Below are 55,711 nucleotides of genomic sequence, written 5' to 3'. Positions count from 1 at the left end.
GCACGGCGCCATCGGCGTCAGCACCGACCTGCCCTTCATCGACATGATGAACTACGCGCAGGTGATGGCCATCGCCGACGGCCCCACCGAGGTCCACAAGATCACCCTCGCCAAGCAGGTCCTCGCTGCCTACACGCCGGGAGATCCGGTGTACCCCAGCGGATATCGACCCGCTCTGCGTGAGCAGGCCCGGGAACTGGTGGCGCGGCGACTCGAACACGCCGTTGGCAACCTCTGACATCGTTCGGCGCGTCCCGGTTCTTCGGGACGCGCCGGAATGGGTTGTCAGGCGCTGCGCAGTGCGCGAATCGGCCGGTCTTCGCGCTCGGCATCCGGCCGCGGCACCGCCGAGAGCATGGACTGCCCGATCCACCCCGGCACCTCACGACGAACCGCGGCCGGTCCGCTGATCTCGACCGTCTGCTCCCGCATCGCGGCGGCCCAGCCCCGATCACCGCGCCAAATTTCGGTCAGCGTGCGCAGCGTCGTATGCACGGTCGCCGCGACCTCGAACCCCGGATCGTAATCACAGACGTGCGCGGTACCCCGATCCACCATGAGCCACCAGCGCGCGGATTTGCCGGTCAGATCAGCGAATTCGAGCGCCACCACGGTCCGTGCATCCGGCCAGGTCGCCAACGGCATGGTCCGCCGGATATCCCACAGCAGCAGATGCGGATCGAGATCGACCTCACCGAGCTCGGGAATCCACCGGGTACTCCACACCCCCAGCGCGTGCACAACCGTCGACAGCTCCTGCCCGGCCTGCGTGAGTGTGTAACTGGTCCGCCCACCGTCGTCCACCGCCCGATCCACCAGCCCGGCCTTCTCCAGCGACCGCAGCCGCCGCGACAGCAACGCCGGAGACATCTTCGGATTCCCCCGCCGCAGATCATTGAAATGCCGACTACCCAGCAACAATTCGCGAATCACCAGCAACGTCCACCGCTCGTCGAGCACATCCATGGCCTTCGCGATCGGGCAGAACTCTCCATAACCGGGCATCGCTCCAGTACACCGGCGGACCGGCGACGAGAGAACACACCCCAGGGGTCGTCCGGCCCACCCCCGGCCCGGCCCCGCCGGTACAGATGTTGAACTGGCCGGGGTGGTGGGGTGGGACGGACGCTGAGCGGGAAGTTCAACGACCCTCAGGAGAGATCATGTCCCGTCTTCAGCCCAGTGAAATCGCCCCGCCTCCGGGCGAATACGGTCCGGCATCCGCCGCGTTGCGAGCCAAACATCGAGCGATGTGGGCGCTCGGTGACTACCCCAGCGTCGCCGCCACGGTGATTCCGCAGCTCGGAGCGCGGCTCGTGGAGGCGTGTGGGGTGGAGCGGGGGACGTGGGTGCTCGATATCGGGGCGGGGGCGGGGAATGCGGCCATTCCGGCGGCGTTGGCCGGGGCGAGTGTGGTGGCCAGTGATCTCACGCCGGAGTTGTTCGAGGTGGGGCGGGTGGCCGCTGCCGCGCACGGGGTGACCATCGAGTGGCAGGAGGCGGATGCGCAGGCGTTGCCGTATGCCGATTGTGAATTCGATTGCGCCATATCGTCTGTCGGACTGATGTTCGCGCCCTTCCATCAGGCTGCCGCGGATGAGCTGGTCCGGGTGGTCGCTGCGGACGGGATCATCGGGATGGCGAACTGGACGCCGCAGGGGTTCATCGGGCAGATGTTCGCGACCATGAAGCCGTTCGCGCCCACGCCGCCGCCCGGGGCGCAGCCGCCGCCGCTGTGGGGTGACGAGGAGCATGTGCGGGAGTTGCTCGGGGATCGGGTGCACGCGCTGAACCTGGTGCGGGAGCGGGTGATCGTCGACGCGTTCGCGAATGGGGTGGAGTTCCGGGAGTTCTTCAAGGCGAACTACGGGCCGACCGTCGCGGTGTACGCGGCCATCGCCGCCGAACCTGAGCGGGTCGCGGAACTGGATCGGGCGCTGGCCGAGCTGGCCGACGCCTACGACCTCGGCGGTGGGCGCATGGAGTGGGAATACCTGCTGATCACCGCCCGGAAATCCGGGTAGGGCGGGCAGCCGGTCAACGGCGACCGGTGGGGAAAGGTGTCGGGCGGTACCGGAAGGCGGTGCCGCCCAACACCTATCGCGACGACTGCTCGCCGGTCAGGACGATGCGTTGGTGGTGCCGTCCACGTTCTTCACATAGTTCGCGACATAGGTGTCGAGGATGTTCTCGATGTTCGCGACGAACTTGGTGGTGTTGGGCTGGTTCGGGCCGCCCGGGTAGTCGCCCGCACCGGCGACGAACCGCCAGCCCTCGGCCAGCAGGGCCTGCTGGGTGGTGCGATTGGCGGCCACCCGCTGATCGGCGCGAAACACCGAGGCGCTCCCGGTGGCCACCACGGCGATAATGCCCGCCGCCGCGGTCGAGACGCGCACGATGTCACCCTGGAAACCGGCCAGGCCGGTCACCACCGCGCTCGCGGTCAGAGCGATGAACCGCAGCAGCTGTCCCCAGTTGCGGAATCGGCTGGTCAGCCTGCCGGTATTGAGAACCTCGAGGGCATAGGTGCTGTCCCAGAAATCCTTGAAGGCGGAACCGACCGTCTGCCAATCGATTACCGCGGACATCGAGTCGATCTGAGCCTTGAGCGACGACGATCCAGCCACGCGCACAGTCTTACACGATCATCCGCGACGGGTGCGGTTACGCGGTAGGACCGGGTGCGGTTACGCGGTGCGCGGCACCACCCACAGCGCCTCGGCCAGCGCGCACAGCTCGCCGTCCCGAGTCGAAAGCGCCACCCCGACAGTGTGTTTACGCCCGTCCCGATGCAGCGGCCAGGCATGCGCGATGTAGTCCTCGCCCGCGCGGACCGGCCGCAGCTGGGTTCCGGTGAGCGCCGCGGTGAACGCGCCCTGATCCATCTTCGACAGCACCCAGGCCGCGATGCCGCCCGGGCAATCCAGGGTCGACCACACGACTTCCGGTGGCAGTTCACCGGATTCGTCGGCCAGGCCCGGGTCCGGCGTCCAGGCGGCGGCCATCAGGTCGCGGCCGGGAACCCGCCACGGGAACAGGCGCAGACCCTGACCGGGTGCGCAGCGCACGCCGCAGCCGTAGCAGTCGGTGATCCTGCGGTGCGGTGACGAGAGTGCCGTTGCCACAGCCGCTTCCGCCTCGTCCCAGGAGGGCGCGGGCGGGATGTCCAGTGCGAGCGTGGCGTTCGACGCCTCGGTCAGCACGGTGCCATCGGCGGCGGTGAGTGTGGCCCGGCCGGTCTCCGGCCGCGACAGCAGGATCGGCGTCTCCACCGGCACCGCGCGCCGGAAATCCACCCGAACCGTCTCGGCTCCGGCCTGCGCGGCCAGCAGGCCCGCGACGTACCCGCCGAACGCGATATCCGGGTAGCCGTGCGCATGGCCCGGAATGGAGAGGGCTTGTGCCTGAGTCATGGTCACCGTCGACCTTTCCCGGCCGGACGGCCGCAGGGTCTTTCGACCATACCCAGGACGGCCGACGGCGCGACGGTGAGGTTTCGCACTGCGCTTATCTGCGTTTGCGCTCGCGGACCACATGCGACCGCAGGCGTGAAATGCCCTTCACCCGGACACTGCGCAGATGGCGCAGCACCAGCTCATCATCGCCGTCGAGTTCCGCCGCCGCGCCGTCGTCGACGAGGACCGTGCCGGGACGTGCCACGCCCGTCAGTCGCGCGGCCACATTGACCACGGTCCCGTACAGGTCGCCGTATCGCGTGAGGACCGGGCCATAGGCCAACCCGGTACGCAGCTGCGGCATCTCTGGAATCCGCTGGCCCGCAACGGCTATCGCCCGATGCATCTCCAATGCGATGCGGGCTCCGGCACTCGTGCTCTCGGCCGCGAACATCACCTCGTCGCCGACATTCTTGATCACCCAGCCGCCGTGCGCGGTGATCACCTCGGTGGTGGTGGTCTCGAAGGCGTCCAGCAGCTCGGTCAGCTCGTCGGGATCCAGGTGCCGCGACAGCCGGGTGTAGCCGACCATATCGGCGAAGCCGACCAGCAGCGGCCGGGTCGCGCCACCGGATTCGACCGAGCGGCTCAGCGCTGCCGCCATATGCCGCTGCCAGGCGTAGTCCTGTAGCTCACCGAGCACCGCGATGGCCGCGGCGGTCGCGTCGGCCTCCGAGCCCGGGAACGGCCCGTCCCCGAGTTGTCCGCCGACCTCGCGGGTGATCAGGTCCGCCTGCCATTCGGCCAGCCTGGCCATCGCCTGACCCAGGGTGCGAGCGGCCGCGATCTGACTGGCCTCGCCCGCGGCGGCGGTCGCGGTCAAGGTGGCGAAGGCGCGGATGGCGGCGACGTCGTGATCGGTGAACGCGACCTCGTCATCGCTGGCCGTCGCCGGAAACCCCAGTGCCACCCACAGTTTGCGGGCCCGCTCCACCGGCACCCCGGAGAGTTCGGCCACCTCGGTGCGGGTATAGCGGCGCGGCCCGCCGAGCAACGACTGCTCGACCACCGCGGCCGACTCACCGGATTCGATCATGCGGCCAGTAGAGCACATCGCGGCCGCAGATATCGGCGGGTCAGGACAGCGGCTGCGCATTGCGTTGCGCGAGAAGCAGCGTCATCAGCCCCGCCTCCTGGGATTGAGCGGTGATCATGCCGCGCGCCGCCTCCTTGACCGGGCCCGACGCGATGAGCTGATCGGCGGCCTTCGCCATCGCTACCCCGCCGCGATGATGACGCAGCATCAGTTGCAGGAACAGGGTTTCGGCGTCCGCGCCACGGGCCGCCGCGAGTTGGTCCAGTTCGGCCTGGGTCGCCATACCCGGCATCGAGGTGCCGTTCGCCGAGGTCATGGTCGGCATCGAATGATCGTGTGCCGTATCGGAATTCATCCAGGCCATCGGATGCCGGGAGTCCGGCGACGCGTTGGCCAGGCGCAGCCAGCCCTGCATGGTGCCGATTTCCATGCGTTGGGTATCGCCGATCTGCTGGGCCAGCTGGCGAATCGAGGGATCCACACCGGAATCCAGGCGCTGCACCATGATCAGCGCCTGCGTGTGATGGCTGCTCATATCCTGCGCGAAACCGATCTCGACCGGCGTGAGAACCGGTGCGGCCGATTGACTCTCGGGCACCAGCAGCGGCCGGATCAGCATGCCGACCGCCACCAGCGCCAGTGCGAGCACCACCGTGCCGAGCGGGCGCAGTCGCCCGCGCAGGGCCGTCGTCACGAACCCACCACGGAATGCTGATCGGCGGGCGGGGTGTACACGCCGTCGGAGAGTTGCAGCACCATGAAACCGTTGTCGTTGCAGGTGGTCCACAGCTGATTGCCGTGGAACTCCGGCGGCGAGAAGCACCAGTCGGTCGACAGATCACCGAAGGCCACCATGCCGGTGCGCGACGAGAGCGCCTGATTGGGATCGAACTTGCCCTCGAGGATGGCGCGCGCGGCGGACGGGAACTCCAGCAGCGGCACACCGATGATGGAGGCCAGCGCGTGCGGGGAATTCCACAGCTCCACATTGTGGCCCTTGAGCGCGGGCGGGTTGTAGTAGGCGATCTCCTTGGCGTGGAACGGATCCCGCACATCGAAGACGCGGATACCCGCTTCCTCCCAACCGCAGGCCAGCGCCGTCGGATTATCGGGCCGGTCGGCGGCGCAGTAGTGGGCGTCGTAGGAGAACACCGAACCGCCCATCGACGAGGCCATCGCCGAATCCTGATTCTCCGGCAGGTTGATCTCCAGCTTGATCTTCGCCGCCACCTGCGGGTTGGTCTCATCGGAGATGTCGATGAGCTTCACCCCGCCCGCGCCGCCCTCGTCGACGGTGAACAGGAACGGCTTGCCGTCGTAGGTGACCGGAATGCTGTGCTGGGTGGCGATGCCGTCCGTCCAGAACACCCGTCCCAGATGGTTGACCTGAGGGTTCGGGTCACGGCGTTGTACGGCACTGATATCCAGCACGGTGAACCCGGCCAGCGCCGAGAGATACATGCGGTTGCCATCGGGGCTGATGCCGAAACCGTGCGCCTCGATACCGGTCAGGCCCTGCCAGATCACGTGCGGATTCGCCGGATCGGTGAGATCGACCGCGCTGACGAAACCGGGTGCGATACCGGAGGCCCAGTAGGTGCGGCCGTCGGGGGAGAAGCCGCCCTCGTGCGTCGTGATCGGCAGCGGCATCAGCAGATTCGTGCCCGAGCCCGCGTTCAGCAGTCGCGGATGCGCGCAGTCGGAGATGTCGTAGACCGACAGGTAACCCGCACCCTCGCCGACCGGAACGCCGGTGCCCACCAACAGTTTTCGCTCGGCGTTGACCTTCAGTGACTCCCACGTGCCCGCCAGCATGGCCGGTTCGGTGAGGCTGCCGGTGACCACCGGATGCGCCGGATCGGAAACGTCGAGGACCTGCACGCCCTGGGCGGGGCCGAGGATATTGCCCGGGAACATCGAACCGGTGTACGAGCAGTGGTCGTAGCTGGTCGAGGTGATGCCCGCGCCCCGGCCGGTGTACCCGCCGACCAGCGACATGTTGCAGCGGTAGCCGAGCGTGCTGCGGCCGCTGTTGCGATCCTCGGCCGGAACATCGCCCTGCATCCCGGTTTCCGGCAGCGAGTCCGGGCCGCAGTCCGCGCGGGGCGCGGAAGTCCGCCCGACGTCGAAGAACTGCTGCACCTGATTCTGGATATCGGACTGCAGATCGGCCCCCGCGCTGTGCATCGGCAGCAGGGCCCCGCACAGCAGCGTGGTCGCCAATACCGCAGCGGGCTTGGAACGCCGCACAATCGACCGCCTCATCGCGGATCCCCCGTCTTCTCTGTTCCTCGACGTTTCCGTGAGCGCGCACACATTCGTTGTGCACTGTGGTCACGGTTACGTCTCGGAACCGTAGCCGATAAACTGACTGCTCGGTAGGTCCGAGCGCGACATTCTGAGACAGTCGAGGTCATCGGTGCTTTCCCGCGTGTCGACCCGCCTGAATCCGCTTGTCACGCCCGATAACACGACACCCGGACAGCTCGATAACCCCAACGCCGGGCACGGCTCGGCGCGATGGGGGATCGCGATGGACCAAGGAGGGGATCGGTAATGAGTAAGACCGCTTTCATCGTGGCGGCGGCAGGCGCGATCGCGCTGGCCGCCTCGGGGTGCTCGACCTCGGATTCGGGCGGGACCACCGCGCCCGCGACATCCAGTGGCAACCCGACGGGCGCGGTCAGCCAGAACGGCAGCAGCGGCACGTCGAATCAGCCGCCCACCTCGTTCACCGCGGCGATGGGCAGCGCGCCCTGCGCCTCCGGAACGGTCGACGTCACCGCCGAGACCATGAGCGCGGCCGCCGGGCACCGGGGTGTGCGGCTCACCTTCTCGCTGATCGACGCCGGACAGGGCTCGTGCTCGCTGTCGGGGTATCCCGGCGCGGACGCCGTGGGCGCGGACGCCACCGTGCACGCCACCCGCTCACTGAACGGCTACATGGGTGGCCTGCCCACCGGCGACGACACCATGCCGACGGTGATCCTGTCCGCGACGCATTCCGCGCAGGCCGTGCTCGAGGCCGTCACCTGCGGCGTCTACAACAAGCCCGAATCGGTGTCCGCCAAAATTCTTGTCACGGCGCCGAATTCGACCGATACCCGCACGCTCGACCAGGGCATCGACACCTGCGACCTACAGATCCACCCTGTCACGGGGTAGTCCCGAGCAGGTCCCGGCACGCCTCGAGCAGCCGGGCGCGCAGGACGGCGCTGCGCTCCGCGAGCTGTGACTGCGCGCGGACGTATTCGGCACGGCCGGACGGGGTTTCGATGCGAATGGGCTGGTAGCCGAGATCCAGCAGATCGTAGGGACTGGCCTTCATGTCGAGTTCGCGAGCGGCGCAGGCCAGTTCGAAGGCATCGAAGAGCAGATCCGAGCCGATCAGCGGGGTGAGCTTGAAACCCCACTTGTAGATGTCCATGTTGGCGTGCAGGCAGCCGGGCTGCTCGCGGTGCACCTGATCGGCTCGGGTCAGGGCTTCGATATTGAGCGGGACCGCCTCGGGGGTGAAGAAGCGGAAGGCGTCGAAGTGGGTGCAGCGCAACTGCATCGACTCCACGACCGCGTCCGTGCCCTGGTGACCCAGACGCAGCGGGACCTGCTGATGGCGGACGTCGTCGCTGCGGTAGACCATCGCCCACTCGTGCAGTCCGAAGCACGACAGCTGCGCGGGACGGGTAGCGGTCGACGCGAGGAGTTCGGCGACGAATTCCACGGTGCCGCGGCGCTTGTCGAGGAATGCGGGATCGGCGGCGTGACCGACCGAGCCGTCGTCCAGCGAAACCTCGTGATAGCCACGGGAACCCGCGTACTCGCCGGAATCGGCCAGGGCCACACCGTATCCCGGATGCCAGCGCTTGAGCTGCGTCGGCTTGTGCCCGTAATAGGTGAACAGGAAGTCGATCACCGGATGCTTGGTGCCCGCCGCCCGCTGCTGCAGATACGGGCCGACCAGGGCATCGACGCGGTCGCGGTGGGTGGCTGCCCGGTCCCGCCACTCGGGACCGGGCAGCGCGCGGAGATCGGTGTGCGCGTTCATCATTCGGCGAGACGGTGGGTGGCGTCGCGGACGGTGCCCACGAACTCCTCCACCAGATCCTCCAGCGCCACGATGCCGACGGTATTGCCGCGACTGTCGACCACGCGGCCCAGATGCGAGTTGGTTCGGCGCAGCCGCGCCAGCGCCTCGAACAGTGTGGTGCCCATGCTCAGGGTCGGCAGCGGGCGGATATCGGTGCGCGGGATGGGTGTTCCCGGACCGGCGTCCTCGTCGGCGGTCAGGTCCAGGACGTCCTTGACGTGCAGGTAGCCGACCAGTGATCCATCGGTCGCGCGCACCGGGTAGCGGGAGAAACCTGTTTCGGCGACGGCGGATTCGATATCGCCGAGTGTGGTCCCGTCTCCACGCAACGGCACCGAGCGGGTCTTGTCGAGGGGCACCATCACATCGGCCACGATCCGGTCGCTGTAGCCCAGCGCCTGGGTGAGGCGGCGATGCTCCTCCTCGTCGAGGAGTCCCTCCGAACGGGATTCACCGAACATCTCCGCCAGCTCCACCGAGGACACGGTGGAATCCAGCTCGTCCTTCGGCTCGATCCGCAACGCGCGCAGCGTCAGGTTCGCGGCGAAGTTGTAGAGCGCGATCAGCGGCTTGGCCAACCGCAGCCAGGCCAGATGCAGTGGAACCAGCAGCAGCGCACAGCGTTCCGGCCCGGCCAGCGCGATGTTCTTGGGGATCATCTCGCCCATCAGGATGTGCAGCACCACCACGATGGCCAGGGCCAGCGCGAACGAGATCGGGTGCAGCAGCGAATCCGGGACGCCGATCAGCTCGAACGGCTTCTCCAGCAGGTGCGCGACCGCCGGTTCGCCGACGCGGCCCAGCAGGATCGAGCAGATGGTGATGCCCAGCTGTGCGGCCGCCAGCATCATCGACAGGTTCTGGCCCGCCTCGATCACCGTGGTCGCACTGCGTTTGCCCTGTGCCGCAAGGGCTTCGAGGCGGTCGCGGCGGGCGGAGATGAGCGCGAACTCCGCGCCGACGAAGAAGGCGTTGCCCAGTAGCAGCACCAGCGCGAGTAGGACGGCGTAGAGGTCACCCATGGCTGTGCTCCCAGGTCGCGAGGGCGTCGGCGTCGACGGGACGCAGCAGGATGCGGTCGATGCGACGGCCGTCCATGCGTTCCACCTTGGCGATCCAGCCGCCCTGGGTGTGCGGTTCCAGGTACTGGTTGCCGGGTTGCGGCAGCAGCACCTCGTCGCCCGCGACCGGGATCCGGCCCAGGCGGGTCAGCACCAGGCCGCCGAGGGTTTCGTATTCGCCGTCGGGGGCGTCGTACCCGGTGGTGCGGGACACCTCGTCGACGCGCAGCAGGCCCGAGCAGTTCCAGCCGTTCGGGGTGCGGCGCACGTCGAGCTCTTCTTCGTCGTGCTCGTCGCGGACGTCGCCGAGGATCTCCTCGATCAGATCCTCCATGGTGACGATGCCCGCGGTGCCGCCGTATTCGTCGACCACCAGCGCCACCTGCATGCCGTCGGCGCGCACCCGCTCGAGCACCTCGTCACCGTCGAGGCTGGCGGGCACCACCGGCACCGGCTTGGCGATGGTCTTGAGCTTGATATTGCGGCGGTCCCGGATCGGGTGCAGGAACGTCTGTTTGACGTGCACCACGCCCAGCGTGTTGTCCAGGTCGCCGTCGATGATCGGGAAGCGGGAGAACCCGGTCTCGCGCGCGGCGTCGATGAGATCGGCGAGTGTGCAGTCCTGGTCCAGGGATTCGATCTTCACGCGCGGGGTCATGAGTTCCTCGGCGGTGCGCTCACCGAATTGCAGCGAGCGATCCACCACCTGCGCGGTGCGCTGATCGAGCGCGCCGTGCAGGGCCGAGGTGCGCACCAGCGAACCGAGTTCCTGCGGTGAGCGCGCCGAACGCAGCTCCTCCGCGGGCTCGACGCCCATCCGGCGCACCGCCCAGTTGGCGGCCCCGTTCAGGAAGTTGATCATCCACTTGAACGTGGTCGAAAACGCGATCATCGGCGCGGCCGTCCACCGGGCGGTCGACAGCGGTGCGGAGATCGCGATGTTCTTGGGCACCAGCTCGCCGTAGATCATCGACAGCGAGGTGGCCAGGATCAGCGCCAGCGCCAGCGAAATGCCATGGGCCGTACCGCTATTGAGGCCGACCGCGTGCAGCGGCGGTTCGATGAACCGGGCCAGCACGGGTTCGGCGATATAGCCGGTGATCAGCGTGGTGATGGTGATGCCCAGCTGCGCGCCGGACAACTGGAACGAGAGGGTCCGATGCGCGCGGCGCACCTGCCGGGCCCGGCGATCGCCCTCGCGGGCGTGCGCCTCCACGGTGGAGCGTTCCAGAGCGGTGAGAGAGAACTCGGCGGCCACGAACAACGCGGTACCGGCGGTCAGAGCGATGAAGCCGAGCAGGCTGAGAACAGTGAGCAGGGCCGACACGGTCAGGACCACCTGGCCGTTCGCGGGGCTCCGGGAGCGAGGGCGCCGGGTTTGTCACCCGGCTCGGTAGAGGAGCCCTCCTGTGCAGCGCCCTTGGACGCGGGTGACAACTGGTTCCTTTCGCAGGGGGTGGCAGCGGGTCGTGCTGTGCAGCCATGCTACCGGCTGTGTGTTTCCGAATCCGCACAGCCCGGCCGCGGGTCGCGGTGTCCGGTATGGGAAGTACGTCCCAGGGCGGCGCGGGAATTACGTCTCACGAAGAACCCGGCGAACCCCCTGGGGGATTCGCCGGGTTCGGCTGTGCAGTGCGCTAGCGGGCGATCACCAACCCGAGGGCAGCGGACGGCCTTCGGCGAAACCGGCGGCCGACTGCACACCCAGGGTGGCGCGCTCGTGGAACTCGGCCAGCGTGCGCGCGCCCGCGTAGGTGCAGGAGCTGCGCACACCGGAGGTGATGTGGTCGATCAGGTCCTCGACGCCGGGACGCTCGGGATCCAGCCGCATGCGCGAGGAGGAGATGCCCTCCTCGAACAGTGCCTTGCGGGCCCGGTCGAACGCGGAATCGGTGGCGGTACGCGCGGCCACGGCCCGCTTGGAGGCCATCCCGAAGGACTCCTTGTAGCGGTTGCCGTCACGGTCGGTGCGCAGGTCACCGGGCGACTCGTAGGTGCCCGCGAACCAGGAACCGATCATCACGTTCGAGGCACCGGCCGCCAGGGCCAGGGCCACGTCGCGCGGGTGGCGGACGCCGCCGTCGGCCCACACGTGCTTGCCGAATTCCTTGGCGGCAGCGGCACATTCGGCCACCGCGGAGAACTGCGGACGACCGACACCGGTCATCATGCGGGTGGTGCACATGGCGCCGGGGCCGACACCGACCTTGATGATGTCCGCGCCGGCCTCGATCAGGTCGCGGGTGCCCTCGGCGGCGACCACATTGCCCGCCACCAGCGGCACGCCCAGACCCAGTCCGGCCACCGAGCGCAGCGCCTCGAGCATCTTGAGCTGGTGGCCGTGCGCGGTGTCCATCACCAGCACGTCGGCCCCCGCGTCCACCAGGGCCTTGGCCTTGGCCGGGACGTCGCCGTTGATGCCGACGGCCGCCGCGATGCGCAGCTGACCGTTCGCGTCGACGGCGGGCTGGTAGATGCCGGTGCGAATGGCGCCGGTACGGGTCACCACACCGGCGAGGGTGCCGTCCGGATGCACCAGCACAGCCACATTCGAGTGCTTGGCCTCGAGCAGGCCGAAGATGTCACGCGGCGAGGCGTCGGCGGGAGCGGTCACGAACTCGGTGTCGGCGACGGTGCTCAGGCGGGCGAAGCGATCCACGTCGGCGCAGGACGCCTCGGTGACGACGCCGACCGGCCGGTTGTTCTCGACCACCACGACGGCACCGTGGGCGCGCTTGTGGATCAGCGCGAGCGCGTCGGAGACCGACTGCTCGGGATCCAGCACGACGGGGGTGTCGGCGGTGAGGGACCGGCTCTTGACGAAGCCGATGGTGTCGGCGGCCGCGGCGATCGGAAGATCCTGCGGCAGCACCACGATGCCGCCGCGACGGGCGACGGTCTCGGCCATGCGGCGGCCGGCGACGGCGGTCATATTGGCGACCACGAGGGGAATGGTGGTGCCGGTCCCGTCCGTGGAGGAGAGATCGACATCGAACCGGGACGCCACATCCGTCCGGCGAGGGACGAGGAAGACGTCGTCGTAGGTCAGGTCGTAGGGCGGAGTCTGCCCGGGAAGAAACTGCACGTTGGACCATATTAGCTGAATGCTGCGAGTTCGCCGAGCATTGGGGTAGGCGAATTTCGGCCACCGATCGTCGATGGGGTCCCCGACCTGCCGCGACCCGTCGTCCAGGACGGATATTCACGCTGCGCCCGGCCGTGCCGACAACGGTGAACGCACCCGCACGTCATGACGGCTGGCGGGTGCGGCAGCGGCAAACTCGGGGTGTGACGGTGATGAGCGACAGGGCGCGGGTGTGGAACGCAGCGCGTGGCGGTGCCTGGACCCACGCTCGCCCAGCGCGAATTCGTTGCTCGGCGAGTCGAATTCGGCTGGTGACAGCCGGATTGTGACGAGATGGATTCACTGTTCGGCAGGGATGAACAATGCCTCGAACGGTGCTTCGCCGACCGCCACGGTGGTGTGGCCGCGACCGGAGGTGTCGGCGGCGAGCACCAGATCACCCGGCGCGAACTGCCGCCGATCGCCGTCGGAGGTGGTCACTTCGATGGTGCCGCGCAACATGATCACCCACTGCCGGGCGGGGGCAGGGTGCGGTGCGCTGTCGAATCCGGCACTGCGCAGGTAGGCGGTGCCGGCTCCGGCGAACATTCCGGCCGTCGCCATGGCGGGCACCCCGGGCGCGAAAGTGCGGTCGGTGAGCGGGATTTCGGCATCGGCGAAGGCGGACCCGCCGGTGCCGGTGGTCTCGATCACGTGTAGCGGAGGTGCTGGGGTTCGGTCATGACGGCAATGCTCGTCGTTGCGTTAGGTGTGGGCGATTCCCTGCGGGGAATGGTGGCGTACTGAAGGTTGCCAAACAATTGCTGCGGGCAATTCGCGAGTTCCAGTTATCTCGATCTCGTCCGATTCGCCGGAAACGCACCGCTATTTCGGCGTGCGTGTCGTAGGAACCTACAACCGTGTCGGGTCAGCGGGCCGGTTTCCGGGCCGCGCCCGGCTTGCGCTTCTTGTTGTGCGGGCGGCTCTCGCCCTTCGGCCGGGACCGGAAGCGGGGCGCTTCCCGCGGTGGCTCGGGTTGCGCGGCGACCGGTGCCGAGGGGTCGGCCAGCGGGCGACCGGAGGGACGGCGCGCGCCGGTGATCTCGGCGAGGCGGGGATCGCCGGGACGGACGTCGACATCGGTGAGGGTGACCGCGGCCCGGCGGGCCAACTGGGCGGCCTCGTCGCGGTCGTCGGGGGTGACCAGGGTGACCACGATGCCGGACGCGCCCGCACGCGCGGTGCGGCCGGTGCGATGCAGGTAGTCCTTGGGATCCGCGGGGGGATCGACGTGCACGACCAGAGAGACGTCGTCGATGTGCAGGCCGCGCGCGGCGATATCGGTGGCGACCAGCACCGGCGCGGTCCCGTCGGAGAACGCCGCGAGGGTGCGGCTGCGCAGGTTCTGCGCCTTGCCGCCGTGCAGTGCGACCGCACCGATCCCGGACTCGCGCAGCTTTCTGGCCAGCTTGTCGGCACCATGCTGGGTGCGGACGAACAGCAGGGTGCGTCCCTCCCGTGCCGCGATCTCGGTGACCACCAAGCGCTTGTCGGTGCGCCGGATGTGCAGCGCGTAATGCGTGATGTCCGGGGTGGACAGCGCGCCTGTTTGCTCTACCGCTTCGGAATTCGCATCCGGCTCCGCGGTTTTCGCATCGACCTCATCGGTTGTCGTATCGGTCTCAGCGCTGTCCGGAGCGTTCGTGCTCGGAGCGGCACCGACCTCGTGGCGTACCGGGTCGGTCAGGTAGCGCTGCACCAGACCATCGATGGTCTCGTCGAGCGTCGCGGAGAACAGCAGCTGCTGCGCGTCGTCGGGCACCTTGTTCAGCAGCGCGGTGAGCTGCGGGAAGAAGCCGAGTTCGGCCATGTGGTCGGCCTCATCGACGGTGACCACGCGAATCGCGGAGAGCTCCACGGCCTTTCGGCCCAGCAGGTCGGTGAGGCGGCCGGGCGTCGCGATCAGGACGTCCACGCCGCGCGCGATCCGCTCCTGCTGCTTCTTGATCGGCAGCCCGCCCACCGCCGTGGCGAGCCGCAAACCCAGCGACAGCGCCGGTTCGTCGAGCGCGGATTCGATCTGGATGGCCAGTTCCCGGGTCGGCGCGAGGATCAGTCCGCGCGGGCGGCGGGGCGCGCTCGGCGCACCGAACAGTCGCGCCAGCATCGGCAGGCCGAAAGCCAGAGTTTTGCCGGAACCCGTTGCGGCCCGGCCCAGCACGTCGCGCCCGGCCATGATGTCGGGGATGACCGCCGACTGGATCGGGAACGGTGCGTCGATTCCGCCGCGCCGCAAGGCCTGCACCAGCACCGGCGGCAATCCCAGTTCCGCGAAGCGGGCCGCGCCCGGTGACGCCGCGAAACGCCTGCTCCGATCGTCGCGTGCCGGGGCCGGAGAGGTCGGTTCGGCGGCGGGCGTCGGGTCGGTAGGGATGATGGCCTCCGGGGGCTGGAATCGATGGTTATGTCGCTTACAGCCTATTCGGACCGTCAGGTGCGTCGGACCAGCCGGGTGACTTCGACCAGCCAGGGGATCGCCACGGCCATGGTGGGGACCACCAGAATCGCGGCGGCGGCGAGGTAGGCGACGACGGCGATGCGCAGATCGCCGATGGGCCCGGCGAGCCGCTGGATGCGGATCAGGGTGGTGGGTCCGCCGGCGGCCATCGCGCCTTGCGGGGCAGGCGAATTGGAGCAGGCCACCAGGGCGCGGGCCAGGGGAGTGGGACCGGTGACCTTGACCGCGGAATCGTCGGCCAGCAGTTCGATGAGCAGCTTCACCGAATCCAGTGCTGACTTGGAGCGGACCACGCGCGGGAAAGCTTCGTGCGCGGCGGTGAACGCCTCGAGAACCAGGTCGTGACGGGCGCGCAGGTGTGAGCGCTCGTGGCTGACGATCGCGGTGAGTTCCGCGTCCGACAGGCTGGTGACGGTGCCCTGGCTGAGCACCACCCGCTGGCGCAGACCGGGCAGGCAGTAGGCGATGGGCTCGGCGGCGGCCAGCACCCGGATATCGGCCGATTTGCGTTGCACCGCGCTCTGATCCAGCAGGTCGACCAGCATGCGGTGGCGGGCGCGACGCCGCCGGGTGTGGATGCCGACCCGGATCACCGACCAGATCAGCCGCCCGCCGACCAGCAGCGTCAGCGCGAACACGGTGACCAGCAGCAGCCACGCGGGCAGGCCGAGCGCGGCGATCTCCTTGCTGGGCGTGGTGGTGGGGCGGCCGTCCGAACCGGGGACCAGCAGCCGGGATGCGATGGCGAGGCCGGAACCGAACGCGCTCAGTACCGCTGCCAGTGCGATCGCCTGCCAAAGCACCAGTGCCGCACGGGGACTGCGGTAGGGCCAGTTGGCTCGGCTGAGCAGCGCAGGGGCCGGTCCCGCCAGAAACAAGGCGAGACCGGCGAATACCGGCGCTGTCCAGTCCAAAGTCCTCAGCTCACTGCGTTGTGGGGCTTGTGGCCGAGGCTACTACAGCTATTTGACGTCGGGATTGTCCTTGCGCGAAGCCTCGGTGGCTTCGAGCTTAGCGAGTGCGTCACGCAATGCCGCAGCCTCGTCCGCGCCGACCTGTTCGACGAAGTGCACCAGCGCCGCTCGGCGACTGCCGACCTCGTCTGCCTGCTGCAACGCGTCCACCATGAGACTGGCGACGAGTTCGTCGCGGGTGTGCACGGGGGCGTAGCGATGCGCGCGGTCGTCGCGCTGCTGGACGACGAGGTTCTTCTTCGCCAGGCGCTGCAGAACGGTCATCACCGTGGTGTACGCGAGTTCCCGGCGCGCGGCGAGGGCCTCGTGCACCTGCCGGACGGTTTGCGGTTCGTCGGCCGACCACAACTGGTCCATGACCGCTTTCTCGAGTTCACCAAGACCTGCCATCCCACCAGCTTACGGAGGCAACGACAGGAATGCGTACTACAGGTCGTCGTAACCGGGTGGTAGCTGGTGTGTGATTGGTCATACTCGGGGGTCGCGGCGGGCGGATTCCAGCACGTGGCGGGCGCCTATCGGGACAATCATGGGTCGCCCGGAAACCGGATCGTCGAGTACCTCCGCTTCCAGCCCGAATACCTCGCGCAGCAGGTCCGCGTCGATGATGTCGGCGGGGGCGCCCTGGGCGACGATGCGCCCGGCGTGCATGACCACGAGCTGGTCGCTGTAGCGGATGGCGAGGTTGAGATCGTGCAGCACCATGACTACGGTGCGCCCGAACTCGTCGTGCAGCCGGTCGACCAGATCCAGCACCTCGAGCGAGTGCGCCAGATCCAGGTAGGTGGTCGGCTCGTCGAGCAGCAGGATGTCGGTGCCCTGCGCGAGGGCCATGGAGATCCAGGCGCGCTGGCGCTGTCCGCCGGAGAGTTCGTCGAGGGTGCGGTCGGCGAGATCGGCGATGCCGGTCTGTTCGAGGGCGGCCAGCACCTCGGTCTCGTCGTCGGCGGACCACTGTCGCAGCCAGGTCTGATGCGGATGACGGCCGCGCGCAACCAGATCGGCGACGGTGAGGCCCTCGGGTGCGACCGGGGTCTGCGGCAGCATGCCGACCAGGCGTGCCACCTCCTTGGTCTTCATGGTGGAGATGGCCTTGCCGTCCAGCAGCACCCGGCCCGCGCGCGGGCGCAGCAGGCGGCCCAGAGAGCGCAGCAGGGTGGACTTGCCACAGCCGTTGGGGCCGATGACGGTGGTGATCACGCCGGGCTCGATGGTGATGGACAGACCGTCCACGATGACGCGGTCGCCGTAACCGAGGGTGATGTTGTCCGCAGCGAGAGTCATAGCGTGGCCTTCCGATTGGTGCGCACCAGCAAGTACAGCAGGAAAGGACCGCCGACCGCGGCGGTGACCACACCGACCGGCAGCTCGACGGGAAACAGAGTGCGCGACACCAGGTCCGCGCCCACCACCGCGATCGCCCCGACCAGGGCGGAGGCGATGAGCGGCTCGCCGGGCGTGCGCAGCAGCCGGCGCGCCACCTGCGGTGCGGCCAGCCCGACGAAGCCCAGCGGCCCGACCGCGGCGGTCGCCAGCGCGGCGCACGCGACCGCCGCGGCGATGAGAATGCCCTGCTGCGTTTGGATTCGGACCCCGAGTGCCCGGGTGGTGTCGGTGCCGAAGCGCAGTGCGGCCAGGGTGCGCGCGGAGGCGGCGGTCACCAGCAGCGCGATCCCGAGGCCGATGGCGGCGGGTGTCAGCGTCGACCAGTCGGCGGTGTTGAGCGAGCCGCTCAACCACTGCTGGGCATGCGCGGCGTCGGTGAGGGTGGCCCGGGTCAGCAGCCAGCTCACCACCGAGATCAGGGCCGCGTTGACCCCGATCCCGATGAGCACCAACCGAAATCCCATCACTCCACTGTCGCCGGACACGGTGCGTCCCCACGCCAGGAGATAGATCAGCACGGCTGTCAGCAGTCCGCCGACCAGCGCGGCGGCCGAAACACCCAGTCCCGCAGCCGCTCCGGTGCCGCCCGCACCCACGAGTACCGCGACCGCGCCGACACTCGCGCCGGAGGTGATGCCGAGCAGGTCCGGGCTGGCGAGGGGATTGTGCAGAATCGACTGTGTCACCGCGCCCGCCAAACCCAGTGCGGCCCCGACCACTACGGCCGTCAGCGCGCGCGGCAGCCGCGAATCCATCACCACGAATCGCTGTGCGCGGGTCCCGCCGCCGCCCAGTACATCGAGGACCTTGCCGACCGCGATGTGGAAGTCGCCGACCGAGATGTCCAGTGCGAACAGCCAGAACAGCAGTAGAGCCATGACCGCGACGATGACTAGTGCGCGGGGGCGCAGCACCATCGAGAAGCCGCCGACTCGAACAGCGGGCCGGACCCCACGCAGCGACGCGGTGTTCGGCTGTCGGGTATTCGCCGCTGGCGGTGCCGAATTCACGATGCTCGAAGCGTCGCGGTCGGTCGTCTTCTCGCCGGGTGTGGGTGTGGCGGTGGCGGGTTCGGTGTCTTGTGACGGAACGCTCACAGGCTCACCAGCTTTCGGCGGCGGACCAGCAGAATGAAGAACGGCGCACCCAGCGCGGCCAGCGTCACGCCCGCTTGGAGTTCGCCGGGCCGGGCGATCAATCGGCCCGCGGTGTCGGCCAGCAGCAGCACGATCGCCCCGATCAGACCCGAATAGGGCAGCAGCCAGCGATGATCCGGGCCGGTGAGAGTGCGTGCGAGGTGGGGGACGATCAAACCGAGGAAGGCGATCGGCCCGACGGCGGCGGTGGCCGCGCCCGCGAGCAGTACCACCGCGGCCAGTCCGAGCGCGCGGCTGCGGCCGAGGTTGACGCCCAGGCCGCGAGCCACGTCGTCGCCGAGGGTCAGCAGATTCAGTCCGGGCGCGGCGGCGACCGCGAGAATCGCGCCGACCAGCAGGAACGGCAGCACCTGGCGCAGCACCGAGGCGTCGTGTCCGGCCACGTCACCGACCACCCAGTACCGGTAGGTATTGAGGGCCGTGTCGTCCAGCAGCACAACGATATTGGTCATGGCCTGCAAGAACGCGGTCATGGCCGCACCCGCGAGGACCAGCGCGAGGGGGCTGGCCTTGCCGCCGCCGAGCGAGGAGACGGCGAACACGACCACCCCGGCCACCAGCGCACCCGCGAACGCGAACCAGATGTATTGATCCGGTGTGGTGAGGGCCAGCAGGTGGATGCTCAGTGCCGCGAAGAAGGCCGCGCCCGCGTTGATTCCGAGCAGTCCGGCATCCGCGAGCGGATTGCGGGTATAGCCCTGAATGAGCGCGCCCGCCATGCCGAGCGCCGCACCGGTGACGAGTGCGAGTCCGGTTCTCGGGAGCCGCAATTCGCGCACGATCTGGGCCGCGGTGCCGTCTGCGGGGCAGGACAGCGGGAGGCCGCCGGGGCAGACGAGGGCGTCGTAAACCGCCCCCAATCCCAGAGTGCGGGATCCGAGGGCGATGCTGGCGGCCAATGCGCACAGCAAAAGCGCTGCTAGCAGTAGGAGTCCGGTCAGACGTCGCCGTCTGGTGGTGACTACGGCGGGCACGGTGACGAAGTACTCCTGACGCGTTCATTGATCGTTAAGTCTGGTAAGCCTAACCTATCTTCCCGAATTCGTTGTGTACCGATGGCAGCAAGTCGATGAATGAGGAGGTTCGATGCTCGAACCCGTAACCGTGTGCCCGCCGCGCGATTCCGTGCTCGCCTTCGGGCGCGCAAGCCACCGCCTGCGCGCCCTGCAACCGGAACACCCGCGCGTCTACGCCGTCGCCGCCATGGCCGATCAGGGCAAACGCCGCTGGTGGCGGCTGGCCGACGGCATCAGAGAGGGCCGCATCGAACTGATGTACCGACGCCACGCGGCCGAGATGAGCAATGCCGACATCGCCGCGGAAGTGGTGGCCACCGCCCTGATCCACGCGGTGGTCGGCCGCGTGATGGCCCTGGTGGTGTCGGAGGGCCGGGCCTGGGATCCGGGCCTGGAGAACCTGTGGGTGCACACCGACAACGACGGTGGCATCGACTGGGCGGGCTTGTCGGACACCACGATTCGCGTGGTCGACGGCGATCCCATCGGTGGCCAGGACGGCGTGGTCGCCTTGCCGTGCGAACCGGCGCTCTACGTCTGGCTGGCGCACCGCTGTGTTCCGGCACTGACATTGGTGCAGGAGGCGATGCTGCGCTGCGCCGGACTCGGCGTGCGTCGCTTCTGGGGTCTGGTGGCCGAATCGATCGTCGGAGCCGCGACCTACGTGCCCGCGCTGTCGGGTACCTCCTCGGCGGAGGGCGCGCGGCGCGGGCAGGCCGTGCTGGCCGCGCTCGAGGACCGCGGGCTGCCGGTGCGCCGGACCTGCTTCGTGAGATAGTTCCGCGCGACCGGCCGCCGGTCATGACGAGTTCGTGGGCGTGACCGCGGGGCCATCCGGTCGAATCCGGTGTGGTCCGGCGGTCACCGACCGCCCACGAGTGGGCGAATCAGGACTTTTGACCCTGGAAGCCGAGGCCGCGCGGTGCTGACATGGAATGAGGGGTCTGGGGCAGGGGATTCCGGAGAGGGCTGTCGGTTCCAATGAAAAATTGTCAAGAGATCGTCACCCGCGCGACGGTCGAGCTGCCTCGCGAGGAGTCCCTGCGGCTGCTGGCCGGTGTGTCCTACGGCCGGGTGGTCTTCACCCGCAACGCCCTGCCCGCGGTGCGCCCGCTCAATCATCTGCTCGACGAGGACGGCACCATCGTGGTGCGCACCAGTCTGAGTTCGCGCCTGACCTCCACTGTGCGCCGGCAGCCCGGGGTGGTCGTCGCCTACGAGGCCGACGATATCGACCCGGCCCGGCAACTCGGCTGGTCGGTGGTGGTCATCGGGATCGCGCGTCCGGTCACCGAGCCGGAGCGCATCGCCCGGTATCGAGAGCAGTTGCGGCCCTGGGTGGAAGGGCCGATGGACAGCATCGTCGCGATCGAGCCGACGCTCGTCACCGGTGTCCGCTTCGTTGAGAAGTAGCGGTGTCGAGAAGTAGTGCTATCGGCCCTGTCCGGTGCGGAGTTTCGAGGCGAAGACGGCGGCCTGGGTGCGGCGTTCCATCCCGAGTTTCGCCAGCAGCCGCGAGACGTAGTTCTTGACGGTCTTCTCCGCGAGGAACATTCGCTCGGCGATCTGCCGGTTGGTCAGGCCCTCGCCGAGCAGGTCGAGGAGTTTGCGTTCCTGGTCGGACAATTCGGTCAGCGGGCCGCGCTGCGGTGTGCTGTGGCGCAGCCGGGTCATGAGGGCCGCCGCGGCGCGATTGTCGAGCAGCGAACGTCCCGCGCCGACCTCCTTGATGGCCTTCGCCAATTCCATGCCCTTGATGTCCTTGACCACGTAGCCGCTCGCACCCGCGAGGATGGCGTCCATCATGGCCTGCTCGTCGGTGTACGAGGTGAGGATCAGACACCGCAGATCATCGAGGCGCGAGAGCAATTCGCGGCACAGTTCGATGCCGTTGCCGTCGGGCAGCCGGACATCCAGCACAGCCACGTCCGGGCGCATGGCCGGAATCCGGGCCAGCGCCTGCGCGACGTCGGCGGCCTCGCCGACGATGGTGATGTCCGGGTCGCTTTCCAATAGGTCGACGAGACCGCGGCGCACGATCTCGTGGTCGTCGACGAGAAACACTTTGGTCATGACGTGAACCCTTCACGCGGCGGTGGTTTCAACATAGTCGCGGAAAACCGTGGCCGATAAGGCCGAAAGTCACCGGATGACCAGGGTGAAAAGCTCCGCCCCTTGTTGCCGGTGCAAGATCGGCCCACGCTGGACGCTGTGAGCGAGAGCAGAACTGCTGTGCCCCTGATCGATTCGCGGTCCTACGATGCGGTGATCTTCGATACGGACGGAATGGTCGCCGACAGCACGGCGGGCCTGGAGCGCGAGTTGCGGGCCGCGGGTCTGGGGGTCCGGGTGTGTTCGGCTACCCGGGATCCGGTGATGCTGCTCGCGGCCGCCCGCCGTGTGGGTGCGGATCCGGCGCGCACCGTGGTCGTGGTGGCCGCCGAGGCCGGGGTGGGGGCGGCCCGGGCGGGCGGTTTCGGGCTGGTGATCGCGGTCGATCGCGGTGACCACGCCGCTGCGCTGATCGCGCGCGGTGCGGACGCGGTGGTCGAGGATCTCGCGCAGGTGCGGCTGCGCGCCGGATTCCAGCGCATGTCGGAGGTGCCGGACGCGCTGGACGCCGAGTCCGGCCTCGAGGTCGGCGACACCGAAAAGCTGGTCGTGCTCTTGGATTTCGACGGCACCCTCTCGGAGGTCGTCCCCGATCCCGGTGCGGCAGTCCTGGTCGATGGCGCGGATCAGGTGCTGGCGCGGCTGTCGAAGCGGTGCCCGGTCGCGGTGATCAGCGGTCGCGAACTCGAGGATCTGCGTGACCGGGTCGGGGTCGAGGGTCTCTGGTACGCGGGCTGCCACGGCTTCGAACTACTCGCCCCCGACGGTTCGACCCACATCCACGACACGGCCCCCGGGGCCGAACGGGCCCTCGCCGACGCCGCGGCCGAACTGTCCTCGCGCCTGTCCGACATCCCCGGAATCCGGGTGGAGCACAAGCGTTTCGCGGTCGCCGTCCACTACCGTCAGGCCGATCCCACCCGCGTCGGCGCGGTGATCTCCGCCGTCCACGAGCTGTCCCGCGCGCACGGCCTGCGGGTCACCGGCGGCCGCAAGGTGATCGAGCTGCGTCCGGATATCGACTGGGACAAGGGCACCGCCCTGCACTGGATCCTCGCCCGCCTCACCGATCCGCGGGTGCCGCTCTACATCGGCGACGACCTCACCGACGAAGACGCCTTCGACGCAGTCGAATCCACCGGTTTCGCCCTGGTCGTCGGTCACGACGAGGACGGCGACCGCCCCACCGCCGCCCGCTACGCCCTCGCCGATCCAACCGCTGTGCGCGTCTTCCTGGAGAAGTTGGCGTCGCAGTTGCCGGAGGGGGCCGCAACGGGTTCGGTGTAGCAGGGCGGGTAGGCGCAAACCAGTGGCGGTGACCGGAAAAGTCACTCACTATTCACCGGGCACGCCCCATCAGGTCAGAATCGCTGCCTACGGTCTGCGAAATGCAGGAACCGGAGCGCACCGGCGCGCGAATCGAGGTCACGGGGCTGTCCCGTACCTATGCCGATGGGACCGGCCTGTTGCCGACGGACCTGATCATCGAGCCGGGTGAATTCCTTTCCGTGCTGGGGCCTTCCGGTTGCGGGAAGTCGACGTTGCTCCGGTTGCTGGCCGGGTTGGATCGGCCGCAGCAGGGGCGCATCCGGTTCGGCGACGAGACGGTGTGCGATACCGCGGCGGGGGTGTTCGCGCCGCCGCGGGCGCGCCGGTTGGGGATGGTGTTCCAGGATCTGGCGTTGTGGCCGCATCTGAGCGTCGCCGCCAATGTGGGCTTCCCGCTGCGGGTTACCGGTGTCGAACGTCCGGATATCGAGCGGCGGGTGGCCGACGCGCTGGCGCGGGTCGAACTCGCGGCGGCCGCGGGCAAGATGCCGCATCAGCTCTCGGGTGGCCAGCAGCAGCGGGTGGCCATCGCGCGCGCACTGGTGGCGCGGCCCGCGCTGCTGCTGCTCGATGAACCGCTCTCGGCGCTGGATGCCACGCTGCGCGAGCAGATGCGCACCGAGATCCGTTCGCTGACCACCGAATCGGGTGTCACGACGGTGTTCGTGACCCATGATCAGGCCGAGGCGATGAGCATGTCCGACCGGATCGTGGTGATGCGGGCCGGGCGTATTTTGCAGGCCGGTCGCCCGGAGGAGCTGTATCACAGCCCGGCTGACACCTTTGTCGCCGAATTCGTCGGCACCTTCAACCCGCTGCCCGACGGGGGCGGAGTGCGCGCCGAACGGGTCCGGGTGCTCACCGGCGCGGCTGACGCCACCAACGGGAACGGTTCCGCCGCAACGGTGTTGCCCGCCACGGTCCGCTCGGTGGTGTTCACCGGCGGCGCCTACCACCTGCACTGCGAGGTCGCGGGCGTCGATCGGCCGTGGATCGTGCCGCATCCCTCCGCGCACGCGCCCGGCACCGAGCTGCGGCTGGGCCTGGACGCCGCCGATGTCATCACCCCCGCCTCCTGACCTGCTCGCCGCACCATCCTGTTCGAAAGGAACCATTCCAATGTCTTTGTCCCGCCGTGCCTTCGCCGCGGCCGCGCTCGCGTCGACACTGGTGCTCGCCGGATGTGGCAAGGCCGACGACGCTACCCCGGCCGCCGCCCCCACCTCCACCTGGACCGCCCCGGCCGGACTGTCCGGGGAACTGACCCTGTACTCGGCCAACCCGCAGGAACTCACCGACGACCTGGTCGCGGCCTTCACCAAGGCCTCCGGCGTGAAGGTCAACGTCTTCGGCGGCGAGACCGGCAAGATCACCGCGAAACTCGATGCCGAATGGCAGAACCCGCAGGCCGACGTCGTCTACCTGGCGTCGTGGACCCCGGTCGCCAAGTACGCCGCGGACGGCAGGACCCTGGCCTACAAGCCGCAGGACTCCGACAAGATCCAAACCGGCTGGGCCGGAAAGGATGACGCCTACACCGGTCGTGACGGTTCGGCGCTGACCATCGTGGTCAACACCAAGGTGTCGCCCGGTTCGCCCAAGGACTGGGCCGATCTGGCCGCGCCCGAGTACAAGGGCAAGGTGATCATGCCGGACCCGCGCGAATCCGGCACCGCCCGTGACCTGGTCGCCGCCATGGTCGCCGCCTGGGGCAAGGACAAGACCTGGGAGCTGTTCGACAAGCTCTTCGCCAATGGCATGGCCGTGCACGGCGCCAACGGTCCCGCCCTCGACGACGTGACCGCGGGCTCGCACGCCGTGGTGCTCGGCGGCGTCGACTACTCCGCCTACGCGGCCGTCGACAAGGGCGAACCGCTGCAGGTGGTGGCCCCGGCCTCCGGCACCACCATCACCCCGCGCCCGGTGTTCATCGTCAAGAGCACCAAGAACCCGACGGCCGCGAAAGCGCTGGAGGACTTCATGTTCTCGCCGCAGGCTCAGCAGATCTCCGCGAGCCGCAAGATGATTCCGGGCCGCACCGACGTGGCCGCCGCGCCCGGCACCCGCCCCTACGGCGACATCAAGCAGCTGACCTTCACCTGGGATCAGGTGCAGGCCAACGGCAAGAGCGTGCTCGACGAGTTCACCAAGCGATACCTGGGCTGAGGCGCGTGACCACCGAGCTCCACCCGGCCGCACCGGCCACCCGAAGCCGTTCCGGCGCAGGCGCTTACGCGCTGCTTGCACTGCTGGTGGTGGCGGTCGCGGCGCCCCTGGCGGCCGTCCTGATCCGCGCCGTCACCGGATACGACGGTCAGCCGTCGGCCCTCGGTCAGCTGCTGGACGCCCGCAACCTGCGCATCCTCGGCAATACGGTGCTGCTGGGCGTGCTGGTGGTGGTCATCGCGACCGCCATGGCCGCCCCGCTGGCCTTCCTCATGTCGTGGACCCGGCTGCGGCGGCACCGCTGGATCGATATCGCGGTGATGGTGCCGTTCCTGACACCGCCGTACGTGGCGGCCATGGCGTGGCTGGACTTCACCCGCGTCAACGGCCTGGGCGATCACTGGCTGGGACCGTTCGGCGCGGTGGTGCGCTCGGTGGTGGAGTCGCCGGTGGGGATGGCCGCCATCATGGCGTGCGAGATCTTCACCTTCCTGTATCTGTTGCTGCGCAATCGATTCGACGCTGTGCCCGCCTCGGTCGACGAGATGGCGGCGGTGGCCGGGGCGTCGGTGGGTCAGCGGTTGCGGCTGGTGCTCGCACCACTGCTAACCCCGACCTACGGACTCGGTGCGCTGATCGTGTTCATCAGGGCCGCAGGCGAATTCGGCACCCCGGTGACACTGGGCAATCGGATCGGCTTCCCGGTGCTGGTGTCGGAGATCTACGGCAACGTCACGATCGACCCGCTGAACTTTCCGCGCGCCGCCGCCCTGTCGACGGTGCTGCTCACCCTCGGTATGACGGTGTGGGGATTGCAGCAGTGGGTGAGTCGCCGCGAAGTGCCGTTCGGCGGGCGGGTGGCACGGCGTACCCGGGTCGAGGCGGGCTGGTGGGCGGTGCCCGGATGGCTGTGGATCGCCCTCGTACTGCTGGTGTCGATCGTGGTGCCGTACGTGTCGATCCTGTTGGGGGCCATGACGATTCTGCGCTCCAAGCCACCCGGGTTGAACAATCTCACGTTCGACTACTTCACGCGGGTGCTGCGGCCCGGGCGCGGTCTGGAAGCGTTGCAGAACAGCGTCACGCTCGCGCTGATCGCGGCCACCTTGGCGACGGTGCTGGCGGTGCTGTGCGCCATGGTGATCGTGCGGCGCGGGGCGAGCAATCGGGCGCGCGCAGCCACGGGCCGTGGCGTCGACCTGCTCGGAATCGCACCCGACATCGTGCCCACCATCGTGCTCGTCATCGGATTCATCTTCCTGTGGAACGCGCCCTGGCTGCCGATCACGCCCTACAACACTCGCGCCATGGTGGTGCTCGCCTACGTGGTCATCACCCTGCCGATGGTGTTGCAGAACGTGAAGGTCGCCTACGCGGCCATCGACGACGAACTCCTGGAAGCCGCCGCGGCCGCCGGGGCCACCGGCTGGCAGACGCTGTGGCGCATCACCATTCCGCTGCTCATGCCCGGCATCGTGGCGGGCTGGCTGCTGGCATTCCTGCTCGGAGTGCGTGAGGTGGTGGCCTCCTCCATGATCCGGCCGTCCTCGCTGCAACTGCTCTCGCCGTGGATTCTCGGGCAGTTCGATCAGGGGCATCGCGCCGAGGCCATGGCCATGACCGTGATCGGCGTGCTCGGGTCGACGGCGGTGCTGGTCGTCCTGGAGTGGTGGCGAAACCGGCTGAGCGACAAGCGCACCCGATGACCCGGCTCGCGCACGTCGCCGATGTGCATCTCGGGGCCCGGCTGCGGGCGGTCCCCGAGTATCCGGGGGCGGCGGCCATCGACCCGATCGAGGAGGCGTACCGGGCCTTCGCTGCCCTGCTGCGGCGTCTGCTCGACGGCGGATACGACGGCGTGCTGCTCGCGGGTGATCTCTTCGACCGTCACGAGGGCACAGTGCGGGCGCTGGCCACCGCGCAGGCCGCCCTCGACGATCTGCACGACGCCGGGATCCGGGTGGCCCTGGCCTGGGGCAATCACGATGCCGAATCGCCACTGCGACAACAGCTTCGGCCGCCGCCGACCTGCTGGGTCGCACCCGCCGAGCAGGTGGCTACCCGGCACTGGCCCGACCTCGGCATCGCCGTGCACGCACAGTCCGTGGCCGACCCGAACGAACTGCGCGACCTCGCTGCGGGCTATCCGCGCGCCGAATCGGGCTGGACCAATGTCGGAATCCTGCACACCAGCCTGCACGGCCGCGACAGCCGCCGCCCTTGCGCGCCGACCGGTGCCGATACGCTCACCGGTGCCGACTACGACTACTGGGCGTTGGGTCACGTCCATCAGCGGCTCACCGTGAGCGCCGTGCCTACGGTCGCGTACGCCGGAAATCCGCACCCCGCTCGCAAATCCGAGACCGGACCGCGGGGGTACCTCGAACTCGACTTCGACGAGATCCTGACGGTCACGCCCGTCGACACCAGCCCGGTGATCCGCGAAACCCTCACCGCGGACACCGAATCCGAGATCTGGAAACAGTTCGCCGACTACCCGGCCGCCGCCCGGGCCGTCATCTGGACGCTGCACGGGCCACCCGGATTGCTGGCGTCCGCTCGGGAGGCGGCCCGGCACTATCCGGGCTTCACGGTCGGCGGCAACTGAGCGGTCGCCGGTCGGTGCTGGTCTGGGCCTTCCCGCCCGGTGCTGCCGGGCAACAGCTTTCACCCTGAACAGCGCCGCGAGTGGCGATACGCTGAAGGCCGCGGATGGGACGAGGACACCATGAGTAATGCAGCACAGTTGGTCAAAGGCCAGAACCTGCCGGTGACCGGGGACGACGTGGTCGTTCGCGTCGACGGCATCACCGGCGCCGATGTCTCGGCCCTGCTGGTCACCGAGTCCGGCAAGGTCCGCTCCGACGCGGACTTCGTATTCTTCAACCAGCCCGCCGCGCCCGGAGTCCAGTTGCTCCCCGGAACGCCGGGGGCCCTGGCGGTCTCGCTCGCGCAGGTCCCGCCCGCCATCGAGCGGATCCGCGCCGTCCTCACCCTCGAGGACGCCAACAGCAGCTTCGGCCGCCTCCCCGCCCCGACCGCCACCCTCACCGACCGCGCCGGAAACCCGCTGTGCCAGTACCGGATCGAGGGCCTGGGCCCGGAGACGGTCGTCATCGCGGTCGAGCTGTACCGCCGCGGTGGCCAGTGGAAGATCCGCGCCGTCGGCCAGGGCTACGCCGGTGGCTTCGCCGACCTCGTCACCGATCACGGTGTGACAGTCGACGACGCACCCTCGAGCACATCCCAAGCCCAGCCTGCTGGATCCCCTCCGCCGGTGAATCACGCTCCGGCCGGGCAGTATCCGCCGCCGGCCGGGCAAGCTCCGGGGTACGCACCGCCGCCCAGCGGGCAAGGTTCGGGCTATGCGCCGCAGCCCGCGGGCGGGTTCCCGCCGCCTTCGGGTCCCGCTGGGGGATACCCGCCGCCCTCGGGCCAAACGCCGCTGGGCGGCTATCTGCCGCCGTCGGGCCAGCCTCCGGTTGGTGGATACCCACCGCCGTCAGCGAATCAGGTTCCGGTCGGGGGATACCCGCCGCCTCCGGGACAAGCGCCGGTTGGTGGTTACGCGTCGCCCTCGGGTCAGCCGCCTGCCGGGCGGTACCCACCGCCGTCAGCGAATCAGGCTCCGGTTGGCGGATATCCGCCGCCTGCCGGGTATCCGCCTGCGGCAGGGCAGGTTCCGTCCGCGCCCGCTGTCCGGATGGTCAAGGGCGAGCAGGCGTTGTCGCTGGAGAAGCGGCAGAAGCTGGACCTGCGTAAGCGGGAAGTGGTGAAGGTGCTGGCGAAGGCCGGTGCCGGGGATGTGCGGGCGCGGGTGGTGCTGGTCATCGACAAGACTCTCAGCATGAGTCAGCTGTATCAGACCCAGGTCGTGCACCGGGTGGTGGAGCGGATGATCCCCGTCGCCATTCAACTCGACGACGACGGCAGCCTCGAGCCGTACCTCTACGGTGCGAACTTCGCGAAACTCCCCGATATCGTCATCGAGCACGCCGACCAGTGGTGCGCGGAGTTCTTGCACCTCAACGGGGTTCACGGCGGTATCGATTACCGCAATATCGGCGGCTACAACAACGAGTTGCCGGTGATGAACGACATTCTCGGATCGCTGAAGCGTCACCCCGAGCCCACCCTGGTGCTGTTCTTCACCGACGGCGGCTTCCACAAACGCAAGCCCATCACCCAGCTCATGCAGAAGGCCTCCCGTGAGCGCGCCTTCTGGCAGTTCATCGGCTTGGGCCGCAACAACTTCGGCATCCTGCACGAGCTCGACACCATGAGCGGCCGGGTCGTCGACAACGCGGGCTTTTTCGCCATCGATGACATCGACCGCCTTTCCGACAGCGACCTGTACTCCAGCCTGCTCTCGGAGTTCCCGGACTGGCTGCGCGCGGCCGGCTCCGCGGGCATTCTGCGCTAGTTCTCCGCGGCGGCACGGAGGTTGGTGAGCCAGGCTTCCAGGCCCGCGCCGAGGAAGTAGGTGGAGGTCGGGACGTCGGCTTCGACCTGTGCGCCGGACCAGTTCTCCTCGGTGCGGACCAGGGTGCCGCCGTCGACCGGAGTGAAGGTCCAGACGTGGATGCCGCCGTCGATGTTCATGCCGTCGCCGAGGGCCGGTCCGCTCCAGCGGATGCACTGCTGCGGCTGCATCTGCTGCACCGTCGAGGTGATGGACAGGGTGGTGGCGGGGGTGGTCGCGGTGGCGGGGACCGGGGTGGTCCAGCGGAACTGTGAACCCGGGTGCAGCGCACCGGGATCCAGGCGCTGCATGGTGGCGACCGGCTGCTGCCAGGACGGCCAGCGCTCGACATCGGTCTGTAGGTTCCAGATCTTGTCGACGGGGGCTTTGATCAGTGCCTCGGTCCGGTAGTGGATCGGGGCGGCGGTATCGATGGTCTGCCCCTCGCACGACAGCGGGGCCTGATTCGCGGGGCCGTCGGCGTGCGCCGGTCCGGTGGTCGCGCCGAGTATCGCTGTGGCCGAGGCGATTCCGATCAAAGCGGCCCGGGTGCGTCGGTGGTTGGTGCCGGACTGGCGAGTGACGGTCATTGCTCTGCTCCCTCTGATCGAGCCGCTCGGGATGAGCGGTTAGTGCTTCTTGCTTCAGTTATAACCTATAACCGATCTCGGTGAGATGCAAGAGCGAAAGTGATAGCCTCTAACCAAAAGGGCAGAGTGTGCAGGTGAGAGAGGAAGAATTCGTGTCGGAGCCGAGTGTGCGGAGTCCCCGCGAGCGTTATCGCGAGCAGATGCGGGCCGAGATCAAGGACTGTGCCCGGCAGCAGATCGCGGCCGCGGGCGCATCGGCGTTGTCGCTCAACGCGATCGCCAAACAGGTGGGCATGAGCGGCCCCGCCCTCTACCGCTACTTCGCCAGCCGCGACGACCTCATCACCGAACTGATCCGCGACGCCTACCGCAGCCTCGCCGACGCGGTCCGCGCCGCCTTCGACCCCGGCGACCTCACCACCGTCGCGCACGCCATCCGCGACTGGGCGCTACACGACCCGCACCGCTACTTCCTCGTCTACGGCACACCGGTCCCCGGCTATCACGCCCCCGAGGACACCACCGCCATCTCCTCGGAGATCATGGCGGTTCTGATCGAGGCGTGCGCCGCGCTGCCGTCGAGCGCCCCGGCGACACCGTTCGACACTCACCTCGAGCGCCATCGTGCTTGGGCCGCAGGGCATTCCGTTCCGGCCGCGACCCTGCATCGCGCGATCTCCGTCTGGACGCGCCTGCACGGCGTGCTGTCCCTCGAACTCGCGGGCCACTTCGCCGGAATGGGTTTCGATCCGGCCCTGCTGTTCGCCGAGGAGTTGAACGCACTGGTGGCCGACCGGCCGCGGTGACGGCACGCTACGAGATCGCCCGCGCCCGCAGCGTTGTATTCACGGCGAGCGCAACCATGGTCTTCGCAAGTGGCGGAGTCGTAGCTTGCCGGGGAGTGACGACACCCGCCCGCGACGTCCGGAGGCCCCGATGACCGATTCCGCGCTGCCCGAAGATCCCTCCGCCACTTGGAGTTTCGAAACCAAGCAGATCCATGTGGGGCAGACCCCCGACGGCGCGACCAGCGCCCGTGCCCTGCCGATCTACCAGACCACCTCCTACACCTTCCGCGACACCGCGCACGCCGCCGCGCTGTTCGGGCTGGCCGAACCGGGCAATATCTACACCCGGATCATGAACCCCACCCAGGACGCGGTGGAGCAGCGCGTCGCCGCGCTGGAAGGCGGTGTGGCCGCGCTGCTGCTGTCCTCGGGGCAGGCGGCGGAGACCTTCGCGATCCTCAATATCGCGCAGGCCGGTGATCACATCGTGTCCAGTCCGCGGCTCTACGGCGGCACCTACAACCTGTTCCGCTACACGCTGCCCAAGCTGGGCATCGAGGTCAGCTTCGTCGAGGATCCCGACGACCTCGAGCAGTGGCGCGCGGCGATCCGCCCGAACACCAAGGCCTTCTACGGCGAGACGATCTCCAACCCGCAGAACCACATTCTCGACATCCCCGGCATCGCGGAGGTCGCGCACGCTTCCGGGATTCCGGTGATCGTCGACAACACGGTCGCCACCCCGTATCTCATCCAGCCGTTCGAGCACGGCGCGGACATCATCGTGCACTCGGCGACCAAGTACCTGGGCGGGCACGGCGCGGCCATCGCGGGCGTGATCGTCGACGGCGGCACCTTCGATTGGCGCAGTGGACGTTTCCCCGGATTCACCGAACCCGACCCCAGCTACCACGGCGTCGTCTACGCCGATCTGGGCGCGCCCGCCTACGCCCTCAAGGCCCGCGTGCAGCTGCTGCGCGATCTGGGTTCGGCGATCTCACCGTTCAACGCCTTCCTCATCAGCCAGGGCCTGGAGACCCTCAGCCTGCGCCTGGAACGCCACGTCGCCAACGCCCAGGCGGTCGCCGAGTTCCTCAGCGCGCGTGCGGAAGTCAGCTCGGTCGCCTACGCGGGCCTGCCCTCGTCCCCGTGGTACGAGCGCGGAAAGGCGTTGGCGCCCAAGGGTGCCGGTGCCATCATCGGCTTCGAACTGGCGGGCGGGATCGACGCGGGTAAGCGTTTCGTCGAAGCCCTCACCCTGCACAGCCACGTCGCCAATATCGGTGATGTCCGCTCCCTGGTCATCCACCCGGCCTCGACCACCCACTCCCAGTTGACCCCGGAAGAGCAGTTGGCGGCGGGTGTGACTCCGGGCCTGGTGCGGCTGGCGGTCGGCATCGAGGGCATCGAAGACATCCTCGCCGACCTGCGTACGGGTTTCGCCGCCGCCTCCTGACCGGCTTCGGGGCTGATCTCCGGGTCCGGTCAGCGGGGGAGCAGGGTGATTCTGGCGTTGTCGGCCGGGCTGAGTCCGGTGTGGAAGCGGCGTGGGGCTTCGATCGGGCCGTCGATGGCGGCGATGCGGCGCTGTCGCAGGACGGTGCGGAACAGGATGCGAGCCTCGGCCAGCGCGAAGGACGCGCCGAGGCAGCGGTGTGCGCCCGCGCCGAACGTCAGCCAGGTGTGGCCGTTGGGGCGGTCGGTGAGGAAGCGTTCCGGGCGGAAGGTCAGCGGATCCTTGTAGTGCTGCGGGGATTCGTGGATCAGCAGAATCGGGACGATCACTATGGCGCCCTTGGGAATTGCGACGCCATTGATCACGGTGTCGCGCAGTGCCCGGCGACCGGTGAACGGGGAAACCGGGCGCAGGCGCATGGTTTCGGCCACCACGGCGTCGAGGTATTCGTCCAGTCGGCCGTCGTCGCCCGCGTCGATCGCCGTGTCGAGTTCGGCCATGGCCTCGGGATGGGCGGCGAGCATGGCCGCGATCCAGCCGAGGGTGATCGCGGTCGTCTCGTAGGCGCCCAGCAGGATGCCGCGCATATTGCGAGCCAGGGCCACATCGTCGTGCTGATCCAATTCGGTTCCGACATAACGCGATAGGACATCGCGCCGATCGGATCCACCATCGGGAGCGACCCGGCGGGCGGCGATCTCCTCGAGGATGACTGCGTCGACCTCGTCCTGACGGCGGCGCAGCGGCGGATACGGCAGGGTGTAGCCGCCGATCAGCGGCGTGATCAGGGTGACAGCGAGGAAGCCGCGACTCTCGATCTCCCCGAACCATCCGATCACCGCCTGCCGCAACCGGTCTCGGCGCTCCTCGGCGACAGCACCGAACACCACGCCGAGCAGCACCCCGATGGCCAGGTCGTAGCCGGCGGTCAGGAATTCGAACGGTTCGCCGACCGGCCACTTCGGCAGTTCCCGTTCGACCACCTCGACCATGAGGTCTTCGTAGGACCGTAATGCCTTGCTCTGGAACGGCGGTCCGAACAGGCGGCGTTCGCGGCGATGCTCCTCACCGTCGAGGAAGATCAGCGACTGTTTGCCGAACATCATGTCGTGGCTGGAGAACCGGCTCAGCACCTGTCCGACCGAGAAGTCCTCGTGGTTGGCGAACAGCTCGCGCACATCGTCCATGTCGTGGGTGACGAGCATGGCCGGAAACCCCGGGGGCGTGATGACGAACCGTTCCCCGAATTCCAGCAGCGGGGAAGCGTGGGTTCCGGGGCGCAGCAGGCCACCGATCTGCCCGAGGTGGCGGGTGCCGAGGTGCGGCAGTTCGCGCAGCGATACCTGAGTGGGGGACACCCTGCCATCGTGGCTGGTGGCTCGATCTTGTGACTGCCCTAGCTTTTCGGGGCAGCGGCTTTGCGGGGCGTCAGTCCGCGGGCAGCGCCCGCACCTCGATGGCGGCGTGCACCTTGTCGATGCCGCCGCGCAGGATCGCCTGCGGGACAAAGTAGAACGCGTGGTTCCAGTACCGCTTGATGATCTTGTCGAAGACGCGCCGGGTCTCGGACTTGGGCAGCATGCGGGCGACGGCCTCGACGGGCTCACCCTTGACCTTGCCCAGCACCCCGCACTTCTGGATGGTGACGCGCGGAGTGTTGTTGATCCGCTTGGTCTTCCAGGACCCGTCGTCGGTGATGATCAGCAGCTTGTCACCGTCGGGCACACCCCAGACCGGGGTCGGCTTGGGGGTGCCATCCTTGGTGTAGGTGGTCAGCAGCAGGTACTTCTCGCGATACACGTCGTCGAAGGTCGGTGCCATGTGTCCGAACAGTAGTCCCGTTGCGTCCCGGAGGCTGTCTATTAGGTAAGGCTTGCATAATTTCTGATGATTGAGGCAGGGTAGCTGTGTCGTTGCCGTTTGTGCCTGCCGAAGGGATGGATCGATGCTGCCGGAGACCTCACCGCGGATCGGGCGGCGAAGCATGCTGCTGGGCATGTCGATGGCCGGATTGGCCGCCTTGACCGGCTGTGCGCGCAACGATGATCCGGCCGAGGGCCAGGGCGACGCGTGGCGCTACACCGATGACCGCGGTGTGGAATTGGGTCTGGCGGCACGCCCGTCGCGGATCGTCGCCTTCACCGGATCAGCTGCCGTACTTGCCGATTACGGATTGCAGGACCGACTCGTCGGAGTGTTCGGTGACGCGACCACCGCCTCGGGCGCGCGATCCGAACTCGCCGGGAACCTCGACCTCGGACGGGTGCGCGTGCTCGGAAACCGTTGGGGCGAATTCGATGTCGAGCGATACGCCATGCTCGAACCGGACCTGCTCGTCACCGACACCTACGGCGACGGAGCCCTCTGGTACGTGCCCGACGACCGAAAGACCAAGCTGCTCACGGTGAATCCGAACGTGGTGGCCATCGCCGCCGCGCACCGCTCGATGCCCCTCACGATCGAGCGGTACGCGCAACTCGCCCAGGGTCTGGGTGCGGACCTCGGCGCACCCGCGATGGTGAGCGACCGCGATCGCTTCGAGGCGGCCTCGTCGGCAGTCCGTGCGGCCGCCACCGCGAATCCGGGTGTGCGAGTGCTCGCGGCCTCGGGCGCACCCAACCTGCTCTACATCGCCGACCCTCGAATCTCGTCCGATCTCGGCTACTTTCGCGAACTGGGTGTGAACATCGTCGTCCCCGACAAGGTCGACGCGGGCGGCACCTTCGAAGCCCTCAGCTGGGAGAACGCCGACAAATACCAGGCGGACCTGATCCTCCTGGACGACCGCTCCACCGCCCTGCAATCAGACGCCCTCGCGGCGAACCCGGTGTGGCGATCGCTACCGGCCGTGCGCGACAACCGAATCACACCGTGGTCCCCGGTCTACCGGTTCTCACACCCCGGCACCACGCCCCTGCTGGAACGCCTCGCCACCGCACTGCGCCCGGCAACCTAGGTGGCTGCTCGGTGAGCATGGCGTCGATCTCCGGGCCGGTGCGCCATCTCTGTCAGCCCCCGGACCGCGCAACGAACATCATGTGATGTAGTTCGCGCCGGACGGCTCGATCGTGAACGAGATCTCTGCGACGAAGTGCCTTCACCGTGGCCGACTCTCGGGATCGATCTCACCGATCCGTGTCATGCCGGATTGCTCGAGGGCGGTGAGCAGGGCGGGTGCGTCCAGGAGCGTGGTGTAGGTGATCAGCTTGCGGTCGCGGAGCGTGAATACATCGACCTGGCTGCATCGCAGTGGGGTGGTGGTCGCGCGAATTACGCCGTGCGTGGTGCCGACTCGCACAATGCGGTCACCGGCGTCGAAGAGCTGCTCGATGGACAATCGGGTGTCGAGGTAGCCGAGTCGGCGGAGGTGGAATTCGAAGAAGCCGTCCGGGCCGTAATAGCTTCCGCCCCAGGGTAATCGGGTGGATTGGCGCATCATGAATTCGGATGCGATCACCGGGCGGACACGGTCTAGATCACCGCAGGTCAGGTCATGGTGGAGGTCGGTCACTATGCGAATGTCATCGACGGATGCCGAATCGCCCGGGGCGGGGTCGAGCCACATACCCCACGCTGACAGTTTGTCGTTTCAGTTGCCTTACAGGCGGGGAAGACGGCGTCCCGCTGGTTGCCGGTGGCTCCGATATCGTGCACGGGTGATCTTCTGCCGGATATTGGGCCCGATCGAGATCGAGGTCGACGGCAGTTCGGTCGACCTCGGCGGCCCGGTGCCGCGACGATTGCTGACCGCGCTGGCATCGACCGGCGGTGTACCGGTATCCAATTTCGCGCTCGCGGAATTGGTGTGGGATGCCGAGCCGGGCGAGGAAACCGTCAATGCGATCCGGGTGGTCGTACACCGATTGCGGACCGCGTTGGGCGCGCGGGGGCGTGGCTGCCTGGAATCCGCGCCGGGAGGTTACCGGCTCGCGGTTCCGGCGGAATCGACCGATCATGGGGAATTCGTTCGCCTGATCGAACAGGGCCGGAAGGCGCTGGGCGATGGTGACGCGGTGGGCGGGGCCGCCGGGTTGGAATCAGCCCTGGCGCTGTGGCGGGGCACGCCGTGGACCGAGCTCGGCGAATCGGTGCACGTGGCCGGAATTCGCGCCCGGCTCAACGAGTTACGCGCCGTCGCCGTCGAGGAGTTGCAGGCGGCGCGGCTGGCGACCGGCGACACCGCCCGCGCGATCGCGGAACTCAGCGAAGCCGTGATCGAGGTGCCGTTCCGTGAACGCCGTTGGGAGTTGCTGGCGTTGGGGCTCTATCGCACCGGTCGGCAGGCCCAGGCGCTGGCAGAGCTGCGCCGGGTCCGCGGCATGCTCATCGACGAACTCGGAGTGGAACCTGGCCCCGCGCTCCAGGAGCTTGAACATCGGCTGCTCGCGCACGATCCGGATCTGCTTCCCCCGCAACCGTTGCCGCGCCCCGAGTCCGTGCCCGTCCCTCGCGAAACGCGGCCGGTGATTTCGCCGCCGCGAACCCGATTCGTCGGTCGCCGCCACGAGTCGATCCTGTTGCACGACATGGTTTCCGAATCACGGTTGACCACCATCGTCGGGCCCGGCGGTGTCGGAAAGACCAGGTTGGCAATCGAATACGCCGCAGGTAAGGCCGACGCCTGGCTGGTGCGGCTGGCCGATACGCGCGCACCCGCCGGGATCGCGCCCGGCATTGCCGCGGCGGTGGGGCTCACCCAGATCGCGACCGACTCCCCGGCCGCGATCGCGCGTGCACTGGGGGACCGGCCCGGTCTGCTGATCCTCGACAACTGCGAACATCTCCTCGACGACCTGTCCGAGACCGTCCTGATCCTGCTGACCTGTTGCCCGCAGCTGCGAATTCTGGCGACGAGCCGTCAGCCGACCGGGATCGAGGGCGAACAGCTGCTGGCATTGCCGCCGCTGGCGGTCGACGACGAGCACAGTGCCGCAGTGGAGTTGTTCCTCGATCGAACCCGAGCTCATCGCGTCGGCTGGCGGCCCAGCGCCACCGACCTCACCGCCGCCCGCGCGGTCTGCGCTGCCCTGGACGGGCTACCGCTGGCCATCGAATTGGCCGCGGCCCGAACGCGTTCCATCGGACTGGCCGATCTCGCCGAGCGACTGCGTGAACACCTCGACGTGCTCGGCCGGACTCCGCACGGATCGATCTCGCCGCACGCCTCCCTGGACGCCGCGATCGGCTGGAGCATCGATCAGCTGCCCGCCACCGACCGTGCCTTCCTGCTGCGACTGTGGCCCTTCGAGGGCGGATTCGACTGGCAGGCAGCGCAATCCGTCCGCGATCCGAGTGCCGACGGTGCCACCTTCGCGGGTCTGGCCGCGCTGGTCGACCGGTCCGTCCTGACCGCTGATGTCACCTCCGGGCATGCTCGCTACCGGCTACTCGAAACCATCCGGCGTTACTGCCGCCAACTCGACACAGACCCCGAAGCGTCACTGGCCGCGCACGCCGCCTGGGTGCGCCACTACATCACCGAACAGGTCTCCCTGATGGCGGGACCGCGCCTGCCCGAAGCGGTGCGGTCATTGACCGGCGAACTGCCCAACCTGCGCGCGGGCATCGCCCACGATCTGGAACACGCACCGCTGCAAGCACTTCGGAGCACCGGCGCACTCGCCTACCTGTGGGTGAGCGCGGGTGTCGTGCCGGAAGGCGCTCGCCTGCTGGACGCGGCCCTCACCGCCTGCCCCGATGCTCCGGATGCCGACCGGGCCCGCGCCTCGGTGGCGCTGTCGCTGACTTCGGCGCACACCGGATCGCCGCAGCGTGCACTCGCCTACGCGGAAGACGCGCTCGCCCTGCTCTACGATACCGATCCCGCCCACGACGTCCTCCTCCTGGAAGCGCATCTGCGCCGCTGTAATGCCTTGGCGGACTTGGGAAATGCCGTAGAACTGCGTGACGCCGCCACCGCTTTCGCCGATGCCTGCGCCCGTCGCGACGCCCCGCCGTACCTGCAGGCCGCCGCACTGTGGGGGATCGGCATCGTCGAATTCCAGGACGGCGACCACGCCCGGGCCGTGGCCACGCTGACCCGCGCGCACGAGATCAGCGCGCGCAGCGGATTCACCTCGGGCGCGGGCATCACCGATCTACTACTGGCCTGGTGTCTGCTGGCCGACCCGGACGCCCGTCCCGGGACCGTGCGCGACGCATTGAATCTGCTGGTGCGCGCGGTGATTTCGTTCGAGCAGCAGCCCAACTTCTCCGACGAACTCGCCGCGGTCCTCGCCGGTGCCTACGGGCTGGCACGCATCGGAGTCACCGATACCGCGAACCGGCTCTACGCCGCCGTCGCCGCCCATGCCGAACGCCTCGGCACCGACCCGTTCCGCTACCTCGGTTTCGCGGGACCCGAACTGGTGGAACGGGTTCGACGGACATTCGACATGTCGCCACTCAGCGGCCCCGCTCCAGCGTGGCCGGAGATGATCGTCTTGTTCACCACATCGGTCGCTGACCTGCCGGTGTAGCAACCGCATTCATCGTTCGGCGCAAGGAGTTTCGGCCGCGCCGTTCAGTCGGATGCGGGTCGCAGATTGTTCATGAGCTGACCGAGGGCGAACTCGAAGCGCTCGGATCCGGTGCCGGAAATCAATTCCGCCGCGTACTGCCGCGTCTGCGGGTACTTCTCGGCGGGCAGTGCGCTGAACCGGTCCAGCAACTCCTCCTGGCTGAGCACCCACTCCTGGTCCTCGCTGCGGCGTCGCTGCTGGACCAGGGACTGCTCGAGCGCGTAGGCGCTGACATAGAGCGACAACGCGTCGCGGGCCCATCCGGCCGTCCGCGGTTCGATGCCGCCCGCGAACAGGATCGCCAGGATGCCCTCGCCCACCCGCAGCGTCTCCAGATTGGTCGACACCATGGCCAGCGCGGCGCGCGAGACCCCCGGGTATTTCAGGTACAGGTCGCGGATCTGCGTGTAGACCCCGGTCAGCTGTTCGCGCCAGGCATTCGGATCCGGTTCGGGGAGAACGACTTCGGCGTACAGCCGGCCGATCAGCAGATCGTCGATGTCGTTCTTGTTGACGATGTGCGCGTACAGCGACGACGGGCCGGTGCCGAGCACGGTGGCGACCCGGCGAATGGTGAGCGCGTCGTACCCCTCGGTGGCGACCACCTCGAGCGCGGCGTCCGTGATGCGATCGACGGTGATCGGCTGCTTACGTGGCGTGGGCGCGGCGGTCTCGGCAGTGGGTTGAGCGTGGCGAGAAGCGCGGCGTCGGTGGGGATCGACGGGCATGCCGACCACTATAGCTCTTGACACGAACTTAGTTCGTCAAGTAGAACTTAGATCGTCAAGACGAACTTAGTTCGTTTCGTTTTCCTGGAGGTGCGTGATGCGAGTTTCCGTAGTCGGAGCAGGTCTCGGCGGTCTGGCTCTCGCGCAGGGTCTGCGCGGTACCGGCATCGAAGTCGACGTTTTCGAGCGTGACCCCGGCATTGTCGCCCGGTTCCAGGGCTACCGGCTGGTGCTCAACCCCATCGGTTTCCAGTCGGTGCGCGACTGCCTGCCGACGCGCTGGCACCCGCTGCTCGACGAGATCGTCATGGAGGCCTCGGCCGAGCAGTTGATCCTGGACCCGCAACTCAACGAGATCGGCAAACTCGGCGCGGGCCGCACCGGCATCGTCGTCGACCGGCAGGTGCTGCGACACCTGCTGCTGACCGGCCTCACCGTGCACACCGACGCCGCCCTGACCGGTTACGACGCACTGCCCGACGGCAAGGTCGAGGCCCGGTTCACCCGCCGCGACCCGGTCACCTCGGACCTGCTCGTCGGAGCGGACGGCGTCACCTCCGCGGTGCGCGGCGTGCTGTCCCCGCAGACCGTCCCGACCGACACCGGTGTCCGCTTCGTCATCGGCCGTACCCCGCTGACCGACGAATTCGCCAGCCTGTCAAAGGCTTACGGCTCGAAGATTGCGGGCGACGGCGTCAGCCTGCTGCTCGGTGCGATGCGCTTCCGCACCCCGCCCAAGCAGGCCGCCGAACAGCTCGCCCCCGAGGTCACCCTGCCCGACATCGGCGATTACGTGCGTTGGGCCATGATCCTGCCGCCGAACGGTTCGCTGGAAGACCTGTCCGCGCAGGAGGCCGTGCTGTCCAGGATGGACGGCTGGCATCCGGAGTTGCGCGCCCTGATCGAGCAGGCCGACCCGGACAACAGCACCCTGCTGTCCATTCGCGTGGTCAAGCCCGGTGCGCGCTGGGCGTCCGGCCCGGTCACCCTGCTCGGCGATGCCATCCACGCCACTTCCCCGACCGGTGGCAACGGCGCGAACACCGCGCTGCGCGACGCGGACCTGTTGCGCCGCTGCCTGATCGAGGCCGATCACGGTCAGCAGAGCCTGCTCGGCGCGGTCGACGAGTACGAGCGTCAAATGTTCGAGTACGGTGCCGAAGCCGTGCGCAGCAGTCTCGAGAAGCTGCCCGCCTTCGCCCCTGAAGCGAAACTGTCCTGATCTCGGTGTAATCCTGGTGAAATCCGACCTGCCTACGGTCGCGGCGAATGCAACGACCACGACCGGAACGGGGTACGACAGCCATGGCCGACACCTACTCGGGGGTTCAGGAAATCGCGGTGCGCTGCATCCGGATGATGGGCGACGGCACCCGCGAGGAGTTCGACGAACTCGTCCACCCCGCCGCCGTCAACCGGGAGAGCAAGGCGGAACCGCCCGCCGCACGACAGCAGGGCCCGGCCGGAACCTGGGCCAGCGCCCTGTGGCTGCGCAGTGCGTTCGCTGACCTGCACTGGGAAATCCACGACATCGTCGGTACCGGCGACCTGATCGCCGTCCACACCACGATGTCCGGACGCCAGATCGGACCCTTCATCGTCTACGACGAAACCGCTCGCCCCGCACAGGCTTTCCCGGCGACCGGCAAGACTTTCGCAGTGACGCAAAGTCATTGGTGCCGGTTCAGTGCCGGTCAACTCATCGAACACTGGGCGAACCGCGACGATCTCGGCCAGGCTGTTCAGCTCGGCTGGGTGCCACCGACACCGCTCTACATCGCGCGAATGCAGGTGGCGCTTCGGCGAGCTCGACGCGAGGCCTGAGCACGGCAATCGTGAGAGTTGCTGGTCAGGACGAGGATTCGAGAGCGAGTAGGGCGCGCTTGGCGTCGGGGCCGCCGACATATCCGCCGAGGCTGCCATCGGCTTTCAGGACCCGATGGCGCGGCACGATGACCGGCAGTGGGTTCCTCGCGCACGCGGTGCCGACCGCCCGCACGGCCTTCGGATTGCCGACCGACTCGGCGAGCTGGCCGTAACTGCGGGTCTGGCCGTATCCGATCGCGGGCAGGTGCCGCTGCACGAGCTGCCGGAAGCCATGGGGGAGCGACAGATCCAAGGTCACGTCGAAAGCCTTGCGGCGCTGGGCGAAATACTCGTCGAGCTCGCGGGCAGTCTCGTCGAGGCGGCCGGGTGCGCGCAGGATTCGGGAACCGAGCTGCTGGGCGAGACTGTCGAGGACCCGGTCGTGGTCTTCGCAGGCATAGGAGACACGGACCAATCCCTTTGTCGTGGCTGCCAATAGCAGTGTGCCGACGGGGGAGTCGACGGTGGTGTAGGCCACCTCGACCCGCAGCTCGGCATCATCCCCGCCGCCGCGGCCTGACCGCAAATCGAAGGGCGGTGGGCTCCAAGGAATTCAACTCCATGGAACCCACCGCCGGCAGTGGATCGGGGGCCGCGGCAGCCCTCCGGGCCTCACTCGATCCAAGCGCCGACCTCAGTGTAGGGCAGCCTTACCTAAGTGGCAACTGCTTCGTTTCAGGGTGCGCCGGCGCTGGCGATCATGCTGCGCAAACGGGTCAGAACTCCGGTGTGCCAGTCCAGCCGACCGTAGTACTCGAACGTCGGGCGGAGGGCGCTGATGTTGTGCTGTGCCTCGGTCAGTTGTGAGCGGCTCAGCAGCGGGTTGTCCGGGATCCACAGGTATGGATCGGGCCCGCCGCCCTCGCGTAACCCGGTGGCGAACAGTTCGGCGAACGGATTGTCGGAGGGCGACACTGGCCGATTGAAGGCGAAGGCATGGTCGAACCCGTGAATTCGATTGGTAGCGCTGTCGAGTAGCCAGTTGGTACTGCGATCCCAGTTGTTGACCACCAGATCGAGCATGCCCAGCCGCTGTGCGTCGGGGTTGTCCCGGGCGGCGCGCATGGCCTCGAACCCCCAGCGGTCCTCGCGGGTGATTCCGACGAGCTGCCCCGGCAGCCACGGCATGACCACGCTGTCCTCGGCCAGCGGTATCACCGGGGGCACGGGTGCGCCCATGGCGTGACCAACCGCCGATACGAGCACCTCGGCATCCCGTTCGTCTCTGGTGAGCCCGTATTTCTCGACGGCCTGAAGTCCGCCAGGATACTCGAAAAGCGTCAGATCACTGTTGGCGCTGGACCAGACCGCGACCGCGTCCGGCGGCCCGAGTCGCCGTGCGGCGACACACTGTTCGCTGAACTCGTCCACAGAAAGCATCGGCGAACCGCGCTCCGCGAGCGGCCCACCGGAGGCTCCCGCGACCACCTCCCCGATCACCGCATCGTCCGAGGTAGCGGTGATCGACACGTTCCGCAGCTCCGCCGCCATCGGCTCGGATACCCGCCCAAGCCCTTTCGCGGCTCCGCCGACACTGTTCTCGATCGCCGCACACATCTCACGTGCCGCCGCCGACAGTTCCTCGTTGTTCACGACCGTCTAGCTTCCATTCGACAGCACCGAAATGACTGCTGACACAGCCCATCTCAACCTATCGCGCCGAGACACGTTTCCCGAGAAGACCAGGACCGCCGGTGCTGAGAAGACCTAGCCATCGTTCCTGGAATCCGTTGCTTCGCGGATCAATCGCCTGGATACCCGCCGAGTGTCCTTCGACTTTGACCAAGCGGTTGTCGAACATGAAGAAGTTGTCGACTACGACTGTGCCCTTCGCTGCCCTTGGCACGCCGCCCAGGGTGACCTCCCGTAGCAGCTCAATCGAGGGACGGAAGTCCACCGAAATAGTCCCTCTCAGCCTTGGATACCTGGATAGCCCGGGCCCGGAACACTTCGAAGGTGGGGAGATTCCGGGGGCCTTGGTACATCAGATGGACGTAATCACCGTGATCCCTGAGCAGACCTACGCCCGCTGGGCTGTGCCTCCATCGCGTGACTTCCCTCCAGCCGGAGGATCGGTCGGCCGGTGAACTTCCGGGACCTGCGGGAATCGGGCTGTACCAGTCTGTTCAATCCGTCAATCAGGTGCTGGCTAAGCTCCAGATATGACCTCCGATGAGCACGCAGATTTCTCCTCGATCAAGTCCATGGCGGACGTGACGCCAGACCTGATGAACAAGTTCAGCGCGGGGACCTTCAGCGATCTCATCGGGTTCAAGTTCACTGAGCTCGGGCCGGATCGGACGGTTGGGGAGTGGGTGGTTACGCCGCAGCTTTTTCAGCCTGCCGGGATCGTGAACGGGGGCGTGTATTGCACGGTCATCGAGACGCTTGCCAGTGTGGCGGGGAGTGTGTGGCTGGGGGATCGGGGGACTGTGGTTGGGGTGAACAACAACACCGACTTCCTTCGTGCGGTGCGGGAGGGGAAGTTGACCGGGGTGGCGACGCCGGTGCATCGGGGGCGGTCGCAGCAGTTGTGGGTTGTGGTGATCACCGATGAGCAGGACCGGACTGTGGCTCGGGGGCAGGTGCGGCTTCAGAACCTCGGCGCGCAGGGCTGATTCATCGTTCGGCAGGCTCTGATATCGGCGAAACATGCTGGTAACGCGGGTCGTGCCAGAATGGCCGACGACCCCGAAACCGCGATTCGACGAGGAGTCCGATGCGACTGTCGCCGCACGAGCAGGAACGCCTGCTACTGAGTTATGCGGCCGAACTGGCCCGGCGGCGGCAGGCCCGTGGACTCAAACTCAATCACCCGGAAGCGGTCGCGCTGATCAGTGATCACGTGCTCGAGGGTGCGCGCGACGGGCGCACCGTCGCGGAGTTGATGGCCTCGGGTCGTACCGTGCTCACCTGCGCCGACGTCATGGACGGCATCCCGGAGATGATTCACGACGTGCAGGTCGAGGCCACGTTCCCGGACGGCACCAAGCTCGTCACCGTCCATCACCCGATCGGATGACGCGGCGATGATTCCCGGCGAATACCTGTGTGCCGAAGGCACTATCGAGCTCAATTCCGGTGCCGACCGCATCCAACTCGACGTGGTCAACACCGGTGACCGTCCGGTTCAGGTCGGCTCCCACGTGCATTTCCCGCAGGCCAACACGGCCCTGGAATTCGATCGGGAGGCAGCCCACGGCCGCCGCCTCGACATCCCGGCCGGAACCGCGGTGCGCTTCGAACCCGGTCTGGGACAGCGGGTTTCGCTGGTTCCGCTGGGCGGCGACCGCGAGGTGCACGGAATCAGCCTCACCCCACCCGGAAAGCTGGACGCCTGATGGCCGAACTGTCCCGTGCCCGCTACGCCGAACTGTTCGGGCCCACCACCGGCGACCGAATCCGCCTGGCCGACACCGATCTGCTCATCGAGATCACCGAGGACCGCAGCGGCGGACCGGGACTCGCGGGCGACGAAGCCGTCTTCGGCGGCGGCAAGGTGCTGCGCGAATCCATGGGCCAGGCCCGCGCCACCCGCGCCGAAGGCACCCCCGACACCGTCATCACCGGTGTGGTGATCGTCGATCACTGGGGAATCATCAAGGCCGACATCGGTCTTCGCGACGGCCGCATCAGCGCCATCGGCAAGGCCGGCAACCCGGACACCATGACCGGCGTGCATCCCGACCTGGTGGTCGGACCGTCCACCGAGATCATCTCCGGCAACGGCCGCATCGTCACCGCGGGCGCCATCGACTGCCACGTGCACTTCATCTGCCCGCAGATCCTCGACGAGGCCATCGGTTCCGGCATCACCACCCTGGTCGGCGGCGGCACCGGACCCGCCGAAGGCTCCAAGGCCACCACGGTCACCCCGGGCGCGTGGCATCTGGGCCGCATGCTCGAGGCCACCGACTCCTGGCCGGTGAACATCGTGCTGCTCGGCAAGGGCAACACGGTGCGCGGCGAGGCGCTGTGGGAGCAATTGCGCGGCGGCGCGGCCGGATTCAAACTGCACGAGGACTGGGGCACCACCCCCGCGGCCATCGACGCCTGCCTGACCGTCGCCGACGCGGCGGGCGTGCAGGTGGCGCTGCACTCCGACACCCTCAACGAGGCCGGATTCGTCGAGGACACCCTCGCCGCGATCCGCGGCCGCGCCATCCACTCGTATCACACCGAGGGCGCGGGCGGCGGGCACGCACCCGACATCATCACCGTCGCTTCACATCTCAACGTGCTGCCCAGCTCCACCAACCCGACCCGGCCGCACACCGTCAACACCCTCGACGAGCACCTCGACATGCTCATGGTGTGCCATCACCTGAGCCCGTCGATCCCGGAGGATCTGGCCTTCGCGGAGAGCAGGATTCGACCGTCCACCATCGCGGCCGAGGACCTGCTGCACGACCTGGGCGCGATCTCCATGATCGGCAGCGACGCGCAGGCCATGGGCCGCATCGGCGAGGTGGTGATGCGCACCTGGCAGACCGCGCACGTCATGAAGCGCCGCCGCGGCGCACTGCCCGGCGACGGTGCCGCCGACAACAATCGGGTGCAACGCTACGTCGCGAAATACACCATCTGCCCGGCCGTCGCGCACGGCCTCGATCACGAGATCGGTTCCGTCGAGGTCGGCAAGCTCGCGGATCTGGTGCTGTGGGAGCCCGCGTTCTTCGGCGTGCGCCCGCACGCGGTGCTCAAGGGCGGCACTATCGCCTGGGCCGCCATGGGTGACGCCAACGCCTCCATCCCGACCCCGCAGCCGGTGCTGCCGCGACCCATGTTCGGGGCGTCCCCGGCGGTCGCGGCGGGCACCTCGCTGCACTTCGTGTCGGAGGCGGCCATCGAGGACGGTCTGGCGCAACGCCTGCGGGTGAACCGGAAACTGGTGCCGGTGGCCAATGTTCGTAAGCGCACCAAGGCCGATATGCCGCGCAACGACGCCATGCCGCGCATCGAGGTCGAGCCCGACACCTTCACCGTGCGCGTCGACGGCGAGGTGTGGGCCGAACAACCCGCCACGGAACTGCCGATGGCACAACGGTATTTCCTGTTCTGACCGGGCGGCCGCCTCACCTGTGCGATTTCTCTCGCGTCGCGTGCAATGCTGGGGCGGCCTCTCACCCGGTGGCAGACTGGCCGTATGACCAACGCGGACTGGGCAGACGTTGACCGCTATCTCGTGGAAACCCTGGTGGGGAACGGGGATTCGCAGACCCTGAGCTCGAACGCGGCGGCGGGCCTGCCCGCCATCGACGTCTCGCCGCCCCAGGGCAAGTTCCTGTATTTGATCGCGAAGTCCCTGCGGGCGCGCCGAGTGCTCGAGATCGGCACCCTGGGTGGCTACAGCACCACCTGGCTGGCCCGCGCCGTCGGCAAGTCCGGCCAGGTGGTCACCCTCGAATTCGAGCCCAAGCACGCCGAGGTGGCGCGCATCAACCTCGATCGCGCCGGGGTGGGCGAGCGCGTCGAGATCCGGGTGGGCGCGGCGCTGGATTCGCTGCCGGTGCTCACCGCGGAACGCCCCGAGCCGTTCGACCTGGTGTTCATCGACGCCGACAAGACCAACAACTCGAACTATGTGCGCGCGGCACTCGAGCTGACTCGTCCGGGCTCGGTGATCATCGTCGACAATGTGGTCCGCAACGGCGGTATCGCGCACGCCGATTCCGGGGATGCGGCGGTGCGGGCCAGCCGTGAGGTCATCGAATTGATCGCGGCCGAACCGCGTTTGGACGGCACCGTGCTGCAAACCGTCGGCGGCAAGGGCTGGGACGGTTTCGCCTACGCCGTGGTGCTCGGCGACGACGATTGAGGCGCAGCTCACTTGCGGCTTCGACCTGGGCTTTTCCTATCGAGACCGTCCCGATCCTGAGAGTTTGCTAAATCGTTGCTAGCCAACTGAGCGGCTGGTCAATACGGTCGGATTCATGAGCGATCCTTACGATCCGACCCTCCCGCCGCCGGAGTCCCCGGCCCCCGGGGAGTCCGGCGCGCGGCGCGGCCCGCTCGCCCGGGTGCGGCACGGTGCGTTCACAGTGGCCCCCGTGGCCGCGCTCGTCATGGTCGTCGGACTCATCGCGGCCATCTTCTATCAGGCCGACCATGCGATGGGCGGTTCGGATCCCGGCCGGCGCGCGACCGTCTCGACCGAGCGTGTTCCCGACGTCGACAGCGTCGCCGCCTCGTAACCGGCCGCGCCACAGCGGTTTTCAGGATCGCGCCGGGCCGTCCGGGTGGGCGGCCAGTTCCTCCCAGTAGTCCACGTACGCCTGCTCGTGCGCCATGCCGAGCCGCAAAATGCGCGCGCGTGACACCTCGCGCACGCTGTCGTCCGCACCCAGCTCCGCGTAGAGCTCCCGGTAGAGCTCGAGCCATTCGCGGTGCTGCGCAGCCTGATCGTGGGCCAGCGCCACCACATCGCCGGGCGCGCCGAGGTCGGCGAAGAACAGTTTGAGCTGCGCGGGATCGCGGGTCTCCGGGGGTGGCGAGACGGGATCACCCAGCCAGCGCGCCAATTCGGCCCGGCCCTGCTCGGTCAGATGGAACACCCGGCGGCGACGCCCACCCTCCTCGGCCTCTTCGCGCAGCAGTCCCTGTTCGGCCAGCCGCGGCGGCACCCGGTAGAGCTGGGCGTGCGGGATCGGCCAGAACTTCTCGACGCTGTCCCCCAGGTGGAGTTTCAGGTCGTAGGGGGTCAGCGGCCCGTGTTTGGCGATCAAACCCAGCACGATCTGGTCCTGTGGGCCGAGTTCGGCCATCCGGCAATCCCTTTCACTCGGAGCTGTTGACACGGTATCAGTGAGACTATACGTTCATTTCAGCGAAACCGTATCAATGAGACTGTCTAGGAGTGATGGTGCGCGAATTCGGCATCGACCTGTACCTGCGCTGGGCCGCCCTGTGGAACCGTGAACTGCCCGCCGAGGAGATCATGGCCCCGCAGTTCACCCTGCGCTACGCCCAGCCCGGCGCGACCGTGTACGACGACATCCACGACCCGAAAGCCCTTGCGACGCAGATCGATGCGTTCCACGAGCAGATCCGCGGCCTGACCTTCTCGCCACAGGGCATCGCCGTGGTCGAAATGGACGAGACCCACACCGGCCTGGTCGCGCAGCCCTACGGCGCGCGCATCGAACTGCCCGGCGGTGGCGTCTCCGACGTCAGCGGCACCGACATCCTGCGCACCGAGAACGGCCTGATCGTGGAGGTCTGGTCGGTGTCCGGCGGCCTCGGCGGACGCTCCTTCTACGCTTGAGCCCATGTCGAAACGCCGCAACCCCCGACCCGAACCGCAGGCCTGCCCGTGCGGCCTGCCCGCGACCTACGCGGACTGCTGCGGCCGGTTGCATCGGGGGCAGGCGCGGGCCACGACCGCCGAACAGCTCATGCGCTCACGCTTCAGCGCCTTCGCGGTCAACGACGAGGCCTACCTGCTCGACAGCTGGGACCCCGAAACCCGGCCCGCCGACGTCGAATTCGACCCGGCCATGCGCTGGGAGCGCCTCGAGATCCTCGGCGCGACCGCCGGCGGTCCGTTCCACACCGAGGGCACCGTCGAATTCCGCGCCCACTATCGCGCCCGTGGCGCGGCGGGCGTGCTGCAGGAGAACAGTCGCTTTCGCCGCGATCACGGCCACTGGGTCTACCTCGACGGCGTGATCGCCGACTGAGCGGCTCCGCCCGCTCCGACCTTGTCATGAGGAGCACGTCCGCACGGAATGTCGCCGTGCGGTGCGCGCAACAATGCGCAGCGTGCAGAAAACTGACGTCGCACGGCCGGGAGCCGCTGAGTGGGCGGGCGAATCCTGGCCCGCCACTCCATGATCGGGCGAGGTCAGCGGGCGGCGCGGGCTTCGAATCCGTCGCAGAGGGCGGCGAGCCCGGTGTCGAGGAGGTGTTCTGGTTGCAGCAGCGCCGAATTGCCGGTGCCGACCAGGTCGGCCAGCGCGGGCGGCGGCGGCCAGTGTGGATCGCCTTCCAGTAGCGCGCTCAGTCCGGAGCGTTCCTCGCCCTCGCTGTCGCGGCTCTGTAGCAGTCGCGCGCTGACCTGCTGCAGAGCGACACCGGCGATGTAACTCCACACCGACAGCGACATCCGGGTGGCCTCGCGGGTGTCGACGCCGAGTTCGGCGAACCCCTCCACCAGCCAGCTCAGCACCAGCAGGCTGTGCTCGCCGAAGTTGTAGCGCGGCACCGCGAAGGTGAACAGCACCCACGGATGTTCCTGGTAGAGCTGCCAATCCACCTCGGCGGCGATGCGCACCCGGTCGCGCCAGGTCCAGTGCTGGCCTTCGGCGGGCGGATACGGGTTGCGGCGCGAGACCTCGTCGGTCATGGCGGCGAGCAGGGTGTCCTTGTTGGGGATGTGCCGGTACAGCGACATCGCGCCCGCGCCGATGCGCTCGGCGATGCGGCGCATGGACAGAGCGTCCAGTCCGGACTCGTCGGCCAGGGTGATCGCGGTGTCGACGATGGCGGCCCTGGTGAGCTTGGCCTCGGTCATCGGACGAATTCTTCCCTTCCTGTGCCGCCAATGCGTACACTGTACCCGCTATTGCGCGTACGGTGTACGCGCGCACTCTGTTGGTCAGCACCGGTCATTACGCCCGGAATCAGCCCGAAGGATAGGTCATGACGAGTACCCTCGCGCGTCCCGACGCGAAGACACCGCGCCGTGCGTGGGCCGGTTTGGCGGTCCTGCTGTTGCCGGTCCTGCTGGTGTCGATGGATATGTCGGTGCTCTACCTCGCGATGCCCACCCTCACCGACAGTCTGGACCCCTCGGCCGCCCAGCAGCTGTGGATCCTCGACATCTACGGCTTCATGATCGCGGGCCTGCTCATCACCATGGGCAATCTCGGCGACCGCATCGGCCGCCGCAATATTCTCCTGTTCGGCGCGAGCATCTTCGGAATCGCGTCGGCGCTGGCCGCGTTCGCCCCGAGCGCCGGGGTGCTGATCGCCGCGCGAGCGCTGATGGGCGTCGGCGGCGCGACCCTGCTGCCCTCCAGCCTGGCGCTGATCTCCACGCTGTTCCCGAACGTGCGCGCCCGGGCCACCGCCATCGGCGTGTGGACCGCGTTCTTCGCGGGCGGGTCGGCGGTCGGCCCGGTCATCGGCGGCGTACTGCTGCACCACTTCTGGTGGGGTTCGGTGTTCCTGATCAATGCGCCGGTGCTGCTGGTGCTGCTGGTCTTCGGACCGCTGCTGCTGCCCGAGCATCGCGATGCCGGACGCGGGCCACTGGATTGGCCGAGCGTGCTGCTGTCGATCGGCGGCATCCTGCCGCTGGTGTACGCGGTGAAGCGCTGTGCGGCCGAAGGATTCGACCTGCCCGCCCTGGGGATCGGCGTGGTCGGTGTGCTGCTGCTGACGGCATTCGTGCGCCGACAGCGGCAACTGGCCGAACCCCTGCTGGATCTGAGCCTGTTCCGGCGCGGACTGTTCTCGGTGGCGATCGGGTCGAGCACCGTCGGCATGCTGGCCCTGGCCGGAATGAGCTACCTGACCAGCATGTACCTGCAATCGGTGACCGGACGTGACGCCTTGCAGTCGGCGCTGCTGGGCATTCCGGGCGCGGTCGTGGTGTTCCTGTGCTCGATGAGCGGTGCGCAGGTCGGGCGTCGACTCGGTACCAAATCCACCTTCGTGCTCGCGCTGAGCATGGCCTCGGCGGGCAACCTGATGCTGCTCGGCGTCGGCGTGAACGGCGGAATCGGCTGGTACATCGCCGGTTCCGTGGTCGCGGGCGCGGGCTTCGGCATCGCGTTCACGCTGGTGTCGGAGGTGGCGGTGTCCTCGGTGCCGCCCGAGCGCGCCGGATCCGCAGTCGGCATCTCCGAGACCAGTTTCGAACTGGGCAACGGGCTCGGGCTGGCGCTGCTGGGTTCGCTGGCGGCACTGGTGTTCCGCTCACGCGGCGACTTCGCACCGACCCTGGGCGAGACTCTCGCCGAGGCCGGAGACAACCAGGCGGTGATCGCCTCGGCCCGGGAGTCGTTCGTGACCGGTATGCACGTGGCCACCACCACCGGCGCGGTGCTGCTGGCCGCGATGGCCGTGGTCGCGTTCTTCGCCAAGTCGGGCAGCACCGCGAAAACCGGTGCGACGCTGGCCGAATCGGTGCACTGACCGCCTGCGGCTCAGCGGAACACCATGGTCCACACCTCGCTGGCCCGCGCGCGCCAGGGCATGATCACCTTCTGATATGTCCAGCGCACCGGGCCCGCGAGGGCCCGCCAGGCGCGGGCGATGGCCGCGAACAACGGTTGCAGCGCAACCCGGTTGAACCACCTGCACGGCTCGATCACCACGACCCCGACCACCGTGGTCGCGACCTTCCATCCGAAGACGACGGTAATCAGCAGCCCGTAGAGCAGTGGGCGCAGCACCCAGAGCCAGAATTGCCGCGCGGGCCAGATCAGCAGCCAGGTCACCAGGAAACGCGCGGTCGCCAGCAGCGCCTCGCCGGTCCAGGCGGCCGCTCTCGCGGCGGGACGCAGTACCCAGCGCAGCATCCAGGCCGTCACCGGCTCCACGACCCGGATCCGTACCCAATGACCGCCGGGCTGCACGACCCGCCGCCACAGCATCGAAAGCGGTTGCGTGATCAGCAGGTTCACCGCGCTGCTCACGAGATGGACGATGCCCTGCCCAGCCGGAACCACCGCCCGGTTCCAGATCCACGGAACGCCGGGCTTGAGCACGCGCAGCCACAGGGTCGAGATCGGCAGTACGACGACCCATTTCACGATGGTTATCACCAGCCACGCGACCGCACGCACGACCGGCATCACCAGATGATCGAAAACCCAGGGAATGCCGGGTTTCAGCACCCGTCGCCACAGGAAGTCCTCCACGGCGTGCTGGAGCGGCCGCAGCAGGAACGACAGCAGGAACGCGCCCAGCGGCGTCAGCACCATGCCCCACAGCAGTTGCTGGATGACCAGGTGCCACAGATAGTTGCGCACGAAGTTGACGGCCGGTCGATACACCCAATCGCGGAACAGGATCGAGACCGGCTTGAGCAGGTGATTCACGACCAGGCGCGCGGCGGCGGCGATCAGGCCGGGGATGCGGGTGATCGCCTCCCACAGCAGCCGGGGCGGCACGAACACCACCAGAACTAGCGCGCGTGCGATCCAGATCCCGAGCGAGACCGGTTCCGGCGCAACTTGTTGCGGCGGGTGCGAGTTTGCCTGCGGTGCAGGTGACGACATGTGAGTGAGATCCTTCCCCCGGACTACCGCACCCATCCTGCTGCGGGAAGCGCCTCTCGCCCAGCGTATTTCCACTCAGACCTCGATCGCGTACCGGTCAGGCGGTTACCCTCGAAGCGTGACCGAGCACGACGCTCCGAACGATGGCACCTCCGGCGCGAACGGTCGCCCGTTCGCCGAACGGGTGGCGACCAGGATCTTCTATCCCACCTCCCGCCCGCGTGAAAAAGACCTGCGCGCCGCCGTTTCCGGCAGCGTGGTGCTGGTGACGGGCGCTTCGCACGGCATCGGCAAGGCGGCGGCCAAGAAGCTGGCCGCAGCGGGTGCGACCCTGCTGCTGGTGGCACGCAGCCTCGAGGACCTCGAACAGGTCGCCGCCGATATTCGCGAGGCGGGCGGCATCGCGCACGTATACCGCTCCGACATCACCGAATTCGATGCCGTCGCCGAACTGGGTGAGGCGCTGCTGGCCGAGCACGGCCGCGTCGACGTGGTGATCAACAACGCGGGCCGCTCGATTCGTCGACCACTGGACGAATCCTATGACCGCTTCCACGATTTCACCCGCACCATGGACGTCAACTATCTGGGCCCGGTACGGCTGCTGCTGACGCTGCTGCCCGGGATGCGCGAACGCCGCTGCGGGCACATCGTCAACATCTCCACCTGGGGTTTGCGCATGCCACCCGCCCCGAGGTGGGCGGCATACGGAGCGTCCAAGGGCGCCTTCGATATCTGGCTGCGCACGGTCGCCACCGAGATCGCGGCAGACGGGGTGACGACCACGTCGGTCTACATGCCGCTGGTGCACACCCGCATGAGCGCGCCCACCGATTTCTCCGGCGTCCCCGGCCTGACCGCCGAGGAGGCCGCCGACCTGATCTGCCACGCGGTGGTGTCGCGCCCGCGCGAGATCTCCCCGTGGTGGACCGGTCCGGTGCAGGCATGGTCGGATCTGCGCCGGGGCGCGGCCCAGCGGTTCATGGAACGCAGCTACCGGCGACCGTCAGGGGAGTAGCACCACCTTGCCGCTGGTGGCCCGGGACTCCAGGGCCCGGTGTGCGGCAGCGGCTTCCGCGAGCGGGAAGGACCGCACCGCCGGACGCAGGCGGCCCGCCGCGGCCTCGTCGAGAGCGCGTTCCTCGAGCGCGCGCAGACCGCCGCCGCGTTGCAGCATGGGCGGGCCGAGCACCACCTGCGAGGTGATGCCGCGATCGGTCAGTTCCTGTTCGTCGATCGCGACCTGGCCGCCGGACCAGCCGAAGATCAACCGCATACCGCCGGGTGCGAGCAGTTCGATCCCCGCCCGTGCGATGTCGCCGCCGACGCCGTCGAACAGGACGGTCGCGGGCCGCTCGCCGTAGCGGGCCCGGATCTCCTTGGGCCACTCCGGATTCAGATAGTCGAGAGCGAGGTCCGCGCCATTTGCTGCGACCTGCGCGACCTTCGCCTCACCTCCGGCCAGTCCGATCACCGTCGCGCCCGCGTTCTTCAGGTGCTGGACCAGCAACGTGCCGATCCCGCCCGCCGCTGACGGGACCAATGCCACCGTGGTGGGGGAGACGTCGGCGAAACCCAGGATGCCCAGCGCGGTGCGGCCGGTGCCGATCATCGCCACGGCGCTCGCGGGATCGAGCCCGTCCGGAATCGGATGCAGCCGTTCGGCTTCGGTCACCGCGAGCTCGGCATACCCGCCCGGCACCTGTCCGATGTGCGCGACAACCGCACGGCCGAGCCAGGATTCGTCGACACCGGGTCCGACGAGATCCACCACCCCGGCGACCTCGCGCCCGGGCACCGTCGGCAACTCCGGCAGCGGTGCCGGCCCGGCCGCCGCCCCTTGCCGCAGCACGGTGTCGATCAGGTGCACCCCGGCGGCGCGCACCGCGATGCGCACCTGCCCGGGACCGGGCACCGGATCCGGTACCTCCTCGTAGCGCAGATTCTCGGCGGGCCCGAACTGGTGAAGGCGGACGGCGTGCACGGTGGCTCCTCGGGACGAAGTCGATCTCGGGCTTCAGCCTGCAACCTGAACGTTGGTTCAGGTCAAGGCGTGAGCGGCACCGTGCCGAGGGTCACGTGCCGATCGACGCCCCGGCGCAGGTCGCCGATCCGGTGCGGCAGCCCGTCCATGGCGCGAAGGGTTGCCCGCCGTCGGATTAGGATGCAGCGATGCGATACCCGGACGTGCGCCGATGAGCCTGGCCACGCTGCTCACCCTCGCCGACTCGCGGCTGCCCATCGGCGGCCACGTGCATTCCGGCGGTGTCGAGGAGGCCGTCGCCTCCGGACTGCTGCGCGATGTGGCGAGTGTGGAGCTGTATCTACGCCGCCGCGTGCGCACCTCCGGTCTGGTCGCCGCGTCGCTGGCGGCGGCGGTCTGTTCGGGTGCGCTGGATCCAGCCCGTGCGGAGCTCGAAGCCGATGCTCGAACCCCGTCACCCGCCGCCCGTGCCGCCTCCCGCGCGCAGGGGCGCGGACTGCTGCGCCTCGCCAAACAGGTGTGGCCGCAGGCGGATTGGCATGTACTGGGCCCCCGGCCGCATCTCTCAACAGTGTTCGGCATGGTCGGCACGTCTTGCGGGGCATCCCCGCAGGACATCGCGTCGGTCACCGTCTACACCACCATGACCGGTGCGGCGACCGCCGCCCAGCGGCTGCTGGCCCTGGACCCCGCCGCCGTCGCCGCCTGCACCATCCGCCTGGCCGCA

57 protein-coding genes (2 of these 57 cut by a window edge) are annotated in these 55,711 nt (G+C 68.3%); 28 read left to right on the top strand and 29 right to left on the bottom strand.

The annotated features are described in order from the left end of the window. On the top strand, positions 1-238 hold the final stretch of the coding sequence (locus tag OG300_RS14980; RefSeq protein WP_405496265.1) for an acyl-CoA dehydrogenase family protein. It extends 1,052 nt beyond the left edge of the window; 238 of the gene's 1,290 nt are visible here — the last part of the coding sequence; the start codon falls outside the window, past its left edge; its stop codon occupies positions 236-238. Positions 239-285: 47 nt separating this feature from the next. Here OG300_RS14980 and OG300_RS14975 read toward each other — a convergent pair whose 3' ends face one another. Beyond that, positions 286-1,005 carry a winged helix-turn-helix transcriptional regulator gene (locus OG300_RS14975; RefSeq protein ID WP_405496263.1) on the bottom strand — a complete coding sequence of 240 codons (720 nt, stop codon included), beginning with the start codon at positions 1,003-1,005 and terminating at the stop codon, positions 286-288. A gap of 158 nt (positions 1,006-1,163) precedes the next feature. On the opposite strand from OG300_RS14975, the gene OG300_RS14970 reads away from it, so the two are divergent. Further along, the gene (locus tag OG300_RS14970) at positions 1,164-2,024 is read left to right on the top strand and encodes a class I SAM-dependent methyltransferase (protein WP_405496261.1); all 861 of its coding nucleotides are present in this window, start codon (positions 1,164-1,166) and stop codon (positions 2,022-2,024) included. A gap of 96 nt (positions 2,025-2,120) precedes the next feature. On the opposite strand, the gene OG300_RS14965 is transcribed toward OG300_RS14970, so the two are convergent. The 5 genes from OG300_RS14965 to OG300_RS14945 form a co-directional block, all read right to left on the bottom strand. Beyond that, a complete protein-coding gene (locus OG300_RS14965) occupies positions 2,121-2,627 on the bottom strand; it encodes a DUF4231 domain-containing protein (RefSeq protein WP_405496259.1) in 507 nt (168 codons plus the stop codon). A 60-nt stretch (positions 2,628-2,687) separates the two neighbouring features. Further along, a complete protein-coding gene (locus OG300_RS14960) occupies positions 2,688-3,413 on the bottom strand; it encodes a PaaI family thioesterase (RefSeq protein ID WP_405496257.1) in 726 nt (241 codons plus the stop codon). A 94-nt stretch (positions 3,414-3,507) separates the two neighbouring features. Continuing rightward, the gene (locus OG300_RS14955) at positions 3,508-4,491 is read right to left on the bottom strand and encodes an adenylate/guanylate cyclase domain-containing protein (RefSeq protein WP_405496255.1); all 984 of its coding nucleotides are present in this window, start codon (positions 4,489-4,491) and stop codon (positions 3,508-3,510) included. Between the two features lie 40 nt (positions 4,492-4,531). Beyond that, positions 4,532-5,185, bottom strand: a complete 654-nt coding sequence (locus tag OG300_RS14950) for a DUF305 domain-containing protein (protein ID WP_405496254.1) — start codon at positions 5,183-5,185, stop codon at positions 4,532-4,534. Further along, complete coding sequence (locus OG300_RS14945) at positions 5,182-6,756, bottom strand: hypothetical protein (RefSeq protein WP_405496252.1); 1,575 nt, start codon at positions 6,754-6,756, stop codon at positions 5,182-5,184. Before OG300_RS14945 ends, OG300_RS14950 begins: the two co-directional genes overlap by 4 nt. Before the next feature lie 291 nt (positions 6,757-7,047). On the opposite strand from OG300_RS14945, the gene OG300_RS14940 reads away from it, so the two are divergent. Next, the gene (locus tag OG300_RS14940; RefSeq protein WP_405496250.1) at positions 7,048-7,656 is read left to right on the top strand and encodes a DUF4232 domain-containing protein; all 609 of its coding nucleotides are present in this window, start codon (positions 7,048-7,050) and stop codon (positions 7,654-7,656) included. Here OG300_RS14940 and OG300_RS14935 read toward each other — a convergent pair. The 11 genes from OG300_RS14935 to OG300_RS14885 all read right to left on the bottom strand — a co-directional run bounded on the left by OG300_RS14935 (position 7,646) and on the right by OG300_RS14885 (position 19,712). After that, on the bottom strand, positions 7,646-8,539 hold the full coding sequence (locus OG300_RS14935) for a 3-methyladenine DNA glycosylase (RefSeq protein WP_405496248.1): 894 nt from the start codon (positions 8,537-8,539) through the stop codon (positions 7,646-7,648). The genes OG300_RS14940 and OG300_RS14935 overlap by 11 nt on opposite strands. After that, positions 8,536-9,600 (bottom strand): hemolysin family protein, encoded by a 1,065-nt coding sequence (locus OG300_RS14930; RefSeq protein ID WP_405496246.1) that lies wholly within the window; start codon positions 9,598-9,600, stop codon positions 8,536-8,538. The genes OG300_RS14935 and OG300_RS14930 overlap by 4 nt, the downstream gene beginning before the upstream one ends. Next, positions 9,593-10,966, bottom strand: a complete 1,374-nt coding sequence (locus OG300_RS14925) for a hemolysin family protein (RefSeq protein WP_405496244.1) — start codon at positions 10,964-10,966, stop codon at positions 9,593-9,595. The genes OG300_RS14930 and OG300_RS14925 overlap by 8 nt, the downstream gene beginning before the upstream one ends. Before the next feature lie 321 nt (positions 10,967-11,287). After that, positions 11,288-12,724 carry a GuaB1 family IMP dehydrogenase-related protein gene (locus OG300_RS14920; protein ID WP_405496242.1) on the bottom strand — a complete coding sequence of 479 codons (1,437 nt, stop codon included), beginning with the start codon at positions 12,722-12,724 and terminating at the stop codon, positions 11,288-11,290. Between the two features lie 339 nt (positions 12,725-13,063). Beyond that, the gene (locus tag OG300_RS14915; RefSeq protein ID WP_405496240.1) at positions 13,064-13,417 is read right to left on the bottom strand and encodes a cupin domain-containing protein; all 354 of its coding nucleotides are present in this window, start codon (positions 13,415-13,417) and stop codon (positions 13,064-13,066) included. A 214-nt stretch (positions 13,418-13,631) separates the two neighbouring features. Next, on the bottom strand, positions 13,632-15,008 hold the full coding sequence (locus OG300_RS14910; RefSeq protein WP_405498562.1) for a DEAD/DEAH box helicase: 1,377 nt from the start codon (positions 15,006-15,008) through the stop codon (positions 13,632-13,634). A 185-nt stretch (positions 15,009-15,193) separates the two neighbouring features. Next, the gene (locus OG300_RS14905) at positions 15,194-16,135 is read right to left on the bottom strand and encodes a M56 family metallopeptidase (protein WP_405496238.1); all 942 of its coding nucleotides are present in this window, start codon (positions 16,133-16,135) and stop codon (positions 15,194-15,196) included. Positions 16,136-16,183: 48 nt separating this feature from the next. After that, entirely contained in the window at positions 16,184-16,585 is a 402-nt protein-coding gene (locus OG300_RS14900) for a BlaI/MecI/CopY family transcriptional regulator (RefSeq protein ID WP_405496236.1), read from the bottom strand. 78 nt (positions 16,586-16,663) lie between these two features. Further along, the gene (locus OG300_RS14895) at positions 16,664-17,479 is read right to left on the bottom strand and encodes an ABC transporter ATP-binding protein (protein WP_405496234.1); all 816 of its coding nucleotides are present in this window, start codon (positions 17,477-17,479) and stop codon (positions 16,664-16,666) included. Continuing rightward, positions 17,476-18,498 (bottom strand): FecCD family ABC transporter permease, encoded by a 1,023-nt coding sequence (locus tag OG300_RS14890; protein WP_405498561.1) that lies wholly within the window; start codon positions 18,496-18,498, stop codon positions 17,476-17,478. The genes OG300_RS14895 and OG300_RS14890 overlap by 4 nt, the downstream gene beginning before the upstream one ends. A 176-nt stretch (positions 18,499-18,674) precedes the next feature. Beyond that, on the bottom strand, positions 18,675-19,712 hold the full coding sequence (locus tag OG300_RS14885; protein WP_405496232.1) for a FecCD family ABC transporter permease: 1,038 nt from the start codon (positions 19,710-19,712) through the stop codon (positions 18,675-18,677). 112 nt (positions 19,713-19,824) lie between these two features. Here OG300_RS14885 and OG300_RS14880 point away from each other — a divergent pair, with 112 nt between their 5' ends. Beyond that, complete coding sequence (locus tag OG300_RS14880) at positions 19,825-20,532, top strand: hypothetical protein (protein WP_405496230.1); 708 nt, start codon at positions 19,825-19,827, stop codon at positions 20,530-20,532. 203 nt (positions 20,533-20,735) lie between these two features. After that, positions 20,736-21,167, top strand: coding sequence for a pyridoxamine 5'-phosphate oxidase family protein (locus OG300_RS14875; protein WP_405496228.1), 432 nt, complete (start codon positions 20,736-20,738; stop codon positions 21,165-21,167). Positions 21,168-21,185: 18 nt separating this feature from the next. Here OG300_RS14875 and OG300_RS14870 read toward each other — a convergent pair whose 3' ends face one another. Then, positions 21,186-21,827 carry a response regulator gene (locus tag OG300_RS14870; protein ID WP_405496226.1) on the bottom strand — a complete coding sequence of 214 codons (642 nt, stop codon included), beginning with the start codon at positions 21,825-21,827 and terminating at the stop codon, positions 21,186-21,188. A 138-nt stretch (positions 21,828-21,965) separates the two neighbouring features. On the opposite strand from OG300_RS14870, the gene otsB reads away from it, so the two are divergent. The 6 genes from otsB (at position 21,966) to OG300_RS14840 (ending at position 29,784) form a co-directional block, all read left to right on the top strand. Further along, positions 21,966-23,153, top strand: coding sequence for a trehalose-phosphatase (gene otsB, locus OG300_RS14865; RefSeq protein WP_405496224.1), 1,188 nt, complete (start codon positions 21,966-21,968; stop codon positions 23,151-23,153). 101 nt (positions 23,154-23,254) lie between these two features. After that, a complete protein-coding gene (locus tag OG300_RS14860; RefSeq protein WP_405496222.1) occupies positions 23,255-24,274 on the top strand; it encodes an ABC transporter ATP-binding protein in 1,020 nt (339 codons plus the stop codon). Positions 24,275-24,314: 40 nt separating this feature from the next. After that, a complete protein-coding gene (locus OG300_RS14855; protein ID WP_405496220.1) occupies positions 24,315-25,361 on the top strand; it encodes an extracellular solute-binding protein in 1,047 nt (348 codons plus the stop codon). A 5-nt stretch (positions 25,362-25,366) separates the two neighbouring features. Then, positions 25,367-27,067, top strand: coding sequence for an ABC transporter permease (locus tag OG300_RS14850; protein WP_405496218.1), 1,701 nt, complete (start codon positions 25,367-25,369; stop codon positions 27,065-27,067). Next, entirely contained in the window at positions 27,064-27,969 is a 906-nt protein-coding gene (locus OG300_RS14845; RefSeq protein ID WP_405496217.1) for an exonuclease SbcCD subunit D, read from the top strand. Before OG300_RS14850 ends, OG300_RS14845 begins: the two co-directional genes overlap by 4 nt. Before the next feature lie 120 nt (positions 27,970-28,089). Next, complete coding sequence (locus OG300_RS14840) at positions 28,090-29,784, top strand: VWA domain-containing protein (RefSeq protein WP_405496215.1); 1,695 nt, start codon at positions 28,090-28,092, stop codon at positions 29,782-29,784. Here OG300_RS14840 and OG300_RS14835 read toward each other — a convergent pair. Continuing rightward, positions 29,781-30,413 (bottom strand): SRPBCC family protein, encoded by a 633-nt coding sequence (locus OG300_RS14835; protein WP_405496213.1) that lies wholly within the window; start codon positions 30,411-30,413, stop codon positions 29,781-29,783. The two genes, OG300_RS14840 and OG300_RS14835, sit on opposite strands and share 4 nt — an antisense overlap. Before the next feature lie 152 nt (positions 30,414-30,565). Between OG300_RS14835 and OG300_RS14830 the strand changes: the two genes are divergently transcribed. Beyond that, a complete protein-coding gene (locus tag OG300_RS14830; RefSeq protein ID WP_405496211.1) occupies positions 30,566-31,219 on the top strand; it encodes a WHG domain-containing protein in 654 nt (217 codons plus the stop codon). A gap of 130 nt (positions 31,220-31,349) precedes the next feature. Next, the gene (locus OG300_RS14825) at positions 31,350-32,657 is read left to right on the top strand and encodes a bifunctional o-acetylhomoserine/o-acetylserine sulfhydrylase (RefSeq protein ID WP_405496209.1); all 1,308 of its coding nucleotides are present in this window, start codon (positions 31,350-31,352) and stop codon (positions 32,655-32,657) included. 29 nt (positions 32,658-32,686) lie between these two features. Here OG300_RS14825 and OG300_RS14820 read toward each other — a convergent pair whose 3' ends face one another. Next, positions 32,687-34,015, bottom strand: coding sequence for a cytochrome P450 (locus OG300_RS14820; protein ID WP_405496207.1), 1,329 nt, complete (start codon positions 34,013-34,015; stop codon positions 32,687-32,689). A 70-nt stretch (positions 34,016-34,085) separates the two neighbouring features. Continuing rightward, positions 34,086-34,478 (bottom strand): PPOX class F420-dependent oxidoreductase, encoded by a 393-nt coding sequence (locus OG300_RS14815; RefSeq protein ID WP_405496205.1) that lies wholly within the window; start codon positions 34,476-34,478, stop codon positions 34,086-34,088. A gap of 124 nt (positions 34,479-34,602) precedes the next feature. Between OG300_RS14815 and OG300_RS14810 the strand changes: the two genes are divergently transcribed. Further along, a complete protein-coding gene (locus OG300_RS14810) occupies positions 34,603-35,613 on the top strand; it encodes an ABC transporter substrate-binding protein (RefSeq protein WP_405496203.1) in 1,011 nt (336 codons plus the stop codon). 141 nt (positions 35,614-35,754) lie between these two features. On the opposite strand, the gene OG300_RS14805 is transcribed toward OG300_RS14810, so the two are convergent. Further along, a complete protein-coding gene (locus OG300_RS14805; protein WP_405496201.1) occupies positions 35,755-36,222 on the bottom strand; it encodes a nuclear transport factor 2 family protein in 468 nt (155 codons plus the stop codon). 91 nt (positions 36,223-36,313) lie between these two features. Between OG300_RS14805 and OG300_RS14800 the strand changes: the two genes are divergently transcribed. Further along, positions 36,314-39,136, top strand: coding sequence for a BTAD domain-containing putative transcriptional regulator (locus tag OG300_RS14800; protein ID WP_405496199.1), 2,823 nt, complete (start codon positions 36,314-36,316; stop codon positions 39,134-39,136). A 44-nt stretch (positions 39,137-39,180) separates the two neighbouring features. Here the strand turns inward: OG300_RS14800 and OG300_RS14795 are convergent, their stop codons facing one another. Beyond that, positions 39,181-39,906 carry a TetR/AcrR family transcriptional regulator gene (locus OG300_RS14795; RefSeq protein ID WP_405496197.1) on the bottom strand — a complete coding sequence of 242 codons (726 nt, stop codon included), beginning with the start codon at positions 39,904-39,906 and terminating at the stop codon, positions 39,181-39,183. 97 nt (positions 39,907-40,003) lie between these two features. Here OG300_RS14795 and OG300_RS14790 point away from each other — a divergent pair, with 97 nt between their 5' ends. Further along, positions 40,004-41,128: an FAD-dependent oxidoreductase gene (locus OG300_RS14790; RefSeq protein WP_405496195.1), complete on the top strand. Its 1,125-nt coding sequence runs from the start codon at positions 40,004-40,006 to the stop codon at positions 41,126-41,128. Positions 41,129-41,211: 83 nt separating this feature from the next. Beyond that, positions 41,212-41,730, top strand: coding sequence for an ester cyclase (locus OG300_RS14785; protein ID WP_405496194.1), 519 nt, complete (start codon positions 41,212-41,214; stop codon positions 41,728-41,730). 25 nt (positions 41,731-41,755) lie between these two features. Here the strand turns inward: OG300_RS14785 and OG300_RS14780 are convergent, their stop codons facing one another. Both OG300_RS14780 and OG300_RS14775 read right to left on the bottom strand, forming a co-directional pair. Further along, the gene (locus OG300_RS14780; protein WP_405496192.1) at positions 41,756-42,298 is read right to left on the bottom strand and encodes a methylated-DNA--[protein]-cysteine S-methyltransferase; all 543 of its coding nucleotides are present in this window, start codon (positions 42,296-42,298) and stop codon (positions 41,756-41,758) included. Positions 42,299-42,447: 149 nt separating this feature from the next. Beyond that, positions 42,448-43,365, bottom strand: a complete 918-nt coding sequence (locus OG300_RS14775) for a hypothetical protein (protein WP_405496190.1) — start codon at positions 43,363-43,365, stop codon at positions 42,448-42,450. A 635-nt stretch (positions 43,366-44,000) separates the two neighbouring features. Between OG300_RS14775 and OG300_RS14770 the strand changes: the two genes are divergently transcribed. The 6 genes from OG300_RS14770 (at position 44,001) to OG300_RS14745 (ending at position 47,966) form a co-directional block, all read left to right on the top strand. After that, a complete protein-coding gene (locus OG300_RS14770; RefSeq protein ID WP_405498560.1) occupies positions 44,001-44,390 on the top strand; it encodes a PaaI family thioesterase in 390 nt (129 codons plus the stop codon). Positions 44,391-44,491: 101 nt separating this feature from the next. Beyond that, complete coding sequence (locus tag OG300_RS14765) at positions 44,492-44,794, top strand: urease subunit gamma (RefSeq protein WP_405496188.1); 303 nt, start codon at positions 44,492-44,494, stop codon at positions 44,792-44,794. A gap of 7 nt (positions 44,795-44,801) precedes the next feature. After that, entirely contained in the window at positions 44,802-45,113 is a 312-nt protein-coding gene (locus OG300_RS14760) for an urease subunit beta (protein WP_405496186.1), read from the top strand. Next, positions 45,113-46,834 carry an urease subunit alpha gene (locus OG300_RS14755; RefSeq protein WP_405496185.1) on the top strand — a complete coding sequence of 574 codons (1,722 nt, stop codon included), beginning with the start codon at positions 45,113-45,115 and terminating at the stop codon, positions 46,832-46,834. Before OG300_RS14760 ends, OG300_RS14755 begins: the two co-directional genes overlap by 1 nt. A gap of 84 nt (positions 46,835-46,918) precedes the next feature. Then, positions 46,919-47,590 (top strand): O-methyltransferase, encoded by a 672-nt coding sequence (locus OG300_RS14750; protein WP_405496183.1) that lies wholly within the window; start codon positions 46,919-46,921, stop codon positions 47,588-47,590. Positions 47,591-47,705: 115 nt separating this feature from the next. Further along, complete coding sequence (locus tag OG300_RS14745) at positions 47,706-47,966, top strand: hypothetical protein (RefSeq protein WP_405496182.1); 261 nt, start codon at positions 47,706-47,708, stop codon at positions 47,964-47,966. 21 nt (positions 47,967-47,987) lie between these two features. Here the strand turns inward: OG300_RS14745 and OG300_RS14740 are convergent, their stop codons facing one another. Then, positions 47,988-48,536: a PadR family transcriptional regulator gene (locus OG300_RS14740; RefSeq protein WP_405496180.1), complete on the bottom strand. Its 549-nt coding sequence runs from the start codon at positions 48,534-48,536 to the stop codon at positions 47,988-47,990. Positions 48,537-48,631: 95 nt separating this feature from the next. Here OG300_RS14740 and OG300_RS14735 point away from each other — a divergent pair, with 95 nt between their 5' ends. Together OG300_RS14735 and OG300_RS14730 are read left to right on the top strand one after the other, a co-directional pair. Further along, positions 48,632-49,036 carry a nuclear transport factor 2 family protein gene (locus OG300_RS14735; RefSeq protein ID WP_405496178.1) on the top strand — a complete coding sequence of 135 codons (405 nt, stop codon included), beginning with the start codon at positions 48,632-48,634 and terminating at the stop codon, positions 49,034-49,036. 4 nt (positions 49,037-49,040) lie between these two features. Further along, positions 49,041-49,451, top strand: coding sequence for a YchJ family protein (locus tag OG300_RS14730; RefSeq protein ID WP_405496177.1), 411 nt, complete (start codon positions 49,041-49,043; stop codon positions 49,449-49,451). Between the two features lie 164 nt (positions 49,452-49,615). Here the strand turns inward: OG300_RS14730 and OG300_RS14725 are convergent, their stop codons facing one another. Then, on the bottom strand, positions 49,616-50,284 hold the full coding sequence (locus OG300_RS14725) for a TetR/AcrR family transcriptional regulator (RefSeq protein WP_405496176.1): 669 nt from the start codon (positions 50,282-50,284) through the stop codon (positions 49,616-49,618). A 128-nt stretch (positions 50,285-50,412) separates the two neighbouring features. Here OG300_RS14725 and OG300_RS14720 point away from each other — a divergent pair, with 128 nt between their 5' ends. Beyond that, positions 50,413-51,912, top strand: coding sequence for an MFS transporter (locus tag OG300_RS14720; protein ID WP_405496174.1), 1,500 nt, complete (start codon positions 50,413-50,415; stop codon positions 51,910-51,912). Positions 51,913-51,923: 11 nt separating this feature from the next. Here OG300_RS14720 and OG300_RS14715 read toward each other — a convergent pair whose 3' ends face one another. Next, positions 51,924-53,000 carry a hypothetical protein gene (locus OG300_RS14715; protein WP_405496172.1) on the bottom strand — a complete coding sequence of 359 codons (1,077 nt, stop codon included), beginning with the start codon at positions 52,998-53,000 and terminating at the stop codon, positions 51,924-51,926. Between the two features lie 118 nt (positions 53,001-53,118). On the opposite strand from OG300_RS14715, the gene OG300_RS14710 reads away from it, so the two are divergent. Next, the gene (locus OG300_RS14710; protein WP_405496170.1) at positions 53,119-54,018 is read left to right on the top strand and encodes an SDR family NAD(P)-dependent oxidoreductase; all 900 of its coding nucleotides are present in this window, start codon (positions 53,119-53,121) and stop codon (positions 54,016-54,018) included. Here the strand turns inward: OG300_RS14710 and OG300_RS14705 are convergent. Next, entirely contained in the window at positions 54,007-54,984 is a 978-nt protein-coding gene (locus OG300_RS14705; RefSeq protein WP_405496168.1) for a zinc-binding dehydrogenase, read from the bottom strand. The two genes, OG300_RS14710 and OG300_RS14705, sit on opposite strands and share 12 nt — an antisense overlap. 211 nt (positions 54,985-55,195) lie before the next feature. Here OG300_RS14705 and OG300_RS14700 point away from each other — a divergent pair, with 211 nt between their 5' ends. Next, positions 55,196-55,711, top strand: the 5' portion of a protein-coding gene (locus OG300_RS14700) for an urease accessory protein UreF (RefSeq protein WP_405496166.1). 117 nt of this gene lie beyond the right edge of the window; the window shows 516 of its 633 coding nt (coding positions 1-516); it begins with the start codon at positions 55,196-55,198; its stop codon lies beyond the right edge, outside the window.

Origin of the sequence: Nocardia sp. NBC_00511 (assembly GCF_045161165.1) — a bacterium.
In the GTDB taxonomy this organism is placed as follows: Bacteria; Actinomycetota; Actinomycetes; order Mycobacteriales; family Mycobacteriaceae; genus Nocardia.
The sequence above is the reverse complement of the archived record's forward strand: the minus strand, read 5'-3'. Positions and strand labels throughout refer to the sequence as shown.

Excerpts from the sequence above, each read along its gene's own strand:
- OG300_RS14795 (WP_405496197.1), bottom strand. The coding sequence starts at position 39,906 with ATGCCCGTCGATCCCCACCGACGCCGCGCTTCTCGCCACGCTCAACCC.
- OG300_RS14955 (WP_405496255.1), bottom strand. The coding sequence starts at position 4,491 with ATGATCGAATCCGGTGAGTCGGCCGCGGTGGTCGAGCAGTCGTTGCTC.
- OG300_RS14930 (WP_405496246.1), bottom strand. The coding sequence starts at position 9,600 with ATGGGTGACCTCTACGCCGTCCTACTCGCGCTGGTGCTGCTACTGGGC.
- OG300_RS14900 (WP_405496236.1), bottom strand. The coding sequence starts at position 16,585 with ATGGCAGGTCTTGGTGAACTCGAGAAAGCGGTCATGGACCAGTTGTGG.
- OG300_RS14765 (WP_405496188.1), top strand. The coding sequence starts at position 44,492 with ATGCGACTGTCGCCGCACGAGCAGGAACGCCTGCTACTGAGTTATGCG.
- OG300_RS14975 (WP_405496263.1), bottom strand. The coding sequence starts at position 1,005 with ATGCCCGGTTATGGAGAGTTCTGCCCGATCGCGAAGGCCATGGATGTG.
- OG300_RS14740 (WP_405496180.1), bottom strand. The coding sequence starts at position 48,536 with ATGGCCGAACTCGGCCCACAGGACCAGATCGTGCTGGGTTTGATCGCC.
- OG300_RS14945 (WP_405496252.1), bottom strand. The coding sequence starts at position 6,756 with ATGAGGCGGTCGATTGTGCGGCGTTCCAAGCCCGCTGCGGTATTGGCG.
- OG300_RS14940 (WP_405496250.1), top strand. The coding sequence starts at position 7,048 with ATGAGTAAGACCGCTTTCATCGTGGCGGCGGCAGGCGCGATCGCGCTG.
- OG300_RS14730 (WP_405496177.1), top strand. The coding sequence starts at position 49,041 with ATGTCGAAACGCCGCAACCCCCGACCCGAACCGCAGGCCTGCCCGTGC.
- OG300_RS14735 (WP_405496178.1), top strand. The coding sequence starts at position 48,632 with ATGGTGCGCGAATTCGGCATCGACCTGTACCTGCGCTGGGCCGCCCTG.
- OG300_RS14855 (WP_405496220.1), top strand. The coding sequence starts at position 24,315 with ATGTCTTTGTCCCGCCGTGCCTTCGCCGCGGCCGCGCTCGCGTCGACA.
- OG300_RS14810 (WP_405496203.1), top strand. The coding sequence starts at position 34,603 with ATGCTGCCGGAGACCTCACCGCGGATCGGGCGGCGAAGCATGCTGCTG.
- OG300_RS14805 (WP_405496201.1), bottom strand. The coding sequence starts at position 36,222 with ATGTGGCTCGACCCCGCCCCGGGCGATTCGGCATCCGTCGATGACATT.
- OG300_RS14785 (WP_405496194.1), top strand. The coding sequence starts at position 41,212 with ATGGCCGACACCTACTCGGGGGTTCAGGAAATCGCGGTGCGCTGCATC.
- OG300_RS14890 (WP_405498561.1), bottom strand. The coding sequence starts at position 18,498 with ATGGTGCTGCGCCCCCGCGCACTAGTCATCGTCGCGGTCATGGCTCTA.
- OG300_RS14760 (WP_405496186.1), top strand. The coding sequence starts at position 44,802 with ATGATTCCCGGCGAATACCTGTGTGCCGAAGGCACTATCGAGCTCAAT.
- OG300_RS14835 (WP_405496213.1), bottom strand. The coding sequence starts at position 30,413 with ATGACCGTCACTCGCCAGTCCGGCACCAACCACCGACGCACCCGGGCC.
- OG300_RS14755 (WP_405496185.1), top strand. The coding sequence starts at position 45,113 with ATGGCCGAACTGTCCCGTGCCCGCTACGCCGAACTGTTCGGGCCCACC.
- OG300_RS14870 (WP_405496226.1), bottom strand. The coding sequence starts at position 21,827 with ATGACCAAAGTGTTTCTCGTCGACGACCACGAGATCGTGCGCCGCGGT.
- OG300_RS14770 (WP_405498560.1), top strand. The coding sequence starts at position 44,001 with ATGAACAAGTTCAGCGCGGGGACCTTCAGCGATCTCATCGGGTTCAAG.
- OG300_RS14875 (WP_405496228.1), top strand. The coding sequence starts at position 20,736 with ATGAAAAATTGTCAAGAGATCGTCACCCGCGCGACGGTCGAGCTGCCT.
- OG300_RS14725 (WP_405496176.1), bottom strand. The coding sequence starts at position 50,284 with ATGACCGAGGCCAAGCTCACCAGGGCCGCCATCGTCGACACCGCGATC.
- OG300_RS14825 (WP_405496209.1), top strand. The coding sequence starts at position 31,350 with ATGACCGATTCCGCGCTGCCCGAAGATCCCTCCGCCACTTGGAGTTTC.
- OG300_RS14970 (WP_405496261.1), top strand. The coding sequence starts at position 1,164 with ATGTCCCGTCTTCAGCCCAGTGAAATCGCCCCGCCTCCGGGCGAATAC.
- OG300_RS14750 (WP_405496183.1), top strand. The coding sequence starts at position 46,919 with ATGACCAACGCGGACTGGGCAGACGTTGACCGCTATCTCGTGGAAACC.
- OG300_RS14815 (WP_405496205.1), bottom strand. The coding sequence starts at position 34,478 with ATGGCACCGACCTTCGACGACGTGTATCGCGAGAAGTACCTGCTGCTG.
- OG300_RS14840 (WP_405496215.1), top strand. The coding sequence starts at position 28,090 with ATGAGTAATGCAGCACAGTTGGTCAAAGGCCAGAACCTGCCGGTGACC.
- OG300_RS14720 (WP_405496174.1), top strand. The coding sequence starts at position 50,413 with ATGACGAGTACCCTCGCGCGTCCCGACGCGAAGACACCGCGCCGTGCG.
- OG300_RS14895 (WP_405496234.1), bottom strand. The coding sequence starts at position 17,479 with ATGACTCTCGCTGCGGACAACATCACCCTCGGTTACGGCGACCGCGTC.
- OG300_RS14715 (WP_405496172.1), bottom strand. The coding sequence starts at position 53,000 with ATGTCGTCACCTGCACCGCAGGCAAACTCGCACCCGCCGCAACAAGTT.
- OG300_RS14860 (WP_405496222.1), top strand. The coding sequence starts at position 23,255 with ATGCAGGAACCGGAGCGCACCGGCGCGCGAATCGAGGTCACGGGGCTG.
- OG300_RS14935 (WP_405496248.1), bottom strand. The coding sequence starts at position 8,539 with ATGATGAACGCGCACACCGATCTCCGCGCGCTGCCCGGTCCCGAGTGG.
- OG300_RS14960 (WP_405496257.1), bottom strand. The coding sequence starts at position 3,413 with ATGACTCAGGCACAAGCCCTCTCCATTCCGGGCCATGCGCACGGCTAC.
- OG300_RS14845 (WP_405496217.1), top strand. The coding sequence starts at position 27,064 with ATGACCCGGCTCGCGCACGTCGCCGATGTGCATCTCGGGGCCCGGCTG.
- OG300_RS14745 (WP_405496182.1), top strand. The coding sequence starts at position 47,706 with ATGAGCGATCCTTACGATCCGACCCTCCCGCCGCCGGAGTCCCCGGCC.
- OG300_RS14880 (WP_405496230.1), top strand. The coding sequence starts at position 19,825 with ATGCTCGAACCCGTAACCGTGTGCCCGCCGCGCGATTCCGTGCTCGCC.
- OG300_RS14790 (WP_405496195.1), top strand. The coding sequence starts at position 40,004 with ATGCGAGTTTCCGTAGTCGGAGCAGGTCTCGGCGGTCTGGCTCTCGCG.